The following is a 55,707-nucleotide window of genomic DNA, read 5'->3' as shown; positions in this document are numbered from 1 at the left end:
CGCAGATTGCGGCCACCGCCCTGCTCGGACTGTGGCCCATCCAGTTCCAGAGCCTGAGGAAATACCTGGATGGCAAGCGCACGCCCGCGCAGGTCCATACGGCGGTGACCGCCGACGTCCGCCGCGCAGCCGAGCTCATCTCCACCGGCCTGGCCTCATTCGCAGGCCTCAAGCCCACTTCTCGCCCTTGAGCGAGGGCGACGGGGGACTCAACTCGTTGACGTCCTCCGCTACCCAAGCTGCGCTCAGGCGGGGTTCTTCCCCAGCCTGCTGGAGGGTCGCCGCCGCATCGGCCGGGCTCCGTTCGCCGTCATCATGGAGGCGTATGTGCACGGCGTGTCCACCCGGGCGGTCGATGACCTGGTCAAGGCCCCGTCTGGCGCGACAGTTCGCTGCCCAAGATCGGCTGGCCCGCTTCCCCCGAGCGCCGACCCCAGCGGTCTCGCAGTGGCCGTTGCTTTCGACGCAGGTCCTCCCCAGGGAAGGGACAGACGTGAGGAAGTGGAAAAGCGGACGCCCCGATCACTGGGACGCAAGAACCGGATCAAGTCGGCGCGACGTCGTTGTCTTTCGTGAGGGCAGGGAAGTTGAGGCCGGTAGGAACCGGGGATAGGTGGCGGTCACCGTGTGGTTGTTCCTGGTAGTGGGGTTGCTGTCGATCGGGTACTCCTTCTTTCTGAACGCACGTCACCGCCGACTGCGGCGCGAGGGGGTGCCGGTCCAGGGCGTCGTGGTTCGCCATGTCAGACACTCCGGCGGGGAAGGGGGCAGCACGTACCACGCCGTGGTGAACTTCACCGATGCGGACGGCAATCCGCGCGAGTACCAAATCCCGGTCTCTGGAGTAAAGGGGCTGCCGGTCGGCGGCCAGGTTGCCCTGCTCTACCTGCCCGGTGCGCCGAATAAGGTCGGCGTTGCCCTCGCCTCCAAGCGCAGGCAGGAGATCGCCATCCCTGCGGTCGTAGGCTCCCTGTTTATCGCGACCGCGATCTTCTTCATGTCCGGCGTCGCCCATGGACACGGCTGACCCTGCGTGAATGTTCTGTACGTGCATCTCTCCACGGGATCGGATCGTGTACCCGCGTGATGGTGCAGGCGATCAGCTGGTGGTCACGTTGGGGAGTGCGGCGGCGCTTTCTGGATGCCCCGGGGTAGAGCTGGTCCGTGCTGCCCTCGGGCCACAGGCCCTCTCGTGTCACACTCTGTGGATCGCTCTGCCGGCCTCGATCAGGAGACCGTAGCTTTGACGACGCCTGCCCCCGGCAGATGCTCGAAGTCGTCGATGCTGCCTCGCGAGCGGTCAGCGACGGAGCTGCTGGCGTTGTTGTCACACAGTGACCGACACGCTGGAGGAGACCGCATTCCTCGTCGACCTTGTGTGGCGGCACGAGGCGCCGTTCGTGCTCACGGGCGCGATGCGCAATCCGACGACTCTCGCCGGCGCGGACGGTCCGGCGAACGTGCTTGCGGCAGCACGTGTCGCCGCGGCACCCTCAGCCCGTGAGCTCGGGGCGCTGGTCGTTTTCAACGACGAGGTACATGCCGCACGTTGGGTACACAAGGCCCACAGCACGAGTACTGCATCGTTCACCTCCCCTAACGTTGGTCCGATCGGTCACGTCATCGAAGGTCAGGTACGCATACTGGCCAGGCCGACCCGCGGCGAGCTGCTGTCGGTCCAGACCGATGTGGCGCGGCTCGATGCGGCACGTGTGGCCCTCTACTGCGTCACGCGCGACGATGATGGTGCGCTTCTCGACGGGTTGGCGGAGACACATGACGGTCTCGTCGTCGCCGGTTTTGGTGTCGGTCACGTGCCGTCCGCGCTCACGCCGAGGCTTGGTGCCTTGGGCCGAACGCATGCCGGTTGTGTTGACGTCGCGGACGGGCAGCGGCTCGGTGTTGCGGCACACCTACGGCGCGGTCGGCTCGGAGACGGATTTGCAGCGGCGCGGACTGATCAACGGCGTCCTGCTCGATCCCTACAAGGCCAGGGTGCTGCTTCGTCTGCTGGCCGCGACCGGGGCCAGGCGCGAAGACGTTGCTGCGACGTTCGATCAGCACGGGAGAGAACGTTCTTGCTGCCGACCTGGCTCCGAAGCACCCTGTCCAAAACAGACAGGGCATCTGCGTTGGGCATGCGAGGTTCCCTGCCTCCGCTCTTTCTGTGACGTGCTCTTCAAGACGATCCCGGAGTGGGTAGGTTCGATGGGCATGAAGCATGTTGCGGTGGTGGGCGTCGGGGCGGTGGGCGGCGTGGTGGCCGCGGGCCTTGCATCGACTGGGCGCACGAAGGTGACCGCGTGTGTGCGGTCTCCGCTTGGTGGGTTGCGGATCGACTGGCCTGAGGGGATGACCCAGGAGGCGTCAGTATTCGAGGAGTTCGATCCTGCCCAGGTGTCGGCGGTGGAGTGGGTGGTGCTGGCGACCAAGGCTCACCAGACGGCCGCGGTCGCGCCGTGGCTGGACCGGCTGTGTGGTGCGGGGACTCGTGTCGTGGTGTTGCAGAACGGCGTGGAACACCTTGAGCGCGTCGCGCCGTTGGCGGGCGCCGCTCGCGTGCTGCCGGCTGTGGTGGAGATCGGGGCCGAGTCGCTGCGGCGTGGGCACGTCCGGTTGTTCGACCGGCCGCGGATCACGGTTCCCGAGGACGACGACGGCGCGGAATTCGCGGCCCTGTGCCGGGGGAGCGGCATCACCGTCGCGCTCACCGGCGATTTCGTGACCGCGTCCTGGATGAAGCTGTGTCTGAACGTGGCCAACGGTGCGGTAACGGCATTGACGATGCGTCGGATGCCGGTCTTCGCCCAGCCGGGCATCGCCGAGTTGGGCCGCGCGTTGGTGGAAGAGGCGCGGCAGGTGGCAGTCGCGTCGGGGGCGTGCCTTTCCGAGGATCTGCCCGACCAGATCTTGGCTCGGCTGCGCGCGATGCCCGCCGAGTCTGGCAGCAGCGTGCTGTGGGACCGCCTAGCCGGCCGTGCGTTGGAATACGACGCCCGCAACGGGGCGGTGGTGCGTGCAGGGGCCCGCCTCGGCATCCCCACTCCGTACAACGAGACCGTTACCGCGCTGCTGGCAGCCGTCAGCGGACCGGACGATGTGACGTAGCGTCCTGTGCCCGTTCCGCACCCGCAGGGGACGCGGGAGAGGGGAACCGGCCACATAGGAGGGCGGCCGCGCCCTGCTCGGCGAGGTCCTCGGCATGCGCGGGCAGGGGCGTGCCCCCGCGCAGGTGGCGGCGGACCAGCGCCAGGGGGAGGTCGACCAGGGCGAGGGTGACCCGGTCGGCGGCCTCGGGTCCGCGCAGATCCAAGGCGGCGGCCAGGGCTGCGAGAGCGGCGTGGACGCGCTGGTTGCCGGCCTCGGCGCGACGGCGGTGCGGTTCGGGCCAGTGGGCGCGGTCGAAGGCGTCTGCGCCGTGGAGCAGCACGGCGACCTGCTCGGGGTGGGCGCGACTCCAGGCCACCACCTGACGAGCCGCCCCCCGCGCAGCCTGCGCGGGGTCATCGCCGACCGTCTCGCAAGCGGCGAGGTAGCTCGCCTGGAAGGTCTCCACCGTACGCAGCCATGTCTGTGCGAGCAGCTCGGTGCGTCCGGCGAACCGGTGGTACGCCGAGCCGCTTGGAGCGCCCACTTCCGCGGCGACCGCGGACATGGTCACCGCCGTCGGACCGGCTGCTGCGGCCTTGCGCACGGCGGCGTCGAGGAACTGGTCGGTGGTGAACCGGGCTGGCCTGGCCATGCAGTAGAGGATAATCTCTAAAATATTGGAGGATGTTCTCTGAAAGCCTTCAGGGGAGGACGCGATGGGCGTGTACAACGTGCACGAACGCCTGCTGGCGGCGACGCGGAGTGAAGTGGGGGCACTGATCGACACCCTCGCCGGCGACGGCGACGCGTTGTGGCCACATCACAGTTGGCCTGCGATGCGCTTGGACGGCCCCTTGGCCGTCGGAGCGGTCGGCGGGCACGGCCCCATCCGCTACACCGTGACCGCCTACGTCCCCGCCACCTGGGTGCGCTTCACCTTCAACGCACCGCGCGGTTTCGACGGCTTCCACGAATACACCGCCCTGGCCGTCGACGAGCACCACACCCTGCTGCGGCACACCCTGGCCATGCACGCCCGAGGCCCAGCCCGGCTCACTTGGCCCCTGCTGTGGAGGCCCCTGCACGACGCATGCCTGGAAGACAGCATGGACCGCGCCGAACGAACCTGGACGACACCGGCCCGCCCGACACGTTGGAGCCGATACGTCAGCCTCCTGCGTAGCCTGGTCCGCACCCCCACCCACGGAGCGCGGCCATGACCGCCGACACACCGCTCTACGACGACCCCGCCTTCTTCACCGCTTACCAGCGGATGCGTGCCGCGGGCAGCGGTCTCAACGAGGAACTGGAACAGCCCGCGCTCCGGCGGCTCCTGCCCGCGGTCGCCGACCTGGACGTGCTGGACCTGGGCTGCGGCGACGGCACCCAGGCACGGTGGTTGGCGACGGCTGCGGCCCGCTCGGTACTGGGCGTGGACCCCTCCGCACGGATGCTGGAACTGGCCAGGCGCCACAAGAACCCGCTCGTACGCTATGTGTGCGCCACCGCAGAGGAGTTGAGCCTGCCGGACGCGTCGCTCGACCTGGCGTCAGTAGCCTGGCCCTGCACTACGTCCCCGACCTGCCCGCCCTCATGACGCGGATTGCGGGCTGGCTACGGCCCGGCGGCCACCTCGTCTACTCCGTGGAACACCCCGTATGCACGGCACAACACCCGATGACCGGCTGGCCGAACGAACACGACCGCACCGCGTGGCCCATCACGGCTTACGGCTACGAATCGTCCCGCTCTCAACGCTGGTTCAACACCACGGTCACCAAGTACCACTACAAACTGTCCACCCACATCAGCGCGCTGACCGCAGCCGGGCTCACCCTCGTCGCCCTGGACGAACCCCAGCCCACCCACGCCGCCGTCACCCGCCAGCCAGACCTGACCCAACACCTCATCAGGCCCCCACTACTGGTCGTAGCCGCGCGCAAGCCAACGACCTGAGCTCCGAAAGATCATTAGAGCGAGGCCTGCTGCGTAAGTAAGTGCGACGCGCTGTTCGTCATCGCGATGATCAGTGTCGCCGACAGCGTCCTGCGGAACCCCGTCACCAGCGCCGGTTCCGCAAGCCTTCTGGTGCGCTGCCTGCCCACGCCCGGTTCACGGCCGCGAACGCGTCCTCTCAGTGCGGAATCAGCGCCCGTCTCACGCAGGGGTGGCCCGATTCGCTATGGGCGGGCCGCGCCATGCTCTCCGTGCTGAGCGTCACTTCCGGTGCTTCCCATCGCCCTCAGACATCGGCCCGTCAGGGTTGGGCGTGTCAGGCTGCCAGGGCTGCCCCGGCGATTGGGGTGGCCCTGAAAGCCGAGGACGCCGACCCCACTTCAGTTCTGCTGTTCTGCCGCACAGCGTTGCCTGCTTCGTGTACACGGACGTCGGTGAGAGGCCCGAACTTGATGAGTTCCGGGAGCTCGCTCATGTAGGCCGCGATCACGTCGCGCCCGTCCAGGGGGCGGACAGCACCCTCGGCCGCCCAGGGGAATTCGTCTACGGCGTCGGGAGCGTACATGCTCATCCACCCGTCGACGTCGCCGGCGGCAAGGGAGTCGATCGCGTCGGCGAGCGGGCCCAGAAGCTCACCGCCCTGGGCGAGGCCGTGGGGAGGCGCCGCTCGGACCCGGGACGGCCGTCGCGCGAGCGGATCGTCGCGGTCCTCGACGCGCTGCTCCCCTTCAAGCTGGACAATCGCCAACTCATCCGCGCGAGCAACAACCGCTGCTGCCGGTGGCGCGACCACCGGCAGGTGATCAACGGGACCATGCACCGGCCCAGCACGCGATTGCAGTGGCAGGAGTTTCCCCAACGCTTCGGCCCATGAAAGGCCCCTCCGCAAGCGGCACTTGCTCTGCTCGGTTGACGGCACCTGGGGAAATGTCATGTCGCTGTTGATGATCTGCAGGCGTCCTATCGGGCCGTACGTGGCCGGTTTCGTGCCCGCGGTTGTTTGCCTTGGTGGCTGTGAGGCTCAGACTGTGGGGGGTCGGGATCACGGTCAGGCGAACAAGGGGAACGGCCGGGATGAACAGGGCAAGAGGCACCGATTCCACTGCCGGGCAGTCGACGCCAGATACCACCCCCGTGGGCAGGACCCCGTTCGACAACCTCTATGACCAGCCCGACCCGCGAGCCTACTTCCGTGTGCTGGGCGCGTTGGACTACCAGACGCCCCACCATGCTCAGGGAGTCTTCCGGCGCATGGCCGCCAACCGCACCGCCCAGCTGGCGGGACGTGCGGAGGTGCTGGACATCTGCTGCTCCTACGGCATCAACGCGGCCCTGCTCAATCACGACCTGACGTGGGACGACCTGCACGCCCACTACACATCACCACGGGCCGACGCACTCACCACCGCCGAACTGATCGAATGGGACCGTGCCTACTACGCGGCCCGCCGACGCCGGGACGCGGTCCCCGTGACCGGACTCGACGTGGCCACGCCTGCCCTCGACTACGCGCTCGCGGTCGGCCTCCTGGACCATGCGTTCGCCGAGAACCTCGAAACCGCCCCGCCCTCACCAGCCCTGCGCCGCGCTGTGCGCGCCACACGCTTGATCACGGTCACTGGCGGGGCGAGTTTCCTGTCCCCTCGCACCTTCCAGCCGCTCCTGGCCGCTGTCGACGCCCCCGTGTGGATCGCCGCTTTCGTGTTGCGGACGGGCTCCTACCAGCCCATCGCGGCAAGCCTGCGGTCCCACGGACTGGTCACCGAGAAGGCCGCCGACTCCACCTTCGCCCAGCGCCGCTTCACCAGCCCGCAGGAGCAGCAGTACGCCGTTGATGCGGTGGCTGCCGCGGGTGAAGACCCGCAGGGGCGAGAGACCGAGGGTTACTTCCACACGGCCCTGTACGTGTCGCGGCCTCCGGAAGACACCGAGGCATTCCCGCTCGCAACACTGACGCAGGCACCGAGTTCAGCCCCTCGCCTGCCAAGGCATTGAAGGAGTCAGCGGGCCGGGCGGCCGGCTCGTGTGACGTCGGCGTTGGCGGCACTTCTGCCTTCGCCCGCACGGTTCCGCCGCTGCGCTCGGCGCCGCCGCATTCGGCGACATGGAGTCCTGGTTTGCCTGGACGGCTCAGCTGGTGGCTGGGGAGATCAGCCTTCGTGGCCGGAGCACCCTTCCCCGTCAGCCACTACTCTTTGCGGATGCCGCCCCGGGAGCACACCGCCCCTTTCTCCTCCGGACCGGAGACAGCGGGGCGGGGTGTCCCTGTGGGGCTCTACCCCGATACGGGCTGACCAGCGGACCCGGTACAGCGCGGCATTCAGTACTGCTCGGTTTCGACGAACCCGGTGTCTTCGTCGGCGCCGAAGGCGCCTGCGGCAGCGATGGGGTCGAATCCGGGCGGGCTGTCCTTAAGGGCCAGGCCCATGCTGGCCAGCTTTGCCTTGACCTCGTCGATCGACTTCGAGCCGAAGTTGCGGATGTCGAGCAGGTCCGCTTCGGAGCGGCCTACGAGCTCGCCGACGGAGTGGACGCCTTCGCGCTTGAGGCAGTTGTAGGAGCGGACGGTGAGTTCGAGTTCCTCGATGGGGAGGGCGAGGTCGGCGGCGAGGGCGGCGTCCGTGGGGGAGGGGCCGATGTCGATGCCTTCGGCGTCGACGTTGAGCTCGCAGGCGAGTCCGAAGAGTTCGACGAGGGTCTTGCCGGCCGACGCCATGGCGTCGCGGGGGTGCATGGCCTGTTTGGTCTCGACGTCGACGATGAGTTTGTCGAAGTCGGTGCGCTGCTCGACGCGGGTCGCCTCGACCTTGTAGGTGACCTTGAGCACGGGACTGTAGATGGAGTCAACCGGGATGCGGCCGATCTCCTGGCCCTGCTGCGTGTTCTGCACGGCGGAGACGTAGCCGCGGCCGCGTTCGACGGTCAGTTCGATCTGCAGGCTGCCCTTTGAGTTGAGGGTGGCCAGGACCAGGTCCGGGTTGTGGACCTCGATGCCGGCGGGCGGGGCGATGTCGGCGGCGGTGACCAGGCCGGGGCCCTGCTTGCGCAGGTACATCACGACCGGTTCGTCATGCTCGGAGGAGACGACCAGCTGTTTGATGTTGAGGATGAGGTCGGTGATGTCCTCCTTGACGCCGGGCACGGTGGTGAACTCGTGCAGCACGCCGTCGATCCGGATGCTGGTGACGGCAGCGGCGGGGATGGAGGACAGCAGGGTGCGGCGCAGGGAGTTGCCGAGGGTGTAGCCGAAGCCCGGCTCCAGCGGCTCGATGACGAACCGTGAGCGGTATTCCTCGACGACCTCTTCGGTCAGAGACGGGCGCTGAGCGATCAGCATGAGGTGGTGCCTCCAGTTTTCGGCGCCCGCTGGGTTACGCGGCATGGCAAGGATAGGGGCGGTGCGGCCTCGCAGCGGCCATCCTCACGGCAGGCGCCTGAAGATCCCTCCATTGCCGTTCGGCTGCCTGTCCATCGACGGCCAACCGAACGGAAAGCCGGATCAGGACCACGACCGCACTTCAAACGCCACGGCCTGCGGAAAGAGCATGTGACACAGCTGCACGTACCACTCCGCCACGCATCCCGCAGCGCTGGGTCGTGCCCCGCGCAAGGGGATGGCCGAGTCAGCGGCTCGAAGCTCGGATTTTCACGCGGGACAGGCTGGGCGTTGGTTCAGCTGGTCAGGCCGACGAGCACACGGCGTACCAGCGGCGCGAACTGGGATTGAGGCCGGGAGTCGGCGTTGGAGGCCGTCTGTCCGGCCAATGCCTGCGCCAGGAGCGGGTGGCGTCCTTCGGCGGCGGCCTTGATCAGGTAGGTGGCCTGAGCCTTCTGTCGCTCTGTGGGCGAGCGTTGCGTGTGCAGTTCGGCTCGGGCGAACTGGGTCACCAGCGCGTTCAGCAGGCCGATCGTCTCCAGTTTCGACCGCTCGGACAGTGGGGCGGGGGCCAGCGCGCGCAGGGCGCGCTCAAGGTAGTCGAGGCCGTTGGGCCCGAGTCGGAGCGGTTCGGTGGGGATGTCGAGCAGCCACGGGTGGCGCAGGTGAACCTCTTTGGACTGGACGGCGAGGGCCAGCAGGTCCTCGACGGGGTCGCCGGTGAGCGGGGCGGTGAGGTCGACTTCTGCGGCCACGGTGTCCGTCATGAGGTCCAACAGTTCGTCGCGGTCGGCGAGGTAGCGGTACAAGGACGCCGGTCCGGTGGCCAACTTGACGGCTACCTGTCGCATGGACACCGCCGCGAGTCCTTCGGCGTCGGCGAGTTCGATCGCGGCGGCGGTGATCTGGGCGCGACTGCGCTCGGGCGCGGGTCCACGGGCTCCGCGTTCGGGCCGCTCCCACACGGTCACCGGTTCCTGGGACACCGGTCCTCCCTTTCCTCGCCTCGTCTCATCCTCTATCCTAATAGCGCGAACACTGATCGCAGTATTAGGAGGCGTCATGAGTGTGTCCTCGTCACCGGCTTGGACCCCCGTCCGCTGGGCCGAGAACGGCAAGGTGCGGCTGGCCTACGACCAACTGGCCACGGGTGGCGACGGGGAACCCCTGCTGCTGGTCGTCGGACTGGGCGCCGCGCGCCAGTGGATTCCGGACGGCCTGTGTCACGTGCTCGCGGAGCACGGATTCGCCGTGGCCCGCTACGACCAGCGCGACGGCGGCCAGTCCACCCACCTGCCGCCCACTTCCACCCGCAGCCCCTTCGCCGCGTTGTTCGGCAAGCGCGGCGACGCCTACACCGCCGAGGACATGACCGATGACGCCATCGCCGTCATGGACGACCTCGGATGGAAATCGGCCCACCTGTTCGGGATGTCCCTGGGCGGAGCCATCGTCCAGCGCATCGCGATCCGCCACCCCGAACGCGTCCGAACCCTCACCTCGATGTCGGCCGTCCCGGGCGACGCCAAGGGCCTGGCCACCCTGCGGTATCTGCGCCCGGGGACGCTGGCGAAGCTGTCCCGGATGAGATTTCCGGCGACACCGCAGGGCACCGTCGAGGCCGGGGTCGCCCTCGCCCGACTGATCGCCTCGCCCGGCTACCCCTTCGACGAGCAGGCCGCGCGGGCGACCGCCGAGCGGATCGCCGACACTGGAATCCACGACGCGGAGGCGCAAAGCCGCCAGATCGGCGCCCAGTGGCATGGCCCGGCGATCAGCACTATCACCGCGCCCACCCTGGTGTTGCACGGGGACGGCGACCCGCTGATCAAGATGAACGCCGCCCGCGCGACAGCGGCCCGCATCCCCGGCGCCCGCCTGGTATCCCTGCCCGGCGTGGGCCACGACCTCCCCCAGCCCGTGTGGCACGAGATCGCCACGCAGATTCGCCAACTGGCAGACACGGCACACCAGTAGCCGCTGCGGCACTGACCCTGCGCGATGCCCGCGATAGCGTGATCGGCTCGCGCACGACCGGGATTGACGATGTTCCCCGGCGTCTGGCCGACCGCGGCAGGGGTGGGCGGCGGCCTGGGCACGGTGGTGGGGCTCTCTGACTCGGCAGGCCGACCTTGACGTCGAAGTCGGCCCGATCATTGCGGCCTACACGCCGTCGAAGTCATTCGGGCCGCCGTCGGTGCGTCGAGGCTGACCTGGCGCCCTACCCGGGCGAGGGAGGTCCACCGGTCTCAGGCGGACTGTCGCATCTCGATGGGCAGGTGGCGGGGTCCGCGGAGCATGGCGTTCTGCCGGTAGGGGGGCGGGTCCTGGACCAGGCGTGCCGTGCTGAGGCGGGGGATCAGCGCGCCGAGCGCGGCGTGGGCCTCGATGCGGGCGAGTGGTGCGCCGTAGCACAGGTGGATGCCGCTGCCGAAGCCTAGGTGCTCGTTGTCTTGGCGGGTGGGGTCGAACCGGTCGGGGTCGTGGAATCGCTTCGGGTCGCGGTTGCCTGAGGCCAGCGCGAGCACGACGGAGGTGCCCTTGGCAACGGTGGTGCCGGCGATGTCCATGTCGACGAGGGGGATGCGTTGCCGCATGTGGACGGGCGGCTCGTAGCGCAGCAGTTCCTCCACCGCCCGGGGTAGCAGGTCGGGTTCGCCGCGCAGCCGGTCGAGTTGGTCGGGATGGCGCAGCAGGGTGAGTACTCCGTTGGTGATCAGGTTGACCGTGGTCTCGTGACCGGCGATCAGCAGCAGCACGCCGGTTTCCGCGAGTTCCTCGGGGGTGAGCCGCAGGGCCGGGTCCGGTTCGTTGATGAAGGCCGAGAGCATGTCGCCGGTGGGATGGCCGCGGCGTTGCTCGGCGAGGTTCAACAGGTACATGCCCATGTCGATCCGCGCCTGGTCGCCCGCCCCGTCCTGCTCCGTGGTGTCCAGGTCGGGTCTGACATCGGCGGACGCGACCACCGCGTTCGACCATTCCCGGAACAGCGGCTCGTCCTCGCGGGGGACGCCGAGCAGTCGGCAGATGACCGTGACGGGCAGGGGGTAGGCGAAGTCGTCGACGATGTCGATCTGGGGGCGGTCCCGGAGCTCGTCGAGCAGTTCCTCGGTGAGTTCGGTGATCTGGCCGCGCATGGTGTCGATGCGGCCAGGGCTGTGTGGCGGACCGAACGGCCGCATGGCCAGGGTGCGCAGCCTGTGGTGCTCGGGATCGTCGAGCCGCAGGAACGGCGGCTTCCGTGCCTTCTGGCCCGGGCCGGGGAGGCTGCGGGGATCGGCACTGATCTGCGGGTTGTGGAGCAAAGCGGTGATCTCGTGGTAGGTGCCGACCAGGTAGCTGCCGTCTGCCTGCCGCACCACGGGACCGGCTTCGCGGAGTTCCGCGTACAGCGGGTAGGGATCGGCACGGTTGGCGTAGTCGGTGATGCGTTCCAGCAGTGTGTCGGCGGCCATGGGTTTCGGCTCCTCGTGCGGGGGCGGGACGTGGTTCATCCGGGCGGCTGAATCACCGTCAGTCGGCGGTCGGGTAGGTGACCGGTGAGCGCCACGGTGGGGCCGTGGGACAACCCCTTCGGATCCGGCACATCGGAGGGAACCGGGATTTCGGCCGCCATCGGGCGGTCCGCCGCGCCGGGCGCGGGTGGGAACGGTGCGGCGGTCTCGATCAGGTGTCGGTAGTACTCCAGCGACTTGGCCATGTCGACGGTGACCGCGGCGGTGACGCGGCCCCGGTAGCCGTAGACCATCGCCAGGCGGCGCTCTTCCAGGGAGCCCTGGGCGATGGCCACATGGTCGGAGAACGTGGGGACGCCCACCGACTTGATGTTGAGGCCGAACTGGGTCGACCAGAACGTCGGAAGGGCGAGGTGCGGGCGCCGCAGCGGCCCCCGGTTGACCATGTTGTGGGCCGCGACCTCGGCCTGCGCGACCGCGTTGCCCCAGTGCTCCAGGGAGAGCAGTTGGTAGTCGAACAGTGGGTGCGGGAAGCGGGAGACGTCGCCGGCCACGAAGACGTCGTCGGTCACGATCCCGTACATGTCGAAGGCCCGGCATCCGGCGTCGCAGGTGACGCCGCGCGGCCCCGCCGCCAGTCCCGCCTCGGCCAGCCACTCGACGTTGCGGACCGCCCCCAGCGCCACGACGCACACGTCCGCTTCCACGCGGCTGCCGTCGGACAGTTCCGCGCCGGTGAACCGGCCGCCGCTGTCTCCGCGCAGGGCTGTGACGGTCACGCCGCAGCGCAGGTCCACGCCGTGGTTGCGATGCATGGCGGCCGCGAGCTTCGACAGCGTGCCGCCGAGCGCGCCCACCAGGGGTGCGGGGCCGCGTTCGGCGAGCGTGACCTCGATGCTCCGTTCCCGGCAGGCCGAGGCGATCTCCGAGCCGGTGAAGCCTCCGCCGATGACCAGCACCCGCCGCGGCCCGGCGGCCAGCCGCTCGGCCAGGCCCGCGGCGTCATCGCGGGTGCGCAGGGTGAAAACCCCGTCCAGGGCGGCCTCGTCCGGGTTGGGCCAGGGCCGCGCCCGGGTCCCGGTGGCGATCAGCAGCCGGTCGAACGGCAGCGACTCGCCGTCGGACAGCATCACCCGTTTCCCGATGCCGTCCAAGCCGCTGGCGCGTACTCCCAGCCGCCACTCGGCGTCCGGGTTCCGGCGCATCGGCAGACCAGTGGTGTCGGCGGCCACCTGGCCGAGCAGCACCTGCTTGGACAGGGGCGGCCGGTCGTAGGGCGGATAGGGCTCGTCCCCGACCACGGTCAGTGAGCCGGTGAAGCCCTCCTCGCGCAGCGTCTCGGCTGCCCGCAGTCCGGCCAGCGACGCGCCGACGATGACGATGCGGCCGTTCCGAAGGTCACCGGTCATCGGGGCTCACCTCCTCGCCGAGGAGGATGGCTTGAACCGGGCACGCCGCCGTGGCTTCGCGTACTCGCTCCAGCTGATCGTCGGGGACGGCTGGGCTGTACAGCAATCCCTCTTCCCCATGGAGCTGGAACACCTTCGGCGCGAGGAACACGCACTGCGCATAGCCCTGGCAGCGCGTGAGGTCCACAACGATCCGCATCGCACCGCTCCCTCTGTCGCCTCATCCCCTGTTCCCTTCCAGGGTGGGGGACGATTCGGACACTCGCACGGCTACCGCGCCAGGGCCGGGCTGACGTGGCGAGCGCGCCGTGGCGCGTGAGTCAGCGGTCCGGTGCGCGCCCGAGCGCGGCGAGGGCGGTGTAATGGGGCATCGCTGAGATGACGGCCCCGCCACTGGCGGGGCCGCCATCTCTGTTCACGTGTCGGGCCCCGTCAGCGTGCGGCGTGGCGCAGCCCGGCGAGGAACGCGGCGCCGTTCGGTGTGCCGACGCCCGTCATCGTGTCGTAGCCCTTGGCGGTCACCTGCTGGGTGTAGGCGTGTTCCTGGGAGTCGAAGACATCGACACCCGTGCTGGCCTTCGCCGGGATGTAGGCGCCCCGGTCCTGCGGAGGCGTCGACGTGGCGACCGGCAGGATGTCGTGGAACGCACGCGTGCCGGCCAGACGGTAGATCAACGGGTTGACGAAGCCGAAAGCCGATTTCTGGCCCTGCTGAGCGTCGGCGATCAGACCGGCGATCAGCGGGCACGCCAGGCTGGTGCCGGCGTTCGGCGTGGTCTGGTACGGTCCCGGCTTCCCGCTGCTCGTCGGCTGGATGTACCCGGTCAGGATGCCGGTGTCGGGGTCTGCGTCAGCGGCGATGTCGGGCACCGCCCGGTTGGTGGCGATCCGCTTGCCGACGCGGACACGTGACATCGACGCCGGGACGACACCCTTCTGGTAGAAGGGCTGCCCGTAGACAAGGCTGGTGCCCCCACCGGCGCCGCTGACGCCCTGATCGCTCCACTTGCCGTTGTCCAGGGAACCGTAGTCGTCCGACCACCCAGTCTCGAACACCCGGTTGTTCGCCGCCCCGATGCCGAGACTGGTGCCGCCGACCGCCAGCGCGTACGGGTCGGAGTCGGTCACCGTAAGGCCGGGAGTGTCACCGGAGGCGAAGTACATGCCGACCCCCTCGGCGGCGGCCCGCACGTCGATCGCGTGCACCGTCTGCGCTGGCACCTCACCCAGGGGGATCTGCCACGAGTTGGACTCGATGGAGGCGCTGGGATGGCTGCCGTCGCCGGTCAGTACGGCAAGAGCGGCGTCGAGCAGCGCCTGATCCTCGTTGCATCCCCCTCCGACGACCATCAGCTGGTTGGCGCTGGGAGCCATCGCGTAGACGGCCTCGGAGTCCATCTCCGCTTCGTCGTCGACGGCGGGCGCTTCGCCATGGGCGGCGGTCGGCTGAGCCGCGCTGTGCGAGGGAGTGGCGCAGGAGGTTCCGGACTGTACTTCCCGGAACTGGGATGGTTTCGGCGCCGGCAGGTGGTTGCTCCTCGCGTAGTCCGTCAGCGTCTGGAACATCGCGGTCGGCGCCTCGTCCTCGGTCAAGGCGACGGTCTGGCCTCTTCCGGTGTCCGTCCACGTTGCCCCGTAGGCCGCGCGGATCTGGTCGGCGGAGTACCCGCAGACAGGTAGCGACGCCTTGGTCAGGCCCTGGTACGCCGGGTGGAGGGTCTGCACGTGCTGCGCCCAGTACTGCGAGCAAGTCGGTGTCTTCGCCGCCGCCTTACGTGGGCCCCGCGCCGACGGGGCCGCGCTCTGGGAGGCAGCGGGCGGTGCGCTGTCCATCCCGGTCACGCCCAGCACGTCGGGCGCGAGCGAGGCAGGCACCGACACGTCGCGGTCGTTGGACTGGAACACCGTGGCCTGGCCGTTCGCGCCGATGACCCGGTACCGGTTGATACGTACCCCGAACGCCGACTGCACGGTGGACACCGGTCCGGTCGCCGAGACGTAGTCACGGCCGCTGTCGGCGCGCACCTGGGTCAGGCCACGGGCGGTCAGCCACGCCGCGAGCGCCGTGGCGTGAGCGGCGGAGGGGCCGAACCTGGCGGTGTAGTCGTTCGGGCTCAGGTAGTGGTGGAACTCGGCGCTGCCCGGTGTGGCGACCGCGTCGGCGAACGTGGCGGCGCCCGCCAGGTCCGGCTTCAGCCACACCTGGATGGTCAACCGCTGCGACGCAGACACGGCACCGACACGGGACGCGGCGTGCACTGCGGGGGAAGCCGAGCCGGACACCGGGACGGTCGACGCCGCCCGTGCGGTGCCGGGCGCCCCAAGCACCGCACCAGCAGCCATCACCGCTACACAACTGGCCAGGACGCCGGTGGCCCTGCAAGCACTTCTCCTCGGGGAACCCACTCCATACCCGGATGAAAAGGTTCTTTCCATGCGTCTCCCCAACCCTGCGCGATCGCTCCAACACCGGCGGTTCCCGGCCCAGTTCCTCGTACGACGCAGCCCCGGGGCCGCGGGTTGCGGCGATCTGGTGTGCGCAACTCGGTGCGGAACTCCGGAACTGTCGAACAGCGCGGCGGTGAGCAACACGTAGGTCGGTATGACCCTCCAAGCGCGCGCAGCGCCAAGGGCCTGGCCGTGTGAGGCATCAAGAGGCATCAAGGCGTGACCGGGCTCACCGCAGCGCCCTCATGACCTCAACCCGAACAGAGAAGCCCACTAGTTCTGTTCGCGGACCAGGGCGACGTCGTTTTTGACGGCCGCCGTGGACCCGGCTTCAGCCGAACCCGCTGGACTCCGGGAAAGCCGGCCCCCGGTCCGCACCATCCCCAGCGCGATCCCCGCGATGACCAGTGCCGCCGCACATGCCGTCGTCGGCGTCACTCCCTCGCCCTGGAACACCCACGCCGCGGCGAGGCCGAAGACCGGGACCAGGAGGGAGAAGGGGGCCACCGTCGGGGAGTCGTACGTGCGCAGCAGGAAGCCCCAGACGCCGAAGCCGAAGAGAGTGGCGCCCCATGCCACGTAGAGGGCGGCGCCCGCGCCGCCCCAGGTGATGTCGCGCAGGGCCTGCACGTCGCGGTGCCAGCCTTCGAAGGGGATGGAGATCAGTGCCAGCGGGATCGGGGGAACGACGCTGACCCACACCATGAAGCGGAACATGTCCGGTGGACTCGCCTTGCGCATCGCGATGTTGGAGACGCCCCAGCAGGCCGCCGCCGCGACCACCAGCAGGAAGGCGCCCAACGGTCCGGCCGCGCCGGAGTCCGTACCGGCCACCGCGATCCCGGCCGTCGCCAGGACCATGCCTGCCACCTGGACCCTGCGCGGGCGCTCCCGCAGCAGCACCGCGGCGAACAGGACGGTGAAGATCGCTTGGCCCTGGAGCACCAACGAGGCGAGGCCGGAGGGCATTCCGGAGTCCATGCCGATGAAGAGCAGCCCGAACTTCATGATGCCCAACGCGACGCCGACCGCGATCACCCAGCGCCAGGCCACCCTCGGCCGTCCGACGAAGAAGACCGCGGGCAGCGCGGCCAGGGTGAAACGGACGGCGGAGAACAGCAGCGGTGGAAAGTCACGCAACCCCACGTCGATGACGACGAAGTTCACCCCCCACACGGCTGCCACCAAAACAGCGAGGGCAACATGGGCGGGCTTCATACACCGACCTTCCTGAGCACACGTCACATGCTTGAACCATGAAAGCAAGTGACGGCTGGCAGCGGCCAGCGAGGATTCGTTAAGGCCGGGGATTAGCATGGCTTCATGCTCGATCCCAGTCGGCTTGGCGTGCTCAAGGCCATAGCCGCGCACGGCTCGATGGCCCGTGCCGCAAGCGCCCTTGGCTACACCCCCTCCGCGGTCTCCCAGCAGATCGCCAAGCTGGAACGCGAGGTCCGTACCGAACTGCTCGACCGCAAGGGAAGCGGCGCGGAGTTGACTCCGGCCGCGTGGCTGCTGGTGGAGGCCGCCGACGAGATCGCCGCAGTTCTGGAGCGCGCCCAGGGGCGGGTTGAGGCGCTGCGCGGTGTACCGTCCGGCCGCCTGGTGCTGTCGGCGTTCCCCACCGCGTGCCGCGGGTTCGTCGCGGCAGCGGTGGGTGAGCTGACCCGGGCACACCCCGAACTCGACTGCCGACTCGTCGAGTTGGACCCGAACCGCGCCATCGCGCGGGTGACGAGGGGCGAGGCGGATGTGGCGGTGGTGCACGACTGGCACAACACCCCACTGGTGCTGCCGCCGTCGCTGTCCGTGTCGCCGGTCGGCGAGGACGTGGCGGACGTCGCCCTGCCCGTCGCGCATCCGCTGGTTGGGCGTGACGTGCTGACCCCCGAGGACCTCGCGGACGAGCGGTGGATCAGCCAGGGTCCGGAGGCGATGTGCCACGAGTGGCTGACCCGCACCTTCCGCCAGCACGGTATGCAGCCGGACATCGCGTACCAGGTCGAGGAGTACGAGTCCCAAGTCGCCCTGCTGGCCGCCGGGTTGGGCGTGGCGATGCTGCCGCGGCTGGGACGTGGCGTGCTGCCGCCGGGGGTTCGGGTGCTGGCCATGCGACCGACACCGTCCCGTCAGGTGTCCGCCGTGTGGCGTGCCCGTACCGACCAGCGCCCCGCCGTACGGGCGGTGCTGGACGCGCTGCGGCGGCACTGGAGCGCGGGGAGCCGGCCGGACGGGGAAACCCAGCCGTAACCGCTCTGCGGTTTCAGTGAAACAGTCCGATTTGGCCAGGGGGATATCGGCCAATCCAGGAGTGGGCGGTTGACACCGCTGCCCCTGCTACTGGACATTGAGGGCCACGCCATGGCGGTCAAAGGGGCAGGTAATTCCTGACGGGGGTTCACAAGCACATGCGGTGTCTTTCTCGCGTACGGCGCTGCGGAAATTTCCGCTGGTAGTTCCGTAGCCATCCGAAGAAACGCGTCCTCCTTTTCTTTCGCGGTAGTGCCCTGATCCGGTGGGTCAAAGAGGGCAGGTACCGCCGCATCGCGCAACGCCGCGCGGCGCGCATTTCCGCGGCGGACGCTTCAGCGTGCCCGTGAGCGGTTCGTACACCATCACACGTTGCCCGACAAGGAGTTCAGCATGTCCTCACTCGCGCCAGCGCGCAGCACAGCGGTGGATGTCGAAGAACTACGTGCGAGTGCGCTGCAGGAGTTACGCGCCGTACTCTCCGCCGAGAACTACGAGGGTGCCGTGCGCTGCGCCATGCGGCTGCACAACGCGCTGCCCGCCAGGCGCGGGCTCAACCGCAGCGTGGTGCTGGTGGCCTACGGCGGAGGCAAGGACAGCTCATACACCCTGACGTTCGTGCGGGCCATGCAGCTCATACTGTTCCGGATCCACGGCTCGACCTTCCGGATGCGGGTGGCCACCAACCGGCACGCCGGAATGCCGCGGGCGGTGATGGAGAACATCGACCGGGTGTACTCCGCGCTGCGGCTGGCTGAGGACCCCGACTGCGAGTTGCTGCTGATCGACGGCCAGCAGGTGCGCCCGTTCGATGTGGACTTTCCGCAGACCGCCGACGTGGTACGGCGCAACCGGGCCGACATCCTGATGACCGGCCACCGTACGGCTGCCGACGCCCGGCCGACCTTCTGCAACGCCTGCAACCTGAGCATGGTCAACTCCTTCGGCCTGGCTGCTGGTTACGACGGCGGTGTGGACCTGATCATCACCGGCGACTCGCAACGCGAACAGCGCGACTACTACCTGTGGGTGTCCCGGCTCGCCAAGCGGTTCGGGCTGCAACCGCCCCGGGACCAGCGCACCGGTTTCAAGGGCTTCCTGACCGCGCTGAACAACATCTCGCAGGCGTACTTCACCGACATCCACGGTCCCGGCGCCCCCGACACCGTCGCGGAGCACGCCATCACCAACGAGGTGCGCGAGGGGTTGCAGTTCTTCTCCATCTACGACGACACCGCCTACGCCTCCGGTGACCACTGGGAACTGCTCACCGACTACCTGCACTTCGACTTCGACGACATCGCGTTCAGCTTCACCGAGTCCGACTGCGGCAACCCCGCCCTCATGGCGCACCTGCGCGCCCTGAAGTGCGAGCGCCGCTACGGCCGCACGTACGCCGACGGGCTTGCGGAGTACGTGGACTTCGCGATCTCGCTGATGCACAAGAAGGAGTTCCCGCCGCAACTCGTGCAGCTGATGCGCGAGCGCTACGAGGGGGCGGCCGAACGGATGCGGGCCGCCATGGACGCGTACGCGATGGAGGCGTACGGGCTCGCCGAGGAGCAGTTGGTGGCCATGGTGTACGCGCCGTTCGCCGAGAAGGGCGCGAACCTCGACGCCTACCTGCGGGCCGAGCAGCCCGACCTGGACGCCGGTACGGTCCGCGAGCTGCTCGACGGCTCCGAGGGGGATCCGTCGCTGGTGGCCCGGCTGGAGCGGATCACCGGACTGTCGGTGGACCAGCTGCGGGTGCTGTACCGGGGTTCGCTGCGGATCGCCTCCACCACGGTGGACAACGGCGAGTTGATCGACTCGATCCTCGAGGGCGACCCGCACAAGGAGGTCATCCAGACCCGGCACTCCGCCGACGGCCCGCTGGTGCCCGAGCTGCTGTCCGGTCGGTGATCCGTGACGCATCAGGCAGACGACTTCGTACAACTCGGCGCGACCAGGGACGGGTTGGACCCGTACCTTGACTGCGCGCGACGCCGCGGTATGCGCGCGGTACTGGTGGAGACACCCGCCTATCTGCGTTGGCGGCGCATGCTCGGCCGGGCCTCCTTCGATCTGGAACTGCCCGTGGAGCAGCCACAGGAGCCGGCGGAGGTGGCGACGGCACTCGCCGGGGCGGGGGTGGCACCGCGGCTGGTGCTGTCGGGGTTCGAACGGTATGTGTACGCGGGCTTCGAACTGGCCCGTGTGGTGCGCGCGGCGCCATGGCCGTACGTGGGGGAGCGGTTCCGCCCGTTGGACAAGCACCAGCAGCGGGAGGCGTTGCGGCGGTCCGGGACGGAGGTGCACCAGCCGCGCTTCGCCCTCGTCGGTACCGACGAGGCCGCGGAGTTGGAGTATCCGCAGGTGGTCAAGCCGTCGGACGGTGGCGGCGGCCTCGGCGTGCTGCTGGTGGACGATCCACACCAGCGGCAGTGTGCCGTGGAACTCATCCAGGGGATGCGCAACTACGGCGGCGGGGAGTTCGTCTCGGTCATCGCCGAGGAGTTCGTCAAGGGGCCAGAGCTGTCCCTGCAGGGCGTCGCTCATGACGGGCGACCGCATCTGCTCAGCGTGTGCGAGAAGTTGACCACCCTCGAAGAGGTGCCGGGAGTGCCGGGCCTTTCCGGCTTCCGTGAGGTCGGCCATCTGGCCCGGCACGGCAGTACCGCCGACGGCGGGCTGCTGGAGCTGGCGGAGCGGTGTCTGCACGCGGCCGGTTACCAGGAGGGGCCGTTCCACGTCGACGTCATCCAGGGACAGGCGGGGCCGGTCTTCGTGGAGATGGGGTTCCGGCTCTCCGGAGGCGCTCTGGTGGCACTGGTGGAGAGGGCGACCGGGGCGCGCTGGGCCGAGGCGGTCTTCGCCGTGCACCTCGACCGGCGGCCACCCGCCGTGCCGCCCGCCCGGGAGCGGGCGGTGGGCCAGATCACCGCCGTCTCACAGGAGGAGCTGACCGCCGGTGCCGAGCTGGCACGGGCCGGTCATGACGTCGAGGTGGTGCGCGCGGCGCCGTTCCCGTCGGGCGACGCCCTGGAAGCGGCGGACCGCGAAGTCCTCGCCTCGGATCTGTCCCGGCACACCGGTTCCGTCGGGCGGGTCCTGGCCACCGCCGCCAACTGCTCCGAAGCGCAGGCCCTGTTGCGTCCGCTCGTCGCCACCCGACTGCGAGGTTGACCATGTGCCGACTGATCCTGGCCACCGGCCGCTTCGACGCCGGTGCCGTCCTCGACGCCGCGGTGGACATGAGCTGCGGTCGAACCGCCGACCACGACGGTCCCACCAACGTCCACCCCAACGGGTGGGGCGCGGTGTGGCGCCAGCCCGATGCCCCGAACGGGCTGGCCGTGCACCGGGACGTGCGTCCGCTGGGCGAGAGCTACGACGACTCACCGATCAGGGGCCTGGAGACACCGTTCCTCGCCATCCACGCGCGGCACGCCACCCTGGCCAGGAACCAGGGTCTGAAGTGCACCCATCCGCTGGAGCGCGGTGGCGAATTCCCCTGGTACTTCATGCACAACGGCTTCCTGCCGACCGTGTACCAGTTGCTCGGCCTGCCGGAGTCCGAGTTCGACTCGGGTGAGTACTTCGACTACATCGTGCCCAAGGACGCCCGGCGGCTGGACGAGGCGTCGACGCTGGAGCGACTGACCGCCCTTCCGCCGGGCGGGAGTTCGGGCAACGCCATCGCCGTCAACCCGGAGCACGCCTATGTCATCCACTGGACGACACCCGGCAACCAGGCACCCCGTTACTTCGGTATGTACACCCTGAGTACCCCGCGGTTCCGGGTGATCGCCTCAGAGGTGGTCCCGGCGCTCGCACCACCCGAACACTGGGAACCGCTCAAGCCCGACCACGTCGTGGAGATCCCACTCGCCCCGGTCACCGACCCCGTACTCTCGTGAAGGAGAACACCATCATGACGTCCTCCACAACGTGGACCCGTGTCGTCGTCGACGCGGCCGCAACCCGCCCGGACCCCGCGCTGCTGCGCCAGCTCGTAGCGGGTGAGACCGCCGTGGTCGTGCTGCGCGACCTGCTTCCGGCCGACGCGTTCGCCGTCAACCGTGAGCGGATCGGCAAGCTGCTCGCCAACGCCTCCACCACGGAGTACGTCAACGGCGCGCTGACCACCGTGGGCCCGTACCTGGCCAAGTACCTCGACCGGACCGACGACTACTTCGCGGACGCCGACGCCGCCAAGTCCATGCTGGACACAGTGGAGTTCGACCTGGACGGTCAGGTGCGCACCGCGCTGCGGGACGCCTTCGGGCTGGGCTCGGTCGAACCGGCCAGCGAACCCGACGGGCGGCTGTACTCGCCGTCGGTGGTACGCATCCACGCGGACGGGGTGCGCAACCCACTGCACAACGACAACATCATGCGCGACGCCAAGGGCACCGGGATCGCCCTGGCCGACCTGGCCTGCCAACTCAGCTGTGTGGTGTGCCTGCAGGAGTGCGACGAGGGCGGTGAGCTGCGGATCTACCAGAAGGAGTGGCAGCCCGCGGACGAGGCGCACAAGATCCCCGGCGGGCTCGGCTATGACGAGGCCGTGGTCGGCGGTGTGCCGTGCCATGAGTTCAAGCCGAGCGCCGGGGACGTCTACTTGATAAACCCCACCCGTTACCACTCGATCGAGCGGGTGCACGGCTCTGACCGGCTCACCATGGGATTCTTCATCGGCTTCGGCGACGACCGGCTCCAGGACGCGGTGGTGTGGGGATGACCGAGCAAGTCCCCGTCCAGCAGGAGACCCGTGTCTTCGACCGGCTGGTGGCGCTGCTGGACGAGCACGGCGCCGCGTACCAGGTGATCGAGCACGAGGCTGAGGGCCGTACGGACGTGGTCAGCACACTGCGCGGCAATCCGCTGTCGCAGGCCGCCAAGTGCGTGGTGATGCGGGTGAAGTTGACCAAGAAGAAGTCGCACTACGTGCTCGCGGTGGTGCCCGGTGACCGTCGGGTCGACCTCGGCCGGGTCCGGGAGTTGTGGTCGGCGCAGCACGTCTCCTTCGTGGAGCGGGAGACCGCTGAGCGGCTGTCGGGGTCGGTGAGCGGCTCCATCGTGCCGTTCTCGTTCGATCCGGCGCTGGAGCTGGTGGTCGACCCCGACCTGTTGGAGCATCCGCGGATGTTCTTCAACGCCGGCGAGTTGGATGTCTCGCTCTCCCTGGACACCCGGGACTATGCGCGGGCGGCGTCACCGCGGGTGGAGCGGATCGCCGAGGCCGCGGCCTGAGTCGGAGGGCACGCCGTCGTCGTACGGCGTGCCCTCCCACATCCGGCTGGCCGGTGGTTTGGCGCGGTCGTCCACCAGCAGCGTGAAGACATCCGGCCTGGCGTAGTGGCCGGTGACGTCGAAGTCGAAGCGGGCACGGGCGAGTTCGCCCAGATCGAGTTCCGCGGTGAGCACGCCCTCGGCGTCGCGCAGTGGCCCCGCCAGGACCTCGCCCAGCGGGGAGATGATGACGCTTCCCCCGTTGATCAGCACGGTGTCCGGGTCGTCGCCCTGGACTGGGTGGACGTCGTCCGGCAGCGCCGCTCTGCGCAGGTACTGGCAGGCGCTGAGCACGAAGCAGCGGCCCTCCAGCGCCACATGGGTCATGGTCGACTGCCAGACCGGACGGTCATCGACCGTGGGGGCGCACCACAGCTCAACCCCCTTTGAGTACATGGCGGTTCGGAACAGCGGCATGTAGTTCTCCCAGCAGATCGCGGCGCCCAGCCGGACCTCGCCGGTGTCGACGGCCGGCATGGTGGACCCGTCGCCGAAGCCCCAGATCAGCCGCTCCAGTCCGGTGGGCATCAGCTTGCGGTGCTTGCCGAGCAGGGCGCCGTCAGGGCCGAAGAACAGTGCCGTGCAGTACAGCGTTCCACCGCCGCGTTCCACCACTCCGACGACCAGGTGGACGCCCAACTCCCCGGCCAGCGCGCCCAACGCCTCGCTCTCCGGGCCGGGTACGTCGATCGCGGACTCGAAGTAGCGCCGGAACTGCTCACGCCCGGCCGCGGACCGCGCGCCGACGGTGACGCCGAAGTCCAGGCCCTTGGGGTAGCCGCCGAGAAACGCCTCCGGCAGTACGACGACACGGGCGCCGGTCGCCGCGGCCTGCCGGACGAGGGCCTGCGCCTTGGCCAGGGTCCGGGCGGTGTCGAACAGGCAGGATCCGGCCTGCACGACGGCGACGGTGAGCCGACTCATGACGGACACCACTCCCTCTCCCCAACTGACGGGCCGCGCCCAGCCTGCCACAACGGCCGGGCGCGCGGACCACTCCTCAAGGCCCCGCCCGCCCCGCACCCCCGCTCGGCCTCCTGTAGCCTCTGGCACACGTACGCCGACGGGGACGGCGTCACGGTGGCGCGGCGCTCAGCCGAGGGGTTGTTGGCCATCCGGGTCGCCGAGCGGCCATGGGGAAGTCCAGGTCTCCCGCCCTGCCAGTTCGCAACGGAGGTTCAGACCATGCCCCATCCTGTCTTGCCCCGGCGTCCGGAGGCCCGATGGATGCTCGTCGGCACCCTCCTGTCCGCGGTGGGCCGTGGTCTGACGCTGCCCTTCCTGTTCATCTACCTCACCGAAGTGCGCGGCCTGTCAGGCACGTTCGCCGGGTTGGTGATCGGGTGGTCCGGCGCGCTGAGTCTGGTCCTGTCGCCGGTCGGGGGCGCGTTGATCGACCGGTTCGGGGCGCGGCGGGTGGTCTTGCCCTGCCTGGTCGCCGAGGCGGTCGGCACGGGTTCGCTGGCGTTCGTCCACTCCGCCCCGGCGGCCTTCGCGGCGGCGTCGCTGATCGCCGTCGGCAACTCGGCGATCCTGTCCGGGCAGTCCGTCATGCTCGCCTCACTGACGGCGGAGGAGGAACGGCAGCGGACCTTCGGGCTGCAGTTCACCCTGCTCAACCTGGGCCTGGGCGTGGGTGGGTTGGTGGCGGGCGCGATGGTCAGCACATCCCAGCCGGTCACGTTCCAGATCCTCTACGTGCTGGACGCGGTGAGCTTCCTCGCGCCGGTGCTGGTACTGCTTGCGCTGCCGGGGGTCGGCAATCCGGTGGGCTCCGGCCGGGACAGCGAGGCGGCCGACGACGGCCGCTCCTCCGGCGGTTACCTCGCCCTCCTGCGTGATCGTCCGTTCCGGCGGCTGACGCTGTTCCTACTGGTGATCACCACCTGTGGCTACGCCCAGATCCAGGTGGGATTCTCCGCCTACTCGGTAGGCGTCCTGCATGTGGGGCCGCGCATCGTCGCATGGGCCCTGGCGGGGAACACGGTGGTCATAGTGGCCTCCCAGCTCCTGGTGATCCGTCTGCTCCACCGCCGGAGCCGATCGGCCGTACTCGCCGCGGTGGGCGCGACGTTCGCTATCGCCTGGCTGGCGCTCGGCGTGGGTGGCTTCGTCGCCGCCGACCACCGGATACTGGCCGCGCTCTCGGTGACAGCCTGCGCCGCGATCTTCGGTATCGGTGAGACCATGCTCTCGCCGGTGCTGCCGGTGGTCACCAACGCCCTGGCCACCGACGAACTGCGAGGCCGCTACAACTCCATCAGCTCCATGATCTTCGGTGTGAGCGGGGTGATCGGCCCCGTCACCGCGGGCCCCCTCCTTGGCTCCGGCGGCGGTACGGTCTGGGCAGGCCTGGTCGTGACCGGCTGTCTGGCAGCCTCGCTGCTGGCGTTGTCACTACGCAAGCTGCTCACCGCCGACCAGGACGGTCGAGGGACCGGCGACGACGCCTCCGCGGCGACCTCGGAAATGGCCCACCGCTGAGCTCCGGCACTACCGGAGCGCGCACCCTGGCGCGTCGGTGCCGCTACGCGACCACGCCGCCGACCGGTAGCCGTCGCCCCCGGCCGCCGAGTGCTTCAACAACCCGGCGGCGGGACGGGCGACAAGGAGTGGCAACTGAGCGCCGTCAGGCCGTCGTAGCGGAGACGTCACCCGCACCGGCAGTCCACAACACCGGGCAGAACTCCGGGTCGGCGTAGTCCGGCACGCCGGTGGCTGTCCTGCGGACCAAGGTGTCGTGCTTGTAGGGCTGTTGGCGGCCGTCCGAGTGCCGGTAGTCGCGGTACGCGTTCGCCCCGTCCTGCAGGTGGAACGAGATGGCCCGGCGAGGCCGGGGACTGCGGTTCGCCCCGCTACCGTGGTAGAGAAGGCAGTGATGGAAGGTCATATGGCCCTTGGGGATGTGGACCGGGACTTTCTCCACCGTCGCGCCATTGCGCTCGGCGTCACCCCGCAGCAGGTATTCGCGTCCCAGGTCCTCCGGGTCGCCCGTCGGACGGTTGGCGCCGTGCCGGTGCGTCCAGAGATGACTTCCGTTCACCATGCTGATCGTGCCGGACTCCTCGGTGCAGTCATGGAACGGGATGAAAGCCGTCAGCATGTTGTCCGAGGAGCAGGTCGGCCAGAAGTACTTGTCGAAATGCCAGGAGACGATGTTGGACGCCTCGTCGGCGATCGGCGGCTTGTAGATGAGGGTGGCCTGGAACACCCTCATCTCCGACGACTTCGAAAGACGGGCGGCGACAGCTCCTATGAGAGGCTTGCGGAGGATCTTCGCTATGGTCTCGTCCTGGTAGTGGATGTAGTCGTTGTTGCGCTGCACCTCGCCGTCGGCGGGCTTCCAGTCGGCCAGCCGGTCCGGCCGTACGGGCAGTGAGCGATCGCGGTGGCCCGCGTAATAGCGCTCACTGGCTTCGGTCAGGGCGTCGGTCTCGGCGTCGCTGAGAAGCTTCCTGGACAAATACCAGCCACGTTCCTGGTAGGTCCGCACGTCCTCTTCGGACGGGAGTAGTTCGATTTCTTCCGCTGTAAGCTCGTGAAGGTCGGTCATGCCTTGCTCCCATTGATCTGCGTTCATCGACTTAGGAATCCAGCAGCCAGTCGTCGGTGTTCAGCCCGCCGACCACGAACTGGCCGTACTCAGCGCCAAACGCCGCCGTGCCGGTGCGATTGCGCTCGCGAACCCTGGTCTCATCCGCGTCCAGCGGCCTGTCGACCCCCACGAACACGCTGTAGAGCGGACGGGGTTGGGCACCGCGCGCCAACTTGGCCTGAAAGGTGCCGAGTCCGAGGTGAATCGCACGGTCGGTGCGCCCGGTGCCTTGCGCGATGGGGTGGTAGAAGACCAGGTTGAAGTAGTCGGCCACGTTGGGCACCGAGTAGTCGAAGCCGGCGACCCGCGCGTAGAGCATGTCGCGCTGGCGGTAGCGCAGGGCGAAGCCGACGGGCCGTCCGGCGTCCTCGTCCAGCAGGAGCGTGCTGCATCCGCCGAGATAACGGCCCTGGCGGTCGTAGACGGTCGCGGCACGCTTCTCGTCGTAGTCATGCCCGTGCTTGTGCATCAACGCACTGTTCAGCGGGGCGATCTCCCCGACCACCTCGGGCAACCGCACTTCGCGGATGGTACGCCCGCTGTCCCGGAACGCCCTGGCCTCACGCCGGGCCCTCGGCCGCCGCCCGGACGGCAGCCACGCCAGATACTCGTCCAGGTCCCGCCACAGCCCGACCGGCAGCACGGTTTCCACATCGTGGTAGAGGAGTACCGCACCGGCGTCGGCATGGGCTCTGGCCACCTCCAGCGCCTCCTCGCGCGGAAGGTAGTAGTACGCCAGCACGCTCGCACCGGCCTCGGCGGCGAACCGGAACGCCTCCGCGGTCAAGGCGTCGACTGCCGACGCGCGCTCCGGCGGTGTGACCCCGTCACGTCCCGGCAACTGGCCGCGGAACTCCGACCAGCCCGCGGCAATGGCCAACGGCCGGGCGGCGAGGCGGGCATGCCGTTCGTCGTCGACCAATCCGGCCAGCATGTCGGCAGGGGTGTAGAGCAGGTGTGGCGGACGTGGGAAAGCGTACGTCTCAAGGCCCGCCACAGGCCTGCCGCTCCCATCACGTGCCAACAGGTGGTGACCGCTGGCCCCTTGCGGCAACTCCTCTTCGCGCACTCCCAGAAAGCCGCTGGTCGAGTAAATGGTGGCGCCTGTCGTCAGCGCGTCCCAGTCAGCCGCCGGTAGCCGACTGAAGGAGTCGTAGGAGGAAACGTGCATGGGCAACTCCTGTGGAGATAGCGGAGATCGATCGAGAAAGGCGGCGAAGGGCCGAGGAGCCGGGTCAACGCGTGATCCGTCCGACCAGCGACCGTACATCGTTGCCCCGGGCATGGAGGAGCAGGACTCCGCTGTGCGCCAACTGGTCGAACAGCTCTTGGTTCGCCTGCCGTTGGGACGCGCGGACCTTGAGCGCGTACCAGAGGATCGAACGGGGCCCGATCACACTCCACAGGGTCTCGCGTGTGCCGCCCCAAAGCCGCTCCCGGCGTATCCAGCGACGCAGCGTGCGCCGCAGCAGTCGGGACCAGGCCACGGCGAACGGCGGGTCGACCCAGACCAGGCAGTCCGCCCGATCGGCGAAGGCTGTGATCGCATCCGGATACTGGCCGTCGACGATCCACTGTTCCGCGTCCAGTTCCTTCCCCAGTCGGCCGACGAACTCCTCCGTGGGCACCGGAGTCCAGCCGGGCCCCCAGTAGAGCGCGTCCAAGGCGACCGGTCGCACACCGGCCGACTCTGCGAGGGCGTTGGCAAGTGTCGACTTGCCGCAGCCCGGACCCCCCACGATCCACACCTTGCGCGGGCGCGCTATGTCCCCTACGCCGGGCACAGGCATTCCCCTTCCAGCCACTTGGCCACTCCCTCATCGTCATGGTGCCGGGTCACCGCGTCGGCGAGCGCGAGGATCTGCGGACACGCGTTGGCCACCGCGACTCCGAGCCCCGCGGCCGCGAGCAGCCCCGCGTCGTTCGGTGCGTCACCGAACGCCACCACCTCACCCCATCCGATACCGGCGTCGTCGAGAATCCACTGGACCGCGCACACCTTGTCCGCCTCCGGCGCGGAGATCTCCAGCAGTCCCGGGCTGGACGACGTCCACACCACATCGCCCCTTCTGCCGAGCGCCTCCGGGGGAACGTCGGGGCCGCCGTGCACCATCACGCACAGGATGGCGGCCCCGTCTGGCAGCGTGGCGACACGTTCGGCCGTCGCCGCACCACTGGCCAGGACGTCCGGCCAACCGGGGCCGAGCAGTCGATCGTTCTCCCGATCGGCGGCCCACGTGTCCCAGCCGAGCCTCGCGATCGCGGCACGCGCCGTGGAGGGAGCCATCGCACGGGTACGCAGCACCCGGCCGCTGTCCAACTCGCTGACGACCGCGCCGTTGGACGACACCAGCGCGGCGTTCATGCCGGAGGCGGCGGACAGGAGTGTTCGAGCCGACCAGGCAGGACGGGCGGTCGCGAAGACGATCCGGGCGCCATCCGCCGCAGCTTCGCGCAGCACGGCAACAGCACGCTCACTCACCGTTCCGTCCGACCGCAGCAAGGTGTAGTCGAGATCGGTGACCACAACAGCTGGGCGGCTGCCCCCGCGTGCACGGGGACAGCCGCTGTGATGCGTGTCGGCCATAGACGTCACTTGGGCGTGGGCGCGCTGGGCAGCGGCATACGGTGGACGATGGCGGCCGCGTACCGGTGGTAGTGCCATTGCTCGTAGCCGAGATGGCTCTCCCCGCGGATACCGAGGTCGGCGTTCTCGAAGAGTTCCCAGCCCGGGCGGGTGACGATCTCCTGCATGCCCGCGGTGTCCGGGTAGTAACCGCACTGCCTCTCATCGTCGTTGAGTGCGATCAGGTACTCGCCGAAGAAGATTCCGCCTGGTGCGACCATGTTCATCGCATGGTGGACGAGTTCGCGGAGCGTGTGTTGACGGTTGGGCGGCATCGACCACAGGCCGCTGCCCATCACCAGTTGGAAGTCCGCCTCGGCGGGCAGGGTCATGTAGTCCTGCTCCACCACCTTGCACCGGTCCTCGAAGCCTTCGGCGGCGATGCGGTCGTACAGGCCCACGATGTCGTGGTGGCCGTCGACGAGGTCCAACTCGCCACCGTTGAGGAAGAGTTGGTCGGTCTCGACGCCGACGACCTCCCATCCGGCGCGGAGGAGGGGCAGGGCGAACTTGCCGTCGGAGATGCCCAGTACGCAGGCCCGCGGCCGGACCCGACGGGCGTACTCTCCCAGCGGGATGTACCGCGACAGCGCGGGGAAGTAGGAGTAGTAGTTTCCCCAGTAGCTCTTGTGATCGACGTCGAGCATCTGCCCTCCCTCGGGCCTGTTCTCCATGGCGTGATTCATGACACCACTCCGGTCAGGGCTTCGGCCGCGCTGTTTCGGACGCTGCCCCACCTCTTGGCCGCTGCCTCGTGGATGTACCAGATGTCGTCCTCCGTCAGCAGTTTGGAGACCACCTCGGGGTACGCCTCCTCGAAGTAGGTGAAGGGCGGCCGGTTGTCCTTACGCGAGTGGTAGTCCAGCCGGTCCTGCCCGTGTGCGGCGGTTATGGCGGTGCCCGGGTGGTAGGTGAGGATGTTGGGGCTTGCCATGATGAGTAGTTCGTCGTCTATCAGTCGGCCGATCTCCTCGATCGTCTCCTTGATCGTCTCCCGATCCTCGCCGTCCAGCCCGAAGAGCACCGAGCTGCCGACCCGGATGCCATGGCTCCTGATCGTGGTGAGCGCCTCGCGCACCTTGCTCACCCACGCCTCCGGGTTGCGGCGCAGCAGGTTCTTGCCCACGTTGTTCATCACGCGTTGGGCCATGCTCTCGATACCGATGTAGATGTACGTGCAGCCGCTGCGGCGCATCAGGTCCAGCCCGGCGCTGACCTCCGCGGCCTTCGCTCGGTTGAGGACGACGTCCACAGTGAGTTGCGCGCCCCACTCGAAGGGGACATCGGCGGGTTGCCCGGCACGCAGATCCAGCAGGGCATGGCAGAAATCAGTGATCGCCTTCCAGTTCCCGCCCCAGAAGACGGGGTCGTCGAAGAAGGCGGCCTCCGCACCCCAGTGGATCAGTTGCTGGATTCGGGCGGCGGCGTGCTGCGTCTCACTCACCGCGAAGCGGGTGGGCCGGTTGGAGACCTGGATGCTCTCCGAGCAGAAGGTGCATTTGAACGGGCAGGCGTCCAGGGTCATCATGTGCGCTGTTCGACTGCCGAGCACTGAGCTGTTGGCCTGGGTGAAGATGCCGAATCGGGCGCGGATGGAGAACGCCTCGTAGGGAGAGGGGAGTTCCGTCGAGGTGAGGCGGCGCCCCAGCACCGGCTGCACGAGCGTCTCGTCCGGGCATAGGGCCACCACGGTGCCCGATCCGGCCAGATCCTCGTCGGCGGACGCCAACAAATTCATGGCGTCGAGCACCTCTTCGGCCCGAGTGGGCCCGAAGCCGGGCGTCGCGACCAGTGAGACCGCCTGCAGCAGCAGGTCGAGCAGTGGTGCCCCGTCACCGGCGACCACGAAGTCGACAACCCGACGGGCACGGCCGTCACGGATGACCTCGACGGTGCTGCTCCACGACAGCTCGGCGGTCCCGAGGGTGCGGTTGTAGCGAATTGTTTCGTCAGCGTGTCTGCCGCCAATGACCACGACACAGTGGGGGACGTGGGCCTTGGCCAGCTCGGCCATCTCAAGTGCGTACCGGTGGGCCGCCGACACCGCGCTGAGCAGAACGACCTTGGGCTGGAGCGCCCGCAGTTCCGCGACCAGCCGGTCGCGTGCCACGTCGTCCCAGACGCGAGGATCGAAGATGTGGCCGTCCGTCGTCGGGTTCTCGGCGATCAGCGAGTCCCGCGGGCCGTTCGCCGCGCGGCGGTACTCATCGCCCGGATAGCGCCCCCAGTCCGGATAGACGTCGTCGGGTGAAGGCTGATCCGGTAATCCCGACTCCATCCGTGCGACCGACCGCCGTATGGTGAGCGTGAGAGCGGAGTAGAGGCACATCGGGTCACCCGGGTAGGCGATCTCCCCGCCTCTGCTCGTGGCAACCGGTACCAAGGCCGCCATGACCGGGTAGTGGTAAACAGGCTGTCCTGTGGCCGACTCGAACAGTTGCCGTCGTCGTGTGACGCGCTCCGTGAGACCCCGCTGTGCGCTCCGCCGGTCAGCGCAATGGGGCTCCAGGGGAGTGCGAACCGTCATCCTCACCTGCGGATCCCGTTCTTCGCGCACGATCAGATCGCAGCGATCAGGTCCGCGACCCGGTCACTCGATGCCGGGCTGGTCACGAGGGTCGTCGTGTCGCCGAGCTTTCGATAGGCATGAGTGGCCAGGCAGGCACGAGCCACGTCGGCGAAATCGGTGTTCGCCTTGCGCTGGGCGATGGCGTCGACCACGGAGACATCGCCCGCCTCTGCGGCTTGCCGCAGTCGGAGTTCGAAGTCGATGAGTTCGCGTGCGGTCTCCCGGGCACCGTCCGTGGTACCGGGGAACGCGGGCAGGCTGGCCGCCAGCGCGGGCTCCTCGACGATCTTGTTGGCCAGGCCGGCCTCGTTCTCGTAGAAGTGGAAGGTGCCCGACTGGTGGATGTAGGGACCGCAGGGCACGTTCAGCAGCGACGCCGCGTATTGCTGCATCCCCATGAAAAGGAACGCATCGTAAGGCAGCACGGTCAGCGCCTGCTGCGCCCGCATCACGGTGAGCCAGGTCAGTGCGCCGTCCCGGAGGAACAGGTGGACACCCACGGCACAGGGGTATTCGCGTGACTGGCGGAAGTTGTCCTCAGGTTCCAACACCAGGGCGAACGCACGGCGGTGCGCCGGGTCCCGCTCGATGCGGCCGACCACTTCCTCCAACTGGTTGCCGTTGGCGGTCAGCAGCCGGTGCCCGAAGGCACCGCTCAGAGTGTGCTGGTCGTCGGAGTACTCGTGCGCGCCGCGGCGGTAGTACGCCGGAGTGCCGACGTCGTTGCGGCCGTCGAGGGACCAGGCAAGCAGCCCGAAACAGTAGGAGAGGTTGATCGGTAGATGCGGGCTTACCGCCAGACAGGAGGTCGGATCCTGAATTCGGCTCTGGTAGGCGATCAGCTCCCGGTACGGTCGGTCGTTGCGGCCGAAGTCAGAGGCTTTGGAGAGCGGATCGCGCACCGAGGGAACCTCCCGCCCTTCGGTGAGAATGTCGCGCAGGCCGATCGTGTAAGCCTCGGCAAAGGATTGGCAGTTGGTCATCGTAACCTTCCATGACGCGTTGTGTGGACAGGGCGATTTCGCGGAGCTTCGCCGTTGCGCGGCCGCACGGCGAACCGGACAGGACGCCTTGGCTCCGACTCATCTGCTCGCTCGGACCTTCGGATCAGCCCAGTGCGTTGGGCAGGTTCGGAACGCAGACCATTCCCTGGAGATACCGAAAGGGAAAATGCTGACCGTTGGGGCGTGCGTCCTGGTTCGCGTCCTTGCCGAACGGAATGCCGTTACAGGCTCCACGCGAACCGTACGCCCGGCCAGCTCTGTTGTAGCCGCCGTAGTGGAAGCGCTGGTCGGCGGTGACCGGGGTCGGGGCGGTAGCGACCGCAGCGGTGGCGGTCCCTATCGATGCCATCGCCAAGGGGGCACCCATGGCCATTTCAGCCAAGGGTAAGTGATGCATCATCAACTCCTTTGCGCACCCTGCAAGTTTGACCTCGTTGCCCCGCACATGTTTCACGCCTGTTGCCGGTAGGCCAACCCCTTGTTGGCCCCCTATCCAACCCCTATTGCGGGCAGGCTCCACTTCGGTGTTGATTAAACGCAGGGCCGTCGGCCGACCGTCGGTCTTGGCGCGGTCGGTGACTGCTGAAGTGACCGTGGAGGGTGCCGGAAAGTACGTCCACGCTGGTCAAGCCGTATGTCGGTGCTCGTGGAGGGTGCCGCCGAGCCGGGTCGCGTCGGCGTGTGTCCAGTTGGGCGACCCCATCCGGATCGACGATCGCAGGGGTCGAGGGGAGTGCCGAGCCGCGTGGGGTGATCCTCGACGGAGCGGGTGGTGGCGAAGGAGCGTTCCATCCCACGGCGGAAGGCGAGGTAGACCTCGGCGCGCGGGAGCGGCGGAGACCGAGCGCCCGGCTGGGTCCGCGAGGCGCCGTTCGGCGTGGCGTGGCGGCGAGTGGTGGGACCGACGTCTTGACGCGAACCCACGGGGCGACCTCCCTTATCAGGGTTGCCGACCGTGGGTTCATCCTGAAGCGCCTGCAGTTTTCGCGAACGCGGCGCTCGGTGTGACGCCCGTGGGTTTCACGCGACTTGCGCGAGTTCCGCGATCCCGTCTCGGCCGAAGAGATGGAGCGGTTCGCGACCGATGTGGGGGATCGACGGCGCCCGGCTAGTGGAGTGCGGCGGCTGCGGTGTAAAGCGCGCGGATCAGGCGGTCGTTCTCGGGGGCGGCAGCGGCAGGGAAGGGGATCCGCCGACGGGTGTAGCCGTACGCCAGACCATTACGCGGATCGGCGAAGGCCTGCTGGCCGCCCGCGCCGCTGTGCCCGAACGCGCCCTGGCCCAGCACCGGGTAGTACTCGGACGTGGCGTGAAAGCCGATCGCGAACGCCTTCCGCGCACGCTGAACCACGTCGTAACCGATGGACTGGATCTGTCCGAACGCCGCGGCGGTGTTCGGCTTCAGCAGCGGCGCCGCGCCGTCCACCGAACTGATCGAGGCCGCGTACATCCGGGCCAGGCCGCGCGCCGAGGCCACACCGCCAAACGAGGCCGGGCCATTGGTCCGGACCACCTGGAAGTTCGGCAACTCCCACACCTGCGGGCCCTGCGGATGGTTCCGGTTGAAGGCGATACCGGGCAGGCTGTTGGCGGCGGTCGTGCCCGCCGCCAACGCGGCGAGCCGCTCGGGGGTCGCCAGCATCGGCTGCGCGCTGAGGAAACGGGATTCCTGGTCTTCCGGCAGCCCGAGATGGAAGTCCACCGCGAACGCGTCGCGTACGCGCTCGGCGAAGTGCCTCTGAATAGTGCGACCCGTGACGCGGCGCACCACCTCACCGCTCAGCGCCGCTATGACCAGCGCGTGGTAGCCGAACGCGCTACCCGGCCGCCAGTACGGGCGCTGCGCGCCCAGACGCTCCGCCACGATCCGGTCATCGGCGAGTTCCTCAAGGGTGAACCCACCATCCGCGCCGACCAGGCCGGCCTGGTGCGCCAGCAACTCGCGCAGGGTGATGTACCGCTTGCCTTCAACGGCGAACTCCGGCCAGTAGTGGCTGACCTTCTGCTCAAGGTCCAGCACGCCGTCCTGCACAAGCGCCGCGACGACCAGGTGCGCGGCACCCTTGCTCGCGGAGTACGCACCGAGCAGTGAATCACCGGTCATCTCCGGGCCGGTCCACAGGTCCACGACCAACTCGCCGTGCCGATACCCCACCACCTGCGCGGCATAGTCGCCGCCCTCGGCGGCCGCGACCGCGGCGAACTCGTCCCGTACCGACTCGAACCCCTCAGCCACAGTGCCCTGAACCGCGCTGCCTTCCGCCATCGCTACCTCCCAAGGCTGTCGTGATGTCCAGCTTGAACCGGATGCAGTGCGAGCCTAGCACCGTTTGTGACCAGTGGACACAAATATTTTTGGCCAGCGGTCACAAACCCCTGGTGGCCCTCGTTTTTTGAGGGGGTTCTCACCGCGAGCACCTGCCGCTGGTCGTCTTGTAAGGTCCTGACCATGGCTGATTCCACTCCAGCCCGGCAGCGTCCGGGGCGTCCCGCACAGATCAGCCGCGAGCGGATCGTGGACGCCGCCCTCTCCGTCGGCAACCTCGACACGCTGACCATGCGGGACCTGGCTGCCCGCCTGGGGGTCACCCACGGCGCCCTCTACCGCTGGGTCAAGAACCGCGACCAGGTGTTCGACCTCATCAGCGAGGTCATGATTGAGCGCATCCTTCCCCCCGGCGGCCCACGCGGCCGTAACTGGCGGCCCTGGCTGGCGGCCGTCGCCTGGGCGATGCACGACCAGTTCCTCGCCGTGCCCGGCTACGCCACCCGCACCTCACGACCGCACCGCCACACCTCCCATTCCTTCGGACGACTCAGGCAGGAGGTCATCACCGCCTTCGCGAACGCGGGAGTCCGGCCCGACCTGGCCGAGCAGAGCTGGTACATCTTCATCACCTCCGTCGTGAGCTGGCTCGCCGCCCAGGAAAACCCCCTCGAACTCGGCCACGGCGCCCCCCGCTTCGAGCTGTTCCTCGACACCCTCCTCCGAGGCCTACCAGCGCGAGAACCAGGCACCCAAAGATGACAACCACCCCGCCCTGTGGGTGCCGGGAAGGGCATCCACGCTGGTCAGGCTGCATCTCGGTACGGGAGCGTCATGAATTGGGCTGTGCCTGACTTTTGCTGGTGACGAGGCGTGACTGCCATGGCGACTTGGCATGCGGGATGTCAACGAGCTTGTGGGCGTGGTGATTTCGGGGGCGTCCCGGTCCGGCGCGCTGCGTAGTCGCCGGTGCGACTCGTCGAGAGCCCGCTCGCCTTCCTTCCGGACCACCCCCCATCGATGGGCACATCAGCTGGCAGGTCCCGCGCCGCGGCCACCGCGATGTCAGGGAACGCGGGGGATGGCGAAGCGCGGCGGCGGGGGAGCGGACGCACTCGCCCGCCAGCGGACCGCAGCAGCGACGCGCGAAACCCATCCACCATCGCGTCCCGCGTCGGCGCAGGTGGTCGTGGATGGCAGGCGAGGCGCGGTTGCGCTCCGAGTACGTTTCGAGCGCCCGACCTTCATCCCTCCCAGCCGGCCCGGATCCCGCCAATATGAAAGGTCGTGAATGTCCAGTTGGACGGTTCGGTCCAGATCCTCGATCGGCGTAGGCCATGCTCCGCGGAGGGAGACCTGGCCGAGGGCGCGGTGCGGGCGGTGCGTGTTGTAGGTAGCGGGGCCTGCTGGCGGCGACCCGCTTGCTTCGCGTGGTCATCCCGGCAGGTCCCTTCCGGCTGGCCGCTGGGGAGTTGCGTCAGATGGCTCGTTATTCGCGTGGGTGCGGTGTGCTGTCCGTTCCCCGCGCCCGCCGGTGCCCGGCGTGGGCCCGGCTGCCGTCCTCGGCCGTCTTGGGCATCGGCCCGCGGGGCGTGTCGGACCTGCCTGGCTGGGTGGAGTCGACCGGTTCGGTCCGACGTGCCGCACGGCCGCGAAGCGCCAGCAAGCGCCGCATGCACGGCTGCTCCACCCCGACGTACAGCAGGTACGAGGCCAGCAGTGCCACGGGAAGGGCCACCAGGACCGCTTGCAGTCCGCTCCACCCCTGGCTGGTCAAGGACACGTACGCCACCCCCAGCACCATGAGGTGGACGAGGTACACCGCGTAGGACATCTCGCCGAGGAACACCACGGGCCGCCAACGCAGCAGCGACGGTTTGCCCCGCAGATCCAGCTCGGCGGCCGCATGGACCAGAACGACCAGCGGAACCACGGTCGCGGCGGCGAACATGAAGGGCCGCGGAAGGCACGAACTGCTCACCACAATCGTGCTGATGACGCTCAGCGCGGCCAGCAGCACACCCGAGCGCGGGAGCCGCATCCCCAACCCGGGGACACGGGCCGCCAACATGCCGAGGACGAACTCGGGCAGTCTGCTGATCGGCAACATGTACAAGAACCAGTAGTCCATGAAGAACGATCTGTCGGGGTTGACGACAGTCTCGCAGAACACCGGTAGTGCCCAGACAACAGCGACCGCCGCCGCCGCGCCGACCACCAGGCCACGGCCGGACAGCCTCCGGACCCAGCGCAGCAGGACAGGGAAGAGCAGGTAGAAGAAGACCTCAGCGGCCAGCGTCCAGGAAACCGGGTTGCCCGCGGATACGAACCGCTGGCTGGGCACCCAAGTTTGGACGAGGAACAGACTGCACAGTTCCGCGGCGACGGCGGGGACACTCGCTGCCAACGCGCCTGTGCCTGCGAGCGCGGCCACCGCCAGGCACCAGGTGAGCACATGGTTGGGAAGAATCTTGGCGGCGCGCCGCCACCAGAACGCGGCGGTGGTGTCGCCCGGCCGCGCGGCGTGGGTCAGCACATAACCGCTGAGCATGAAGAACAGTGACACCGCGCTCCCGCCCACCCACACCTCGGGGCCGGGGGCGCGGGCGAGGCGGGGTTCGATCAGCAGCATGCTGTGCGTGTAGATCACGGCGCAGGAAGCCGCGAATCGAAGGCCGCTCAGGGACGGAAGGCGCGTGGCACCGGATGTCGCGCGCTTCGGCGGCGTAGCGGCCTTGGCAGGGGCGCAATCTCCGCCTGCCATGGTGGGAGGGCGGTCCGCCGGACCGGGAGTTTGGCACATGGCATGCCTCCTGCGGGAGAACATCCCGGCAGGACATCGCCACCACTCACGCATGGGATGCGCGGACCTGTCGCCGGGATCGGTGGGTATGACTGATCCGATTCCGTGCGGAGGTATGGGCGGCCCGTCAGCGCGGACGACCAGATTGCCCCGAATAGGGGCCTCGCCCCAGACAGATTCCCCGAATTCACCCGGACGGATCAATGTGGGTGCCTTATCGCGCCACGCGCTCCACGCCGGGGGCCCCTCCTCCGTCGTCGGGTGCCAGATCCGACGCGACTGCGAGAGTTTCGGGTCAGCGACGGGAGCGAGGTGACGCGGAGTCGGCCAAGAGGACGCACGTTCGCGAAATGATCGCGGAATGAGCGAGGTGCTTCGGGTGTGAGCGTTCGGCAAGTCAGTGGCGCAGCAGGTTGCCCTACCGGCGCGGCACGGTGCCTGGCGTTGCCTGCAGCCGCACCTGACGCAGGGTTTGCTGGGTGCGCTCCCGCCGACCCGTCGTCACGAACTCCCGCCGCATGACGGCAGGTCGGCCAGTGGCCCACGCGAACCCGCGCCCGGCTGGCAGGAATTGCGCACGGCAGCTGTAGATCGTGATCTGTGGCGTGCCGTCGCCGGTCAGTGGGATGGAGTGGTCGTGGGCATGGGTATGGCTGCCACCACCTGGCCACCGACGCAAAGATCACAATCTACGGATGCCGCGACTGATCGCAGCAGCTCGTGCCCGCCGATCAGGACTTCGCGCAAGTCGGCCAGGGTCTTGCCGGTCTCCTGGTAGTAGCCGCCGAGCTGCACGCCCACCATGGTCGCGAGGTCTAGCCAGGCGCCGTTGGCCCTGCGCAGCAGGGCGATGAGATCGCCGCGCACGCTTTTGGTGTCCGGCGCCGGATCTTCTCGCCTGGCGCCGACGTGGGCGATGGTCGCGTGCAGCAGCTCGTGCCGGTTCGCCCAAGGGCGGGCGATGACCGGACGGCTGGTGCTGGCCCGGCTTGCCACGGTTTCGAGAGTGAATCCGGCGTAGCCGTTCTCGCGCAGCACCGCCCATGTTGGGGGTTTCGGCTGGCCGGGTGCCGCTAGCCGGGCTTGTGCCGCTACTGAGGTTTTCGGTTCGGGGTGATGGTGATCTCGCTGGTGGGTGTATGCCGGTGTTATGCGGTATCCCGATGGAGGCGGTCTGACCGCGAAGCAGCGGGCTGTGCGGGAGCAAGTACGGTTCGAGGCCGCCGAGTTATTCGCGCAAGGGGTGACGCCGCCGCAGGTCGCGCGGCGATTACGGGTCTCCCGCAAGTCCGCGTATGCCTGGCATGCGCGTTGGCGGGAGGGCGGGGTGCAGGCTCTGCGGTCCAAGGGGCCGTCGGGGCGGCCTTCGCGTATGCGGCCGCACTGGCGGACCTGGCTGGCTGCCGAGCTGGAGAAGGGTCCGGCCGCGCACGGCTGGGTGGAGGACCAGCGATGGACCCTGGCCCGGGTGGCCACGATGATCGCGCGGCGCTTCCATGTCCGCTTCAGCACCGCGCAGACCTGGCGCATCCTGCACCAGATGGGCTTTACCGTGCAGGTACCTCAGCGCCGGGCCGCCGAACGCGACGAGGATGCGGTGGCCACCTGGCTCAAGGAGACCTGGCCGCGCGTGGAAAGACGGTGAGGGACCAGGATGCGTGGCTGTGCTTCGCTGACGAGTCGGGCCAGGTGCTCCGGCCGCCGAAGGCACGGACCTGGTCCCGGCGTGGTCACACGCCTCGCGTCTCCGTCCGGGGCTCGGGCTCGGGGCGTATCTCGCTCGTCGGCGTGGTGTGTCGCAGGCGCGGTCATCGCACCCGGCTCATCTTCCGGATGCTGGTGCACCATGGCCGTAAGGGCGAGCGGAAGGGTTTTCGGGAGAAGGACTTCGCCGTCTTGCTGGACGCGGTTCACCAGCAGCTCGGAGGCCCCATCGTGCTGGTGTGGGACAACTACACCCATCATGTCGATGCCGCGATGCGTGAGCTGATCGCCGCGCGCAGCTGGCTGACCGTCTTCCGCTTTCCCTCGTACACGCCCGACCTCAACCCGGCCGAGGGCGTGTGGAGCCATCTGAAGCACAGCCTGGGCAACCTGGCCCCGTGCAGCCTCGACGAACTCGCCGCGCTGGCCCGCACCCGCCTGAAACGGATGCAGTACCAGCCCGGCCTGCTTGACGGATTCATCGCAGAGACCGGACTCACCCCAGCCCCGCCATGACGTCACCCCGAACCGAAAACCTCAGTAGTCCCGCTTGCGTGGGTGGCCGTGCGCGGATGGACCGTCGGGGAGAGGTTCCGGTCCCCGCCAGCGTTCCGGTGTCCGGCACGCCGACCGCGTCGTAGTCGCGCTCCAGGAACAGCGCAATGCTGCGTCCGCCAACGCCTGGCGGGTCGCGGCCTTCTGGCGCTCAGCGCCCCCTCTCGATCACATCACTACACTAGTACATCCGATCCCTAAGTTTATCGATTGCACTTTTTAATCGACTCCACTTATGGTGTGGGCATCCGGCCGCCCAGCCGAGGTCGACCGGAGGATGATCCGCCGGGCGGCGACGGCTGCCGCCTGCCATCACCCGAGCACCGCGTTCCTCACCAATCCGCCACACCTCACGGCACGTTCCCACCCCGACGACCGCGCAGCGAGGCCGCTGGACGACAGCGTGCACCGGCACCACCGCGGCGGACGACCACTCCCTACAGAAGAGGGATTCCACCCGTGACCACCACACCCCGCATCGCGATCATCGGCGGCGGACCCGCCGGACTGATGTGCGCCCGCATCCTGCAACAGCACGGCATCGAGCCAACCGTCTACGACGCCGACGCCGCCGTAGACTCCCGAGACCCGGGAGGCACACTGGACCTGCACGTCGACGCCGGCCAGATCGCCCTGGAGGACGCCGGCCTGATGGACGCCTTCATGGCGCTGGCCCGCATCGAAGGCCAGGCAAAGACCCGCCGGGACCACCACGGCACCGTCCTGGCCGAATACATCCCGGCCGAGGGCGACACGGCAGCCCCCGAGATCGACCGCGGCCAACTGCGCACCATGCTCTTCGAACACCTCAAGCCCGACACCGTCCGCTGGGCACACAAACTGCTCCAGGCCATCCCGGCCGGTGACGGGACACACCACCTGGACTTCGCCAACGGCACCCGCGTGCAAGCCGACTTGGTCATCGGGGCCGACGGAGCGTGGTCGAAGGTCCGTCCCCTGCTCACCGACGCGGTGCCGCAGTACCTCGGGGTCTGCTTCCTCGACGTCCGCTTCGACGATGTCGACACCCGCCACCCCGAGATCGCCGCGCTCGTCGGTGACGGCCACATGTTCACCAACGACAACGACGGCCGCGCGATAATCGTCCAGCGCAACAGCAACAACATGGTCCGCGGCTACATCGCCTTCCGCGCCGAAGCCGAATGGCACACCGAAGCCGGCCTGGACCTCGCCGACCGTGACACCGTCCGCGCCTTTCTCCTGCGGGAGTTCGGCGGCTGGTCACCGACCATGCGTCCGCTGCTCACCGACAACGACAGTGACTACGTACCCCGCTCCTTCTGGGCCCTGCCCGCCCCCCTGACCTGGAGCCACCTCCCCGGTGTCACCCTCATTGGCGACGCCGCCCACCTGATGGCGCCCTTCGGCGGACACGGCACCAACCTGGCCCTCCTCGACGCCGCCGAACTCGCGCAGGCCATCGCCAAGGAGGACGCCGTCGACAAGGCCATCACACGCTACGAAGCAACGATGTTCCCCCGGTCCGGCGAACTCGCCACCGGTTCCAACAACGCACTCCGCGGGTTCTTCGCCACCACGTCCCCAGACGCCCCGCACCTTCCCCCGGACCACGCCCAGGAGCACAGGAACTACATGGCCAGGGCGGCCGAATACCGCCGCCGTCAAGCCCGAGCCGATCAGCGGGTCACTGAGGCCGGGGGGAATGACGTGCGGAGGGTGAAGGCGTAGGGGGTGGGGCCGTGGGTGCGCAGTTGGAGGAGGCGGGACTCCGCCTCGGCCACCGTCGGGCGGTGGCCCGACGGGACCCACCACAGGGCCGTTACCGCCTCCTGCGGGCGCTCGAACCACTCCCTGCGGCGAGCCAGCATCTCTCGGTGCCGACCCTGGTACATGTACGCCGCCAGGGCGTCCACGTCACGCCACACCGACATGTTGACGATCAGCCACTCGTCCCCGAACACCGGCACGTCCGTCGCGTTGCCCGAGTCTGCCTGCAGCCGCCAGACGAAACCGTCGGCGGCGTCCGCGTCGGCGTTCACGGGGTCGAGCGCGTCGATGAAGTCCTTCAACTGCGGTGAGTCCAGTGGGGCCTTGAGGCGGGCGATGTTGACCTGGGCGAGTTCGTACGCGGCTGCGGCTTCAGTCATGACCGAACGGTAGGTCGGCTGTCCCGGCGCTCGACAGGGCCGTCTCACGACGTGGAACACGAGGCCTCTCGGGTCCTCTCGAACCGTCAACGGCGCTTGTCGCAGCGACTTGTGACGATGAGGAGTGTTGGTACGGTGCACTTCGCGCTCACCGTGGCGAGGCGTCGGTGGTGTCCGGGTTGATGTGGCCTAAGGGGCGGGGACGCCGACGAGATGGCGGAGTGCGGTCGTGTTGACCGGGCGACGCCCTGGTCGTCATGGTCGGCCAGGCCCCCCTGCCGGCACAGGAGCCCGCCACCCCGCTCGATACCGATGAGCGGGAGTTCCTCGGGCCAGCCCCCGTCGGCGTGCTCGCGCCCGCCAGGTCCCTCCACCTCACATACGCCTGCGCCTCGGCGCTGTTCGCCGTCTCCTTCGCCCGCGAGGCGCTACGCGCGGGAGCGGCGCCCGTCGCCATCGTCGCGGGCGCCACGGCCTCGAACCACTACGGGTACGCCAGCATGGACGTGGTACGGGCCGTCGGCCGCACGGCCGCACGGCCCTTCGACACAGCACGGGCGGGCATCTCGCTCGGCGAGGGCGGCGGGGCCGTGGTGCTCGAGTCCGCTTCCTGGCGCCCGGCGAGGTCCTCGAGACCTGGATCGAGGGCATCGGCGTGCTGCGCACCCCGTCCGTCGCCCCCTGAGACGCCCGATCCGAGAAGAAGCCGATGCTCATAGGGAGCCGACAGTGCAACTGATCAAGCATGCTCACGGCTGCGTCTCGCTGATCAAGGACGGCGGGCGGATCGTCATCGACCCGGGGGCGGCCACCCCGGACTCGGCCTCGGCGGTGGCCGAAGCTGAAGCCGTCCTGATCATCCACGAGCACATCGATCATTTTGACGAGGACCTGCTCGCCCAGGCCCTTGACGCCCGCCCCGAGCTGCGGGTCTACGGGCCCGCGAGCGTGGTCGGGCGCTGGTCGGCCCGGCGCGGCCAGGTCACCGCGGTCACGGCAGGCGGGTATGGCAGGGGCGACCGGGGCCCAGGTCCCCATCCGGCGGGGGAGGGATCAGTGGGGTCGGGCGTGATGAGGGCCCTCTCCTTCTGCACCAGGGCATCGGCCCGCGCCGACACCCTGAACCCCGTCACGAAATGCGCACGTCAGGACGTTAAGCTCCCAGCTCGAAGATTTTCCGATATCCGAATGAAGGAGCGCAGGCATGGCCGAGACCGGAGCCAACGTCTACTTCGACGTGACCGTGAACGACGAGCCGCTGGGCCGGATCGTGTTCAAGCTGTACGACGACGTCGTGCCGAAGACCGCCCGGAACTTCCGCGAGCTGGCCACGGGCGAGAACGGCTACGGCTACCAGGGCTCGACGTTCCACCGCGTCATCCCGGACTTCATGCTCCAGGGCGGTGACTTCACCAACCACAACGGCACCGGTGGCAAGAGCATCTACGGCGAGAAGTTCGAGGACGAGAACTTCGAGCTGAAGCACGACCGTCCGGGCCTGCTCAGCATGGCCAACGCGGGCCGCAACACCAACGGCTCGCAGTTCTTCATCACGACCATCGTCACCGACTGGCTGGACGGCAAGCACGTCGTCTTCGGCGAGGTCGTCGAGGGCATGGACATCGTCAAGAAGATCGAGTCCCTCGGCTCCCGCAACGGCGCCACCAGCGCCAAGATCGCCATCAAGGAGTCGGGCACGCTGTAAGGGATCCAGCCAGGTCACCTCACGACCGCGAAAGGTGACTCGAACTCACTCGTTCACCTGGTGAACGTTGGACGGCCCGACATGGCGTCTGCCATGTCGGGCCGTCAGACGTTCAGGCGCTCACTGCATCCGTTGGATGTGCGCATGGCGATCGTCTGCGACAACCACTCGCCGCACCTGACGACGAAGCGGTGCCAGCGGGTCGGAACCCGGGCCGCTGCGGACAACGTCGAGCTCGCCTACACCCCGACCAACAGCTCCTGGCTCAACCGGATCGAGGCCCAGTTCACCGCCCTGCGCTACTTCGTTGCCTGATGCGGCACGCTTAGCGCACGGCTCCGGCCGCGCGTACTTCGGCGAGCGCTTGCCGTGCCAGCGGGCCGAAGCCCTCGCTGTTGTTGGTGTCGATCCACTGATCGTAGGCGATCTCCCAGTGACAGGTGGTCGTCGACCACAGGCTGCTCAGTGTCGTGCCGCTAGCATCTCGGCCAGCATCGCCACGCTGCCCGCGGTGACGGTGATCACACCTAGCAGCGTGGCGATCAGACGCATCTTCTGCGATCGGAATCGCAGGGCGTCGAGATGGTGCTGCTGGCGGTAGCACGAGGCGATGTGGTCCATGAGGTGGAGCCTGTCCGCGATGTAGTGGCGGATGACGTCTTGTCGTTGCGAGGCGGTCAGCCATGGCATCCGGTCGGCGAATCGCTCGGCGAAGTGCTGGGCCTGGCTGATCTCGGCCTGCCGGGACAGGTACGACTCGATCTCGGTGATGTCCAGACCGTGATGCGGGTCGCTTTCAGACGGCCGCCTGTTGGTCCTGCTGGCTTCGGTGCTCACCTGTCGGTTCCTTCTTGACCGTCGCCGGGTTCACTTCCGGGCTGCTGTTCTCCGCTGATGGGGGCGGGTTCGAGGCCAGGAGCCAGTTCGCGTTCGGGGATCTCGGGGTGGTGCAGATCGAAGGCCGGAGATTCGGAGCGGATGCGAGGTAGCGTCAGGAAGTTGTGCCGCGGCGGCGGGCAGGCGGTCGCCCACTCCAGCGAACGCCCGAAACCCCACGGGTCGTCAACCTGGATCGGCTTGCCGTACTTGGCGGTCTTCCAGATGTTGTACAGGAACGGAAGCGTGGATCCGCCGAGGATGAAGGAGCCGATGGAGGACACCGTGTTGAGCGTGGTGAAGCCGTCGGCCGCCAGGTAGTCGGCGTAGCGCCGTGGCATGCCGTCGACGCCCAGCCAGTGCTGGACGAGGAAGGTGGTGTGGAAGCCGATGAACAAGGTCCAGAAGTGGAACTTGCCCAAGCGTTCGTCGAGCATTTTCCCGGTGAACTTGGGCCACCAGAAGTAGAATCCGGCGAACATCGCGAAGACCACGGTGCCGAACACCACGTAGTGGAAGTGCGCCACGACGAAGTACGAGTCGGAGACGTGGAAGTCCAGCGGCGGCGCGGCCAGGATGACACCGGTCAGACCACCGAAGAGGAACGTCACAAGGAAGCCGGCCGACCACAGCATCGGTGTCTCGAAGCTCAGTGACCCCTTCCACATCGTGCCGATCCAGTTGAAGAACTTCACACCGGTCGGCACCGCGATCAGGAACGTCATGAAGGAGAAGAACGGCAGCAGCACACCACCGGTGACGTACATGTGGTGCGCCCACACCGTGATGGACAGACCGGCGATGGTGATGGTCGCGGCCACCAGGCCGATGTAGCCGAAGACCGGCTTACGGGCGAAGACCGGAATGATCTCGGTGACGATGCCGAAGAACGGCAACGCGATGATGTAGACCTCGGGATGTCCGAACCACCAGAACAGGTGCTGCCACAGCAGTGCACCACCGTTGCCAGGCTCGAAGACATGCGCTCCGAACTTGCGGTCCGCCTCCAGCACGAGCAGCGCGGCGGCCAGCACGGGGAAGGCCAGCATGACCAGCACCGCGGTCAGCAGCACGTTCCAGCAGAAGATCGGCATCCGGAACATCGTCATGCCCGGAGCGCGCATGCAGATGATCGTGGCGATGAAGTTGACCGCACCGAGGATCGTGCCGAAGCCGGATAGGGCCAGACCCATGATCCACATGTCTCCGCCGACCCCCGGCGAGTGGACCGCGTCGGTGAGCGGCGAGTAGGCGAACCAGCCGAAGTCCGCCGCGCCCTGCGGAGTGAGGAAGCCACCGACCGCGATCAGCGAGCCGAACAGGTACAGCCAGTAGGCGAACATGTTCAGTCGCGGGAACGCCACGTCGGGCGCACCGATCTGCAGCGGCATGATCCAGTTGGTGAAGCCCGCGAACAGCGGCGTCGCGAACATCAGCAGCATGATCGTGCCGTGCATCGTGAACGCCTGGTTGAACTGCTCGGTCGTCATGATCTGCAGTCCGGGGCGGGCCAGCTCGGCGCGCATCAGCAGCGCCATGATGCCGCCGACGATGAAGAAGCCGAACGATGTCGCCAGGTACAGGGTGCCGATCGTCTTGTGGTCGGTGGTGGTCAGCCACTTCACGATCTCGTTGCCCGGCTGCTTTCGCCGTACCGGCGGCAGCTCGGTGGCCCCGCCGACGGCGCCACCCTGGGGTTCGTTGAGGATACTCACCGCGCTGCTCCTGGGACGCCATCAGATGCTCGAATCACCTGGCTCACCATTCCATCGGGTGCCATTCGGGCAGGGTGACCAGACCGCGTGAGGTCTGGAATTGAGCCATTCGGCCCATCCGTGCGTGTCTGGTCGCGGGGCTTGGGGGAAGCGGGGAGGCTCTCCACCGGGTCGGTCTCCGCCACCGCGGTGGCGACAGCGGGGAGTTGCGGGTGGACGGGCGCGCCGACGGACCGGGCTCGTCAGTCCCAGGACCAACCGCGCACCCGGGCGATGTCCATCTGGGCCCATGAGCTGGGGGCGGGGGACCGGCCGTTCAGCGCGGACTCGTTCTGGATGTCCCAGTCCGCGGGCGTGTCGGGAACCGCGGTGCGGGACTCGCCGACCAATCTGCCGTCGAGGTAGAACCGCAGGTCGCCGGGAGTCCACTCGATCCGCGAAGTGTGCCACTGACCCCAGGTCGCGTGGATGCCGAAGCCGTCCTGTTCGCCGTCGGCCGCGTTCATGTGGTGGGCGTACGCGTAGATTCCGCCCGTCCACTCTCCCTCGGGGAAGTCGACCTCGCAGTTGGGGCACCTGTCGTTGTCGGTCGGCGAGAGCAGGTGCGCGCTCTTGTACCCCGCGGCGATGTGGGAGACCCGCCACCTCTCCTCGTACGCGCCGTACCGCAGTCCCATGAGCCGTTTCGGCACGATGGTCGCCGAGTGAACCGGACCGGTGGCTCCGCGCCACATGCGGATGTGGAGTTGGCCGCCTGATATCCAGAGCGTGGTGGCCGGGTCGTAGTATCCGCCGACCGCGTAGTGGCGTTGTGTCGCGGTGTCCGGCCAGCCTGCCGGATACGCCCACCACTTGGTGGCCACGGCCGTCGGCAGGCCGCCGCAGTACGCCGCCGGGGTGTCGACGTGGTGCTTGCAGTCCGAGAAGGCACCTTCGGGCACCGGTGTGTTGAACGTGTCAGTGAAGGCAAGATGCCAGTGCGGGCGCCCGGTCGGCTGTGGTGTGGGCCGACTCGATCGGCGTGCCGGCAGTGGCCCCGCGTGTCCGGGGCCGGCGCAGGCGCCGAGCAGGGCGGCGGCGATGAGGCTGATCACAGCGGCACGACATCTCACGCTGCCCCCTCCAGTGCGCACGGCTTCCTGGCGAGGCTAGTACCCCTGAAATCGCAAGGCCATCGGTCCGCCCAACTGTTCGGGGGGCGTGGCCGTGTGGCCTGCCGGTGGGCGTCGCCGTGGAGGACGCGTGGGCAGAGCGGACGATGGCAGTGAGGCTCTTGCCCATCACATCGCGCCGGACTTGCGACGGACAGCCCTCTGCGCCACTGCCGCTCATCGGCAGGAGCCGAAGCAGCGCGAAGGCGTTGGCCGCGGCGAGGTGGACCAGGCGAAGTAGCACGAGAGAATCATGGTGGGGCTGAAGGCCTGTCCGGTGAAGTCGGCGGAGGAGCGCGGGCACGGGAGGAAGCCGGTGATCAGGCCCTGACCTGGGCGGATGAATTACCGTACAGGCGCAGGGGGGTGACGGGCGGTCACCCCGATTGCCACTGGGGCGGCTAGGGGTTGGCTCGAAGAGGACCGTCGCCCACAATTTTTCGGGAGAAGTCGACCAATTCGATCGACGGCTACCGGTCCCTCGCGTCGAGGATCTGAAAAGGCTTTCCTGCCAGGGTTGTGAGACCGGAGGCTGTGGCCGTCCGCGCCGTGCTCGCGTCAGGGCGTGCTCAAGCAAATGAAGATTGGTGGCAGGTGTTAGCGAATATGCAATCGGATTCGATTGCTGTGTTCGGTGCAGGGGTCATGGGCCGCAGCATCACCGCACTGGCGCTGGGCCGCGGGGTGGACGTCGTACTGGTTGACGTCTCTGACGATGTACTGCAGGACGCCCGGGCGGAAATCACGCAGCAAACGCGACACGGGCAACTCATGGGCGCCTTCCCGGCCGGACGGACCCCCGGAACGTTGACGACAACGCTGTCGAGCGGGGACGCGGCGGATGCCGCCTTGGTGGTCGAGGCGATTACCGAGGACGCCTCGCTCAAGGCGCAGGTCATGGCGGAGATCTCCGGCACGGTTCGCGCCGGCGTCCCGCTGATCACCAACACGTCCGGTATCCCCATCGCCGAACTCGCGAAGTCGGTGCAACGACCCGCGGAACTGGCCGGGGTGCACTTCATGAATCCGGCCTACCTCATCGAGATGGTCGAGGTGATCCGCGGCCCGCAGACCGGCGACGACGCCATGGCCGCCACCCTTTCCTTTCTCGAGCGGCTGGGGAGGAAAGCAGTCGTCGTTCGCGACGCGCCGGGATTCGTCACCAGCAGGCTGCTGCATCCTATGATCAACGAAGCGGCCAGAATCGTGGCCGAGGGCACCGCGAGCGTCGAATCCGTGGACCGGCTGATGCACGGATGCCTCGGTCATCCGACCGGTCCGCTGCGCACCGCCGATCTGATCGGACTCGACAACCTCGCGGACGCTCTTCGGATTCTCGCCGAGCGGACCGGAAATTCCACCTTCGAGCCCTGCGAACTCCTCATGGAGAAGGTGCGCCGCGGTGATCTGGGGCGCAAGACGGGGCGCGGTTTCTATGACTACGGAGAGGTGCTTTCGTGAGCCAGGACCTGGTAACCACCGCTGAGGAGATCGGGCAGGCGATCACGGCGTTCGTCTCGAAGCGGGTCGGCGCGGACGTCCCCGCCGACCAGGACCTCTTCGAGTCCGGGCTGGTGTCCTCGCTGTTCGCCATGGAGCTCGTCGTCCACCTGGAGCAGGCGTTCTCCGTGCAGATCCTGGGGGACGACCTCAAGCGGGACAACTTCCGTTCCGTCCAGGCCATGACCGCTCTCGTGCTGCGACTGAACGGTGCCGAGCAGGCCGCCGATGCCTGAACCGCTCGCAGACGCCCGTGAGTTCGTCGACGATCTGATCGGTGACCGGGCCGCCGAGTGGGACCGGGCCGGTCTGATTCCCGACGACGCGCTGCGCACACTGGCGTCCCGCGGCCTGCTGTGCGCGGAGGTGCCGCAGGCCTCTGGCGGACTCGGGGTGAGCAGCGCGGCGAACGGTGAGTTCACCGCGTACGTCGGCAGCCGGTGCAGCTCGCTGCGGAGCGTGATGACCTCTCAGGGCATGGCCGCGTGGACGACCCAGCGCCTGGGCAATCCGCAGCAGCACGCGGAGTACCTGCCGAAACTGGCCGGTGGCCAACTTGCCGCCGTCGCGTTCAGCGAGCCGGAGGCGGGCAGCGATCTGTCGGCGATGACCACCACCATCGAACCCGACGGTGACGCCGTCGTCGTCCGCGGACAGAAGGTCTGGACGACCGCGGCCCAATACGCCGACATGATCCTCGTCGTCGGGCGCTACGGTTCCGGGGCAGCCGCTGTCGTGGTGCCGGCGTCGGCTCCGGGCGTCACCGTGACCAGGGTCCCGCGGCCGTCCGGCTGTCGGGCGGCGGGCCACGCGGACGTAGGACTCGACGACGTGCGGCTGCCGGCCAGCGCGGTACTCGGCGGCGGGCAGCCGTTGATGCTCCTGGTGACGACCGCGCTTGCGTACGGGCGGATCTCGGTCGCCTGGGGCTGCGTGGGCATCCTCCGGGCCTGCCTCGACGCCGCCCGTCAACACGCCCGGTCGCGGCGGCAGTTCGGCAAACCGCTCGCCCAACACCAGCTCGTAGGCCGCCACTTGGCGAACCTGCTGACCGGTGAGCAGATCGCCACCCGGATGTGCGAACACGCCAGCCGGTGCTGGGACAGCGGCTCTCCCGACATGGTCGTCGCCTCCGTCCTCGCCAAGCAGGTGAGCGCCGTCCAGGCCGCGCAGGGCGCAGCCGCGGCCGTGCAGGTCCTGGGTTCGGCGGCCGCGCACGAGGGCCACGCGGTCGAGCGCGCTTACCGCGACGCGAAACTCATGGAGCTCATCGAGGGCAGTACGGAGATCTGCCAGCTGATCCTTTCCGACCACGCGGTGTCCATCACGGCGAGATGAGACGGCGACATGAGCCAAGGAGAATCGGTGGCTGAACCGACCGCGATCGTGAAGTGCCTGGTCTGGGACCTCGACAACACCCTCTGGCAGGGCACCCTGCTGGAGGACGGCGACGTGAAGCTCGCCGACTCCGTCAGCGAGCTCATCACCGAGCTGGACAGCCGCGGCATCCTCCAGTCGGTCGCCAGCAAGAACGACCACGACCAGGCATGGAAGCAACTGGAGGCGCTGGGCGTCGCCGAGTACTTCGTCCTGCCGCGCATCGGCTGGGGCCCGAAGTCGGACTCGGTGCGGGAGATCGCCGACGAGCTCAACTTCGCGCTCGACACCATCGCCTTCGTCGACGACCAGCCGGCGGAGCGGGCAGAAGTCGAGTTCCATCTGCCGCAGGTCCGCTGCTACGACGCCGAGCGGTTGCCAGAGCTCGCCGCACTGCCGGAGTTCAGCCCGGCGACGGTGACGGTGGACTCGCGCCGCCGTCGGCAGATGTACCAGGCCGGATTCCTGCGGAAGTCGGCCGAGGCGGAGTTCCAGGGGCCGAGCGACGACTTCCTGCGTTCCCTGGAACTGGAGATGCGCATCGGACGCGCCACCGAGGATGAGTTGTCCCGCGTGGAGGAACTGACGCTGCGCACCAGCCAGATGAACGCCACGGGAGTGCACTACTCCATCTCCGATCTGCGCACCCTGCTGGCCGATCCATACCACGAGGTCCTGGTGACCACACTCACCGACCGGTTCGGGCCGCACGGCGCGGTCGGCCTCCAACTGCTGGCGAAGCACGCGGGCGTCTGGAATCTGAAGCTGCTGGCCACGTCGTGCCGCGTGGTGTCGTTCGGCGCCGGTTCGGTGATCCTCGGCTGGCTCGGCGACCAGGCCGCCCACGCGGGCGTCCACCTGGTGGCCGACTTCCGGCGCACCGAGCGCAACCGGATGATGGAGATCGCCTACCGCCTCGCCGGCTTCACCGACGAGTCCTGCGACTGCCGGGCCGGGCTGCCCGCGCCCGCTCAACAAGACATCCAGCGGCTGCATCTGCTTCCGGCGCCCTGCGCCCCGCCGCCCACGATGAAGCTGCACACCGTCAGCCTTCAGGGCGCCTGAGCGCGGGCACGCCCTCGACCGGTCCGATCAGAGAAGATGGATGACGCATGGCGAACCAGCTAGGCCTCCCGGCCGGGCTCTCGGAGTACATCCGGAAGTCCTCCCTGCGCGAGGACGAGGTCCTGCGGCAGCTGCGCGAGACGACGTCGGAACTCCCCGCGGGCAGCGCGTTGCAGGTGATGCCCGAGGAGGGGCAGTTGCTGACACTGCTGGCCGGTCTCACCCCGGCCCGCAGGATCCTCGAGATCGGTACGTACACCGGGTACAGCACCCTGTGCCTGGCCCGCGCGCTCGCGCCCGGCGGACGGCTGGTCACCTGCGACATCACCGAGCGCTGGCCGCAGATCGGCGCCGAGTACTGGACCAAGGCGGGCGTCGACGGGCAGATCGACCTGCGCGTCGGTGACGCGACGGACACCCTCAAGTCCCTCGTCGCGGACGAGGGCCCCGGCACGTTCGACTTCGTCTTCATCGATGCCGACAAGCAGCGCTACCCGGGCTACTACGAGTCGGCGCTGACCCTCGTCGGCGACCACGGCCTGATCGTGGTCGACAACACCCTGTTCTTCGGCAAGGTCGCGGACCCCGATGCCCAGGACCCGGACACCACCGCGATCCGCGCGTTCAACACGCTGGTACGCGACGACCCGCGGGTGGAGATGTCCCTGGTCCCCATGGCGGACGGCATCACGCTGATCCGGAAGAAGCGGCGAACGCGGGAGTGAACAGCCCGGCCGGGGTCGGCCCGGGGGCTGCCGGGCCTCCTCCTCCGCCCACCGCGAGGGCCGCGCTCAGCCGACCACCCTCGGCACGTACGCGGCGTGGGCCCCGTCGGAGTAGCGGCGCAGTTCGACGCCGTACACCTCGGCGGGGTAGAGCTGCTGGCCGAGGAATTCGATTACCCGGTTGAATTCCGGCGGAAATTGACTGGCCACGATGGCCATACGGAGTCTGCCGACGGCAAGATTTGCTTCGAGGCTGCGCAGAAACGAGCTCTTGTCGATCGGGCAATCTATTCGCAGTAGCAAATCCTCTTCGGTGCTGCTGTACAGATGTGCCGTGTAGTCGAGTGACCGCTGAAGTATGTGCAGCGGCCAGTGCCGCGCCCCGCTGCCCGCGTAGTCGAGTGTTTTGCCGAGGGCATCGTTCGCATTCCACGAGTCGTGCGGCTCCACCACTTCGACGATGGTCGGCACGCCTTTGGCGTCGGCGAACAGATGGGTGGCGCTGAAGGAGTAGCCGTCCGTGTCCGGCATGACGTCCGCGGGATTCCTGCGGATCAGCAGCAGCCGCGAGCCGGCGTCGTGCGCGTTCGCGGCCGTGGACAGCAGGTCCGGGTAGCGGACGAGGACCTCGCGCAGAGGCGGTTCGGGGTGGGCCGCCGTCGGTGTCAGCAGGGAGAGCCCCGCCCCGTTCTGCAGCACGATGCGCCGGTTCCACGCCTCGGTACCCCGCGTCGGCGGACGCGACCCCTGCGGGCGCGCATGCCTTCCCGACTTCATCTGCCCCGGGTCCGCGGGCAGCACCGCCGGGCGTTCCAGCCAGGGGTCGATCGGGGCGACGGAGGAATTCAGGATGAAGGCCAGCGTCTTGTACGTCCCGGCGAGGGCCAGCAGTTCGAGGAACTGCTCCTCGTCGTAGCGCTCGGCGAGTCGCTTCCAGGTGCTGTCCGAGATCGCGGACCTGGTGTGGAGCTCGTCGACGGCCACCAGGAGGGCGGCCTCGAAGGGCGTCCACTCGGAGGTGTCCTCCGAGGCGACCCGGGCGATCTCCGTCTCACTCAGCCCGACGAAGAGTCCCGCGGCGTGGTGGTGGGCCCAGATGTACGGGGCCTGGGAGCGCCATGCCGTGCGCAGGATGACGAGTTCGCGCTCGCGCGCCGGGAGGACCTCGCCGGCCACGTGCGCCATCAGCGGCTGCATCGCGGACAGCAGCGTCGGGTGGTTGGCGATGGTCCGCATGACGTTCGGTGCGGGCCTGTCCGCGAGGAGCCCGTTCAGCGACTCCTTCGCCGTCCGGGCATAGGCCTGGCCGGCAGGTGTGACGGCGAATTCGTCCACGTCCTGCGGATCGATCCTGGGCCGCATTCCCTCCCCCTTGGGCTCGCTCGTGTGTGTCGGCTTCTCGGGGGCGGGCGACTCGGCCGCGGAAGCCCTGTCGGGCCGACGGTGTTCCAACAATAATGCCACGGAAGAGTTTTGCCGGGCGTGGGGTATTCGGATTTTTCATGGCGCTGAGTAGCGGTGGAGGCACCGTGTGCACTTGCAAAGGTCGAGGTGTCGGGCGAGCGTGCCAAAGATAAAACGAAAGTTATTGGTATTGCCCTGGTATCCCTGTAGTATCACGCATTGTTGATCACGACTCGAACGGCAGTCCTGTGCCGCTGGATTCTTGGAGAACGGCCCGTGGCGGCACGTGCTCTCTCCCCGCCGAGCCCGCCGTGCCTGCCGAGCTGCTGAGACGAAGAGTTGGGGGAGCGGTGCCGTGAGCCGATCCGAGTCCATGTCCGCTGAGCGCCTCCGCGCGAGGGACAACGCCATCGCGGTGGTGGGAGTGGCCTGCCGGTTGCCGTCCGCAGAGGATCCCGAGCGGTTCTGGCGGCTACTGGCGGGCGGGGTGAGCGCGGTGGCGCAGGTGCCGCCGGGTCGCTGGAGTGACGAGGCAGCGGTCTCCGGCAGGACCGGCCGGGGTGCCTTCCTGGGCGAAGTCGACCGTTTCGACGCCGAGTTCTTCGGGATCTCTCCGCGTGAGGCACGGTCGATGGACCCGCAGCAGCGTATCGCGCTGGAACTGGGCTGGGAGGTCCTGGAGGACGCGGGCGTCCTGCCGGCCGCGGTACGGGGCAGCGACACCGGGGTGTTCGTCGGCGTGACCGCGGACGACTACAGCGCACTGGACCGGCGCAGGGGACCGGCGGCCGTCGGGCACCACACCCTCACCGGGCTGAACCGCAGCGTGATCGCGAACCGAATCTCCTACTTCCTGGGATTCCGGGGGCCCAGCCTGGTGGTGGACACCGGGCAGTCATCCTCGCTCGTGGCGGTGCACCTGGCGTGCGAGAGCCTGCGGCGCGGGGAGTCGGCGACGGCGCTGGCCGGCGGCGTCCACCTCAACCTGGTACAGGACAGCGCGGTCGCGGCGGACCAGCTCGGTGCCCTGTCCCCGGACGGCCGCTGCTTCACCTTCGACGAACGCGCCAACGGGTACGTGCGCGGCGAGGGCGCGGGAATGGTGCTGCTCAAGCCGCTGGCCAGGGCACTGGCTGACGGCGATGAGATCTACTGCGTCATCGAGGGGAGCGCGGTCAACAACGACGGCCCGGCCGAAGGGCTGACGACACCCGATCCACGCGGGCAGCGGGCGGTGTTGCGGGCGGCGTGCCGACGTGCGGGCGTGGACCCCGCCGAGGTGCAGTACGTGGAGCTGCACGGGACCGGTACCCGGGTGGGCGACCCGGTGGAGGCGGAGGCGCTCGGTGCCGTCTACGGGGCGGGCCGTCGCGGGGACAGCCCGCTGCTGGTCGGTTCGGCGAAGACCAACGTGGGGCATCTGGAGGGCGCCGCGGGCATCACCGGCCTGCTGAAGGTCGTGCTGTCGCTGCGGAAGGGCGAGCTGCCGGCGAGCCTGAACTTCGAACGGCCCAACTCGCGGATCCGCTTCGACGAGTGGCGCCTGGACGTGGTGACGACGACCCGTCCCTGGCCCTACCGCGACGGCCGGGCACTCGCCGGGGTGTCCTCGTTCGGCATGGGCGGCACCAACTGCCACCTGATCGTGTCCGCCGCCGACCCGGCGGCCGGGAACGC

The 55,707-nt window shown here is 68.5% G+C and carries 53 protein-coding genes and 4 pseudogenes (2 of these 57 cut by a window edge); 30 read left to right on the top strand and 27 right to left on the bottom strand.

Annotated elements, in window-relative coordinates:
• The 4 genes and pseudogenes from P3G67_RS15940 to P3G67_RS15925 form a co-directional block, all read left to right on the top strand.
• Nucleotides 1-191, top strand: the 3' end of a protein-coding gene (locus P3G67_RS15940) for a TetR/AcrR family transcriptional regulator (RefSeq protein WP_276094082.1). 520 nt of this gene lie to the left of the window's left edge; the window shows 191 of its 711 coding nt (coding positions 521-711); its start codon lies off the left edge, out of view; the stop codon is at nt 189-191.
• Nucleotides 192-230: 39 nt separating this feature from the next.
• Nucleotides 231-372: pseudogene (locus P3G67_RS15935) on the top strand (transposase); the annotation flags it as partial.
• 241 nt (nt 373-613) lie between these two features.
• Nucleotides 614-1,027: a DUF3592 domain-containing protein gene (locus tag P3G67_RS15930; RefSeq protein WP_276094081.1), complete on the top strand. Its 414-nt coding sequence runs from the start codon at nt 614-616 to the stop codon at nt 1,025-1,027.
• Nucleotides 1,028-1,334: 307 nt separating this feature from the next.
• Nucleotides 1,335-1,595: pseudogene (locus P3G67_RS15925) on the top strand (asparaginase domain-containing protein); the annotation flags it as partial.
• Here P3G67_RS15925 and P3G67_RS15920 read toward each other — a convergent pair.
• Nucleotides 1,494-1,814 (bottom strand): hypothetical protein, encoded by a 321-nt coding sequence (locus P3G67_RS15920; protein WP_276094109.1) that lies wholly within the window; start codon nt 1,812-1,814, stop codon nt 1,494-1,496. The pseudogene P3G67_RS15925 and the gene P3G67_RS15920 sit on opposite strands and share 102 nt — an antisense overlap.
• A gap of 46 nt (nt 1,815-1,860) precedes the next feature.
• On the opposite strand from P3G67_RS15920, the gene P3G67_RS15915 reads away from it, so the two are divergent.
• Complete coding sequence (locus P3G67_RS15915) at nt 1,861-3,108, top strand: 2-dehydropantoate 2-reductase (protein WP_276094080.1); 1,248 nt, start codon at nt 1,861-1,863, stop codon at nt 3,106-3,108.
• Here P3G67_RS15915 and P3G67_RS15910 read toward each other — a convergent pair.
• Nucleotides 3,083-3,742 carry a TetR/AcrR family transcriptional regulator gene (locus tag P3G67_RS15910; protein ID WP_276094079.1) on the bottom strand — a complete coding sequence of 220 codons (660 nt, stop codon included), beginning with the start codon at nt 3,740-3,742 and terminating at the stop codon, nt 3,083-3,085. The genes P3G67_RS15915 and P3G67_RS15910 overlap by 26 nt on opposite strands.
• A 64-nt stretch (nt 3,743-3,806) precedes the next feature.
• On the opposite strand from P3G67_RS15910, the gene P3G67_RS15905 reads away from it, so the two are divergent.
• Genes P3G67_RS15905 through P3G67_RS15895 form a run of 3 tightly spaced genes read left to right on the top strand, consistent with a single transcriptional unit; the run spans nt 3,807 to nt 5,046 of the window.
• Nucleotides 3,807-4,310, top strand: coding sequence for an SRPBCC family protein (locus P3G67_RS15905; RefSeq protein WP_276094078.1), 504 nt, complete (start codon nt 3,807-3,809; stop codon nt 4,308-4,310).
• Nucleotides 4,307-4,687 (top strand): class I SAM-dependent methyltransferase, encoded by a 381-nt coding sequence (locus P3G67_RS15900; RefSeq protein WP_276094077.1) that lies wholly within the window; start codon nt 4,307-4,309, stop codon nt 4,685-4,687. Before P3G67_RS15905 ends, P3G67_RS15900 begins: the two co-directional genes overlap by 4 nt.
• A complete protein-coding gene (locus tag P3G67_RS15895) occupies nt 4,684-5,046 on the top strand; it encodes a hypothetical protein (RefSeq protein WP_276094076.1) in 363 nt (120 codons plus the stop codon). Before P3G67_RS15900 ends, P3G67_RS15895 begins: the two co-directional genes overlap by 4 nt.
• Nucleotides 5,047-5,362: 316 nt before the next feature.
• Here the strand turns inward: P3G67_RS15895 and P3G67_RS15890 are convergent, their stop codons facing one another.
• Complete coding sequence (locus tag P3G67_RS15890; protein WP_276094075.1) at nt 5,363-5,980, bottom strand: nuclear transport factor 2 family protein; 618 nt, start codon at nt 5,978-5,980, stop codon at nt 5,363-5,365.
• Nucleotides 5,981-6,180: 200 nt separating this feature from the next.
• Here P3G67_RS15890 and P3G67_RS15885 point away from each other — a divergent pair, with 200 nt between their 5' ends.
• Nucleotides 6,181-7,041 (top strand): hypothetical protein, encoded by an 861-nt coding sequence (locus P3G67_RS15885; protein ID WP_313880392.1) that lies wholly within the window; start codon nt 6,181-6,183, stop codon nt 7,039-7,041.
• A 325-nt stretch (nt 7,042-7,366) separates the two neighbouring features.
• Here the strand turns inward: P3G67_RS15885 and P3G67_RS15880 are convergent, their stop codons facing one another.
• Together P3G67_RS15880 and P3G67_RS15875 are read right to left on the bottom strand one after the other, a co-directional pair.
• Complete coding sequence (locus P3G67_RS15880; RefSeq protein ID WP_276094073.1) at nt 7,367-8,383, bottom strand: DNA-directed RNA polymerase subunit alpha; 1,017 nt, start codon at nt 8,381-8,383, stop codon at nt 7,367-7,369.
• 335 nt (nt 8,384-8,718) lie between these two features.
• Nucleotides 8,719-9,408: a TetR/AcrR family transcriptional regulator gene (locus P3G67_RS15875; protein WP_276094072.1), complete on the bottom strand. Its 690-nt coding sequence runs from the start codon at nt 9,406-9,408 to the stop codon at nt 8,719-8,721.
• Between the two features lie 76 nt (nt 9,409-9,484).
• Between P3G67_RS15875 and P3G67_RS15870 the strand changes: the two genes are divergently transcribed.
• Entirely contained in the window at nt 9,485-10,399 is a 915-nt protein-coding gene (locus P3G67_RS15870; RefSeq protein WP_276094071.1) for an alpha/beta fold hydrolase, read from the top strand.
• A gap of 272 nt (nt 10,400-10,671) precedes the next feature.
• Here P3G67_RS15870 and P3G67_RS15865 read toward each other — a convergent pair whose 3' ends face one another.
• The 5 genes from P3G67_RS15865 to P3G67_RS15845 all read right to left on the bottom strand — a co-directional run bounded on the left by P3G67_RS15865 (nt 10,672) and on the right by P3G67_RS15845 (nt 16,952).
• The gene (locus P3G67_RS15865) at nt 10,672-11,877 is read right to left on the bottom strand and encodes a cytochrome P450 (protein ID WP_276094070.1); all 1,206 of its coding nucleotides are present in this window, start codon (nt 11,875-11,877) and stop codon (nt 10,672-10,674) included.
• 35 nt (nt 11,878-11,912) lie between these two features.
• Nucleotides 11,913-13,286 carry an NAD(P)/FAD-dependent oxidoreductase gene (locus tag P3G67_RS15860; protein ID WP_276094069.1) on the bottom strand — a complete coding sequence of 458 codons (1,374 nt, stop codon included), beginning with the start codon at nt 13,284-13,286 and terminating at the stop codon, nt 11,913-11,915.
• Nucleotides 13,276-13,485, bottom strand: coding sequence for a ferredoxin (locus tag P3G67_RS15855; protein WP_269858113.1), 210 nt, complete (start codon nt 13,483-13,485; stop codon nt 13,276-13,278). Before P3G67_RS15855 ends, P3G67_RS15860 begins: the two co-directional genes overlap by 11 nt.
• 233 nt (nt 13,486-13,718) lie before the next feature.
• Nucleotides 13,719-15,629, bottom strand: a complete 1,911-nt coding sequence (locus tag P3G67_RS15850; RefSeq protein ID WP_391858265.1) for a S53 family peptidase — start codon at nt 15,627-15,629, stop codon at nt 13,719-13,721.
• 378 nt (nt 15,630-16,007) lie between these two features.
• Nucleotides 16,008-16,952, bottom strand: coding sequence for an EamA family transporter (locus P3G67_RS15845; RefSeq protein ID WP_276094067.1), 945 nt, complete (start codon nt 16,950-16,952; stop codon nt 16,008-16,010).
• Between the two features lie 105 nt (nt 16,953-17,057).
• Between P3G67_RS15845 and P3G67_RS15840 the strand changes: the two genes are divergently transcribed.
• From P3G67_RS15840 to P3G67_RS15815, 6 genes are all read left to right on the top strand, one after another.
• On the top strand, nt 17,058-17,984 hold the full coding sequence (locus P3G67_RS15840; RefSeq protein WP_276094066.1) for a LysR family transcriptional regulator: 927 nt from the start codon (nt 17,058-17,060) through the stop codon (nt 17,982-17,984).
• 393 nt (nt 17,985-18,377) lie between these two features.
• The gene (locus tag P3G67_RS15835; RefSeq protein ID WP_276094065.1) at nt 18,378-19,889 is read left to right on the top strand and encodes a PqqD family protein; all 1,512 of its coding nucleotides are present in this window, start codon (nt 18,378-18,380) and stop codon (nt 19,887-19,889) included.
• A 3-nt stretch (nt 19,890-19,892) separates the two neighbouring features.
• A complete protein-coding gene (locus tag P3G67_RS15830) occupies nt 19,893-21,152 on the top strand; it encodes an ATP-grasp domain-containing protein (RefSeq protein ID WP_276094064.1) in 1,260 nt (419 codons plus the stop codon).
• A gap of 2 nt (nt 21,153-21,154) precedes the next feature.
• Complete coding sequence (locus P3G67_RS15825) at nt 21,155-21,886, top strand: class II glutamine amidotransferase (RefSeq protein ID WP_276094063.1); 732 nt, start codon at nt 21,155-21,157, stop codon at nt 21,884-21,886.
• 14 nt (nt 21,887-21,900) lie between these two features.
• Nucleotides 21,901-22,710: a 2OG-Fe(II)-dependent halogenase WelO5 family protein gene (locus P3G67_RS15820; protein ID WP_276094062.1), complete on the top strand. Its 810-nt coding sequence runs from the start codon at nt 21,901-21,903 to the stop codon at nt 22,708-22,710.
• Entirely contained in the window at nt 22,707-23,222 is a 516-nt protein-coding gene (locus P3G67_RS15815) for a YbaK/EbsC family protein (protein ID WP_269858104.1), read from the top strand. Before P3G67_RS15820 ends, P3G67_RS15815 begins: the two co-directional genes overlap by 4 nt.
• Here the strand turns inward: P3G67_RS15815 and P3G67_RS15810 are convergent.
• Entirely contained in the window at nt 23,184-24,185 is a 1,002-nt protein-coding gene (locus P3G67_RS15810; RefSeq protein ID WP_276094061.1) for a nitrilase-related carbon-nitrogen hydrolase, read from the bottom strand. The genes P3G67_RS15815 and P3G67_RS15810 overlap by 39 nt on opposite strands.
• A gap of 261 nt (nt 24,186-24,446) precedes the next feature.
• Here P3G67_RS15810 and P3G67_RS15805 point away from each other — a divergent pair, with 261 nt between their 5' ends.
• A complete protein-coding gene (locus tag P3G67_RS15805) occupies nt 24,447-25,745 on the top strand; it encodes an MFS transporter (RefSeq protein ID WP_276094060.1) in 1,299 nt (432 codons plus the stop codon).
• Between the two features lie 145 nt (nt 25,746-25,890).
• Here P3G67_RS15805 and P3G67_RS15800 read toward each other — a convergent pair whose 3' ends face one another.
• The 9 genes from P3G67_RS15800 to P3G67_RS15760 form a co-directional block, all read right to left on the bottom strand.
• Nucleotides 25,891-26,814, bottom strand: coding sequence for a phytanoyl-CoA dioxygenase family protein (locus P3G67_RS15800; RefSeq protein WP_276094059.1), 924 nt, complete (start codon nt 26,812-26,814; stop codon nt 25,891-25,893).
• Between the two features lie 31 nt (nt 26,815-26,845).
• Entirely contained in the window at nt 26,846-28,027 is a 1,182-nt protein-coding gene (locus P3G67_RS15795; RefSeq protein WP_276094058.1) for a peptidogalycan biosysnthesis protein, read from the bottom strand.
• A gap of 64 nt (nt 28,028-28,091) precedes the next feature.
• Nucleotides 28,092-28,595, bottom strand: coding sequence for a hypothetical protein (locus tag P3G67_RS15790; protein ID WP_276094057.1), 504 nt, complete (start codon nt 28,593-28,595; stop codon nt 28,092-28,094).
• Nucleotides 28,596-28,627: 32 nt separating this feature from the next.
• Nucleotides 28,628-29,443, bottom strand: coding sequence for an HAD family hydrolase (locus P3G67_RS15785; RefSeq protein ID WP_276094056.1), 816 nt, complete (start codon nt 29,441-29,443; stop codon nt 28,628-28,630).
• A 5-nt stretch (nt 29,444-29,448) separates the two neighbouring features.
• Nucleotides 29,449-30,129: a hypothetical protein gene (locus P3G67_RS15780; RefSeq protein WP_269858097.1), complete on the bottom strand. Its 681-nt coding sequence runs from the start codon at nt 30,127-30,129 to the stop codon at nt 29,449-29,451.
• A gap of 35 nt (nt 30,130-30,164) precedes the next feature.
• The gene (locus P3G67_RS15775) at nt 30,165-31,760 is read right to left on the bottom strand and encodes a B12-binding domain-containing radical SAM protein (RefSeq protein WP_276094055.1); all 1,596 of its coding nucleotides are present in this window, start codon (nt 31,758-31,760) and stop codon (nt 30,165-30,167) included.
• Between the two features lie 281 nt (nt 31,761-32,041).
• Nucleotides 32,042-33,034 carry a thymidylate synthase gene (locus tag P3G67_RS15770; protein ID WP_276094054.1) on the bottom strand — a complete coding sequence of 331 codons (993 nt, stop codon included), beginning with the start codon at nt 33,032-33,034 and terminating at the stop codon, nt 32,042-32,044.
• A 124-nt stretch (nt 33,035-33,158) separates the two neighbouring features.
• Entirely contained in the window at nt 33,159-33,404 is a 246-nt protein-coding gene (locus P3G67_RS15765; RefSeq protein ID WP_276094053.1) for a hypothetical protein, read from the bottom strand.
• Nucleotides 33,405-34,163: 759 nt separating this feature from the next.
• Complete coding sequence (locus P3G67_RS15760) at nt 34,164-35,321, bottom strand: serine hydrolase domain-containing protein (RefSeq protein ID WP_276094052.1); 1,158 nt, start codon at nt 35,319-35,321, stop codon at nt 34,164-34,166.
• Between the two features lie 183 nt (nt 35,322-35,504).
• Here P3G67_RS15760 and P3G67_RS15755 point away from each other — a divergent pair, with 183 nt between their 5' ends.
• Entirely contained in the window at nt 35,505-36,083 is a 579-nt protein-coding gene (locus P3G67_RS15755; RefSeq protein WP_276094051.1) for a TetR/AcrR family transcriptional regulator, read from the top strand.
• 727 nt (nt 36,084-36,810) lie between these two features.
• On the opposite strand, the gene P3G67_RS15750 is transcribed toward P3G67_RS15755, so the two are convergent.
• Nucleotides 36,811-38,004: an acyltransferase family protein gene (locus P3G67_RS15750; protein WP_276094106.1), complete on the bottom strand. Its 1,194-nt coding sequence runs from the start codon at nt 38,002-38,004 to the stop codon at nt 36,811-36,813.
• Between the two features lie 738 nt (nt 38,005-38,742).
• Nucleotides 38,743-39,162, bottom strand: coding sequence for a TetR/AcrR family transcriptional regulator (locus P3G67_RS15745; protein ID WP_276094050.1), 420 nt, complete (start codon nt 39,160-39,162; stop codon nt 38,743-38,745).
• A 112-nt stretch (nt 39,163-39,274) separates the two neighbouring features.
• On the opposite strand from P3G67_RS15745, the gene P3G67_RS36325 reads away from it, so the two are divergent.
• Nucleotides 39,275-40,344, top strand: a protein-coding gene (locus P3G67_RS36325) for an IS630 family transposase (RefSeq protein ID WP_449343252.1) whose coding sequence is annotated in 2 segments (ribosomal slippage) — nt 39,275-39,761 and nt 39,761-40,344 — 1,071 coding nt in all. Because the reading frame shifts where the segments join, the coding sequence is not laid out codon by codon here.
• 498 nt (nt 40,345-40,842) lie between these two features.
• Entirely contained in the window at nt 40,843-42,093 is a 1,251-nt protein-coding gene (locus tag P3G67_RS15730) for an FAD-dependent oxidoreductase (protein WP_391858264.1), read from the top strand.
• On the opposite strand, the gene P3G67_RS15725 is transcribed toward P3G67_RS15730, so the two are convergent.
• Entirely contained in the window at nt 42,042-42,512 is a 471-nt protein-coding gene (locus P3G67_RS15725; RefSeq protein ID WP_391858263.1) for a DUF3291 domain-containing protein, read from the bottom strand. The two genes, P3G67_RS15730 and P3G67_RS15725, sit on opposite strands and share 52 nt — an antisense overlap.
• Nucleotides 42,513-42,769: 257 nt before the next feature.
• Between P3G67_RS15725 and P3G67_RS15720 the strand changes: the two genes are divergently transcribed.
• From P3G67_RS15720 to P3G67_RS15705, 4 genes and pseudogenes are all read left to right on the top strand, one after another.
• Nucleotides 42,770-43,231 (top strand): beta-ketoacyl synthase N-terminal-like domain-containing protein, encoded by a 462-nt coding sequence (locus P3G67_RS15720; protein ID WP_276094047.1) that lies wholly within the window; start codon nt 42,770-42,772, stop codon nt 43,229-43,231.
• A gap of 10 nt (nt 43,232-43,241) precedes the next feature.
• Nucleotides 43,242-43,442 (top strand): annotated as a pseudogene (locus P3G67_RS15715) (MBL fold metallo-hydrolase); the annotation flags it as partial.
• A gap of 274 nt (nt 43,443-43,716) precedes the next feature.
• Nucleotides 43,717-44,217: a peptidylprolyl isomerase gene (locus tag P3G67_RS15710; RefSeq protein ID WP_276094046.1), complete on the top strand. Its 501-nt coding sequence runs from the start codon at nt 43,717-43,719 to the stop codon at nt 44,215-44,217.
• 111 nt (nt 44,218-44,328) lie between these two features.
• Nucleotides 44,329-44,523 (top strand): annotated as a pseudogene (locus P3G67_RS15705) (transposase); the annotation flags it as partial.
• 156 nt (nt 44,524-44,679) lie between these two features.
• On the opposite strand, the gene P3G67_RS15700 reads toward P3G67_RS15705, so the two are convergent.
• The 3 genes from P3G67_RS15700 to P3G67_RS15690 all read right to left on the bottom strand — a co-directional run bounded on the left by P3G67_RS15700 (nt 44,680) and on the right by P3G67_RS15690 (nt 47,902).
• Nucleotides 44,680-45,054 (bottom strand): hypothetical protein, encoded by a 375-nt coding sequence (locus tag P3G67_RS15700; protein WP_276094045.1) that lies wholly within the window; start codon nt 45,052-45,054, stop codon nt 44,680-44,682.
• Nucleotides 45,051-46,808 carry an aa3-type cytochrome oxidase subunit I gene (gene ctaD, locus P3G67_RS15695; RefSeq protein WP_276094044.1) on the bottom strand — a complete coding sequence of 586 codons (1,758 nt, stop codon included), beginning with the start codon at nt 46,806-46,808 and terminating at the stop codon, nt 45,051-45,053. Before ctaD ends, P3G67_RS15700 begins: the two co-directional genes overlap by 4 nt.
• A gap of 242 nt (nt 46,809-47,050) precedes the next feature.
• Nucleotides 47,051-47,902 (bottom strand): glycoside hydrolase family 16 protein, encoded by an 852-nt coding sequence (locus tag P3G67_RS15690; RefSeq protein WP_276094043.1) that lies wholly within the window; start codon nt 47,900-47,902, stop codon nt 47,051-47,053.
• Between the two features lie 663 nt (nt 47,903-48,565).
• Between P3G67_RS15690 and P3G67_RS15685 the strand changes: the two genes are divergently transcribed.
• The 5 genes from P3G67_RS15685 to P3G67_RS15665 are packed head-to-tail and all read left to right on the top strand — an operon-like array spanning nt 48,566 to nt 52,626.
• Nucleotides 48,566-49,420, top strand: coding sequence for a 3-hydroxyacyl-CoA dehydrogenase family protein (locus tag P3G67_RS15685; protein ID WP_276094042.1), 855 nt, complete (start codon nt 48,566-48,568; stop codon nt 49,418-49,420).
• Entirely contained in the window at nt 49,417-49,695 is a 279-nt protein-coding gene (locus tag P3G67_RS15680) for a phosphopantetheine-binding protein (protein ID WP_391858262.1), read from the top strand. Before P3G67_RS15685 ends, P3G67_RS15680 begins: the two co-directional genes overlap by 4 nt.
• Nucleotides 49,688-50,797, top strand: a complete 1,110-nt coding sequence (locus tag P3G67_RS15675) for an acyl-CoA dehydrogenase family protein (protein WP_276094041.1) — start codon at nt 49,688-49,690, stop codon at nt 50,795-50,797. The genes P3G67_RS15680 and P3G67_RS15675 overlap by 8 nt, the downstream gene beginning before the upstream one ends.
• Before the next feature lie 27 nt (nt 50,798-50,824).
• Nucleotides 50,825-51,901 carry an HAD-IIIC family phosphatase gene (locus P3G67_RS15670; protein ID WP_276094040.1) on the top strand — a complete coding sequence of 359 codons (1,077 nt, stop codon included), beginning with the start codon at nt 50,825-50,827 and terminating at the stop codon, nt 51,899-51,901.
• Nucleotides 51,902-51,948: 47 nt separating this feature from the next.
• Nucleotides 51,949-52,626 carry an O-methyltransferase gene (locus tag P3G67_RS15665; protein ID WP_276094039.1) on the top strand — a complete coding sequence of 226 codons (678 nt, stop codon included), beginning with the start codon at nt 51,949-51,951 and terminating at the stop codon, nt 52,624-52,626.
• Nucleotides 52,627-52,692: 66 nt separating this feature from the next.
• On the opposite strand, the gene P3G67_RS15660 is transcribed toward P3G67_RS15665, so the two are convergent.
• Complete coding sequence (locus P3G67_RS15660) at nt 52,693-53,988, bottom strand: carboxymuconolactone decarboxylase family protein (RefSeq protein ID WP_276094038.1); 1,296 nt, start codon at nt 53,986-53,988, stop codon at nt 52,693-52,695.
• A gap of 415 nt (nt 53,989-54,403) precedes the next feature.
• Here P3G67_RS15660 and P3G67_RS15655 point away from each other — a divergent pair, with 415 nt between their 5' ends.
• Nucleotides 54,404-55,707 carry the start of a type I polyketide synthase gene (locus tag P3G67_RS15655; protein WP_391858268.1) on the top strand. The gene runs 12,451 nt beyond the window's last position, so 1,304 of the gene's 13,755 nt are visible here — the first part of the coding sequence; it begins with the start codon at nt 54,404-54,406; its stop codon lies off the right edge, out of view.

It is taken from the genome of Streptomyces silvisoli (assembly GCF_029269905.1).
GTDB lineage: Bacteria > Actinomycetota > Actinomycetes > Streptomycetales > Streptomycetaceae > Streptantibioticus_A > Streptantibioticus_A silvisoli_A.
The sequence above is the reverse complement of the archived record's forward strand: the minus strand, read 5'-3'. Positions and strand labels throughout refer to the sequence as shown.

Bases quoted from the DNA above. Each gene is read 5' to 3' on its own strand.
- P3G67_RS15895 (WP_276094076.1), top strand. From the start codon at position 4,684: ATGACGCGGATTGCGGGCTGGCTACGGCCCGGCGGCCACCTCGTCTAC.
- P3G67_RS15855 (WP_269858113.1), bottom strand. From the start codon at position 13,485: ATGCGGATCGTTGTGGACCTCACGCGCTGCCAGGGCTATGCGCAGTGC.
- P3G67_RS15890 (WP_276094075.1), bottom strand. From the start codon at position 5,980: ATGACATTTCCCCAGGTGCCGTCAACCGAGCAGAGCAAGTGCCGCTTG.
- P3G67_RS15665 (WP_276094039.1), top strand. From the start codon at position 51,949: ATGGCGAACCAGCTAGGCCTCCCGGCCGGGCTCTCGGAGTACATCCGG.
- P3G67_RS15865 (WP_276094070.1), bottom strand. From the start codon at position 11,877: ATGGCCGCCGACACACTGCTGGAACGCATCACCGACTACGCCAACCGT.
- P3G67_RS15815 (WP_269858104.1), top strand. From the start codon at position 22,707: ATGACCGAGCAAGTCCCCGTCCAGCAGGAGACCCGTGTCTTCGACCGG.
- P3G67_RS15685 (WP_276094042.1), top strand. From the start codon at position 48,566: ATGCAATCGGATTCGATTGCTGTGTTCGGTGCAGGGGTCATGGGCCGC.
- P3G67_RS15835 (WP_276094065.1), top strand. From the start codon at position 18,378: ATGTCCTCACTCGCGCCAGCGCGCAGCACAGCGGTGGATGTCGAAGAA.
- P3G67_RS15760 (WP_276094052.1), bottom strand. From the start codon at position 35,321: ATGGCGGAAGGCAGCGCGGTTCAGGGCACTGTGGCTGAGGGGTTCGAG.
- P3G67_RS15755 (WP_276094051.1), top strand. From the start codon at position 35,505: ATGGCTGATTCCACTCCAGCCCGGCAGCGTCCGGGGCGTCCCGCACAG.
- P3G67_RS15725 (WP_391858263.1), bottom strand. From the start codon at position 42,512: ATGACTGAAGCCGCAGCCGCGTACGAACTCGCCCAGGTCAACATCGCC.
- P3G67_RS15905 (WP_276094078.1), top strand. From the start codon at position 3,807: ATGGGCGTGTACAACGTGCACGAACGCCTGCTGGCGGCGACGCGGAGT.
- P3G67_RS15785 (WP_276094056.1), bottom strand. From the start codon at position 29,443: ATGGCCGACACGCATCACAGCGGCTGTCCCCGTGCACGCGGGGGCAGC.
- P3G67_RS15765 (WP_276094053.1), bottom strand. From the start codon at position 33,404: ATGGCATCGATAGGGACCGCCACCGCTGCGGTCGCTACCGCCCCGACC.
- P3G67_RS15675 (WP_276094041.1), top strand. From the start codon at position 49,688: ATGCCTGAACCGCTCGCAGACGCCCGTGAGTTCGTCGACGATCTGATC.
- P3G67_RS15915 (WP_276094080.1), top strand. From the start codon at position 1,861: ATGCCGGTTGTGTTGACGTCGCGGACGGGCAGCGGCTCGGTGTTGCGG.
- P3G67_RS15900 (WP_276094077.1), top strand. From the start codon at position 4,307: ATGACCGCCGACACACCGCTCTACGACGACCCCGCCTTCTTCACCGCT.
- P3G67_RS15880 (WP_276094073.1), bottom strand. From the start codon at position 8,383: ATGCTGATCGCTCAGCGCCCGTCTCTGACCGAAGAGGTCGTCGAGGAA.
- P3G67_RS15810 (WP_276094061.1), bottom strand. From the start codon at position 24,185: ATGAGTCGGCTCACCGTCGCCGTCGTGCAGGCCGGATCCTGCCTGTTC.
- P3G67_RS15820 (WP_276094062.1), top strand. From the start codon at position 21,901: ATGACGTCCTCCACAACGTGGACCCGTGTCGTCGTCGACGCGGCCGCA.
- P3G67_RS15870 (WP_276094071.1), top strand. From the start codon at position 9,485: ATGAGTGTGTCCTCGTCACCGGCTTGGACCCCCGTCCGCTGGGCCGAG.
- P3G67_RS15795 (WP_276094058.1), bottom strand. From the start codon at position 28,027: ATGCACGTTTCCTCCTACGACTCCTTCAGTCGGCTACCGGCGGCTGAC.
- P3G67_RS15825 (WP_276094063.1), top strand. From the start codon at position 21,155: ATGTGCCGACTGATCCTGGCCACCGGCCGCTTCGACGCCGGTGCCGTC.
- P3G67_RS15850 (WP_391858265.1), bottom strand. From the start codon at position 15,629: ATGGCTGCTGGTGCGGTGCTTGGGGCGCCCGGCACCGCACGGGCGGCG.
- P3G67_RS15910 (WP_276094079.1), bottom strand. From the start codon at position 3,742: ATGGCCAGGCCAGCCCGGTTCACCACCGACCAGTTCCTCGACGCCGCC.
- P3G67_RS15660 (WP_276094038.1), bottom strand. From the start codon at position 53,988: ATGCGGCCCAGGATCGATCCGCAGGACGTGGACGAATTCGCCGTCACA.
- P3G67_RS15720 (WP_276094047.1), top strand. From the start codon at position 42,770: ATGGTCGGCCAGGCCCCCCTGCCGGCACAGGAGCCCGCCACCCCGCTC.
- P3G67_RS15780 (WP_269858097.1), bottom strand. From the start codon at position 30,129: ATGCTCGACGTCGATCACAAGAGCTACTGGGGAAACTACTACTCCTAC.
- P3G67_RS15770 (WP_276094054.1), bottom strand. From the start codon at position 33,034: ATGACCAACTGCCAATCCTTTGCCGAGGCTTACACGATCGGCCTGCGC.
- P3G67_RS15840 (WP_276094066.1), top strand. From the start codon at position 17,058: ATGCTCGATCCCAGTCGGCTTGGCGTGCTCAAGGCCATAGCCGCGCAC.
- P3G67_RS15800 (WP_276094059.1), bottom strand. From the start codon at position 26,814: ATGACCGACCTTCACGAGCTTACAGCGGAAGAAATCGAACTACTCCCG.
- P3G67_RS15710 (WP_276094046.1), top strand. From the start codon at position 43,717: ATGGCCGAGACCGGAGCCAACGTCTACTTCGACGTGACCGTGAACGAC.
- P3G67_RS15805 (WP_276094060.1), top strand. From the start codon at position 24,447: ATGCCCCATCCTGTCTTGCCCCGGCGTCCGGAGGCCCGATGGATGCTC.
- P3G67_RS15845 (WP_276094067.1), bottom strand. From the start codon at position 16,952: ATGAAGCCCGCCCATGTTGCCCTCGCTGTTTTGGTGGCAGCCGTGTGG.
- P3G67_RS15775 (WP_276094055.1), bottom strand. From the start codon at position 31,760: ATGGAGTCGGGATTACCGGATCAGCCTTCACCCGACGACGTCTATCCG.
- P3G67_RS15860 (WP_276094069.1), bottom strand. From the start codon at position 13,286: ATGACCGGTGACCTTCGGAACGGCCGCATCGTCATCGTCGGCGCGTCG.